Source organism: Mycolicibacterium palauense (genome assembly GCF_002592005.1).
GTDB classification, from domain to species: domain Bacteria; phylum Actinomycetota; class Actinomycetes; order Mycobacteriales; family Mycobacteriaceae; genus Mycobacterium; species Mycobacterium palauense.
On record NZ_NVQF01000045.1, the window covers coordinates 1 to 45,110 of the forward strand.

General features: G+C 67.2%; 35 protein-coding genes. 4 read left to right on the forward strand and 31 right to left on the reverse strand.

All coding sequences use genetic code 11. The features are described 5' to 3' along the window. Positions 1–229: 229 nt before the first annotated feature. The 5 genes from CSR00_RS17720 to CSR00_RS17740 form a co-directional block, all read right to left on the reverse strand. Positions 230–715 (reverse strand): nuclear transport factor 2 family protein, encoded by a 486-nt coding sequence (locus CSR00_RS17720; protein ID WP_099023740.1) that lies wholly within the window; start codon positions 713–715, stop codon positions 230–232. After that, the gene (locus tag CSR00_RS17725; RefSeq protein ID WP_099023741.1) at positions 712–1,998 is read right to left on the reverse strand and encodes a cytochrome P450; all 1,287 of its coding nucleotides are present in this window, start codon (positions 1,996–1,998) and stop codon (positions 712–714) included. Before CSR00_RS17725 ends, CSR00_RS17720 begins: the two co-directional genes overlap by 4 nt. A 123-nt stretch (positions 1,999–2,121) precedes the next feature. Beyond that, positions 2,122–2,931 carry a pyruvate formate-lyase-activating protein gene (gene pflA, locus CSR00_RS17730; protein ID WP_245906194.1) on the reverse strand — a complete coding sequence of 270 codons (810 nt, stop codon included), beginning with the start codon at positions 2,929–2,931 and terminating at the stop codon, positions 2,122–2,124. Positions 2,932–2,954: 23 nt separating this feature from the next. Next, a complete protein-coding gene (gene pflB, locus CSR00_RS17735; protein WP_099023742.1) occupies positions 2,955–5,252 on the reverse strand; it encodes a formate C-acetyltransferase in 2,298 nt (765 codons plus the stop codon). A gap of 191 nt (positions 5,253–5,443) precedes the next feature. Further along, complete coding sequence (locus tag CSR00_RS17740) at positions 5,444–6,025, reverse strand: TetR/AcrR family transcriptional regulator (protein WP_099023743.1); 582 nt, start codon at positions 6,023–6,025, stop codon at positions 5,444–5,446. A 107-nt stretch (positions 6,026–6,132) separates the two neighbouring features. On the opposite strand from CSR00_RS17740, the gene CSR00_RS17745 reads away from it, so the two are divergent. Beyond that, positions 6,133–7,626, forward strand: a complete 1,494-nt coding sequence (locus CSR00_RS17745; RefSeq protein ID WP_099023744.1) for an FAD-dependent oxidoreductase — start codon at positions 6,133–6,135, stop codon at positions 7,624–7,626. Here CSR00_RS17745 and CSR00_RS17750 read toward each other — a convergent pair. The 10 genes from CSR00_RS17750 to CSR00_RS17790 form a co-directional block, all read right to left on the reverse strand. Further along, positions 7,583–7,879: a hypothetical protein gene (locus CSR00_RS17750; protein ID WP_099023745.1), complete on the reverse strand. Its 297-nt coding sequence runs from the start codon at positions 7,877–7,879 to the stop codon at positions 7,583–7,585. The genes CSR00_RS17745 and CSR00_RS17750 overlap by 44 nt on opposite strands. Before the next feature lie 144 nt (positions 7,880–8,023). Then, positions 8,024–8,692 (reverse strand): response regulator transcription factor, encoded by a 669-nt coding sequence (locus tag CSR00_RS17755; protein ID WP_099023746.1) that lies wholly within the window; start codon positions 8,690–8,692, stop codon positions 8,024–8,026. Beyond that, positions 8,685–9,869, reverse strand: a complete 1,185-nt coding sequence (locus tag CSR00_RS17760) for a sensor histidine kinase (RefSeq protein WP_141564390.1) — start codon at positions 9,867–9,869, stop codon at positions 8,685–8,687. The genes CSR00_RS17755 and CSR00_RS17760 overlap by 8 nt, the downstream gene beginning before the upstream one ends. A gap of 80 nt (positions 9,870–9,949) precedes the next feature. Next, on the reverse strand, positions 9,950–12,220 hold the full coding sequence (locus CSR00_RS17765; protein ID WP_099023748.1) for an MMPL family transporter: 2,271 nt from the start codon (positions 12,218–12,220) through the stop codon (positions 9,950–9,952). A gap of 1 nt (position 12,221) precedes the next feature. Beyond that, positions 12,222–13,892, reverse strand: a complete 1,671-nt coding sequence (locus tag CSR00_RS17770) for a fatty acyl-AMP ligase (RefSeq protein ID WP_099023749.1) — start codon at positions 13,890–13,892, stop codon at positions 12,222–12,224. Next, on the reverse strand, positions 13,889–16,855 hold the full coding sequence (locus CSR00_RS17775) for a type I polyketide synthase (RefSeq protein WP_099023750.1): 2,967 nt from the start codon (positions 16,853–16,855) through the stop codon (positions 13,889–13,891). The genes CSR00_RS17770 and CSR00_RS17775 overlap by 4 nt, the downstream gene beginning before the upstream one ends. Continuing rightward, positions 16,852–17,142, reverse strand: a complete 291-nt coding sequence (locus CSR00_RS31030) for an acyl carrier protein (protein WP_218014514.1) — start codon at positions 17,140–17,142, stop codon at positions 16,852–16,854. Before CSR00_RS31030 ends, CSR00_RS17775 begins: the two co-directional genes overlap by 4 nt. Continuing rightward, on the reverse strand, positions 17,139–18,077 hold the full coding sequence (locus CSR00_RS31035) for a hypothetical protein (protein ID WP_218014515.1): 939 nt from the start codon (positions 18,075–18,077) through the stop codon (positions 17,139–17,141). Before CSR00_RS31035 ends, CSR00_RS31030 begins: the two co-directional genes overlap by 4 nt. Next, the gene (locus CSR00_RS17785; RefSeq protein ID WP_099023752.1) at positions 18,070–19,203 is read right to left on the reverse strand and encodes a StlD/DarB family beta-ketosynthase; all 1,134 of its coding nucleotides are present in this window, start codon (positions 19,201–19,203) and stop codon (positions 18,070–18,072) included. Before CSR00_RS17785 ends, CSR00_RS31035 begins: the two co-directional genes overlap by 8 nt. A 269-nt stretch (positions 19,204–19,472) precedes the next feature. Then, positions 19,473–20,297, reverse strand: coding sequence for a lysophospholipid acyltransferase family protein (locus CSR00_RS17790; protein WP_099023753.1), 825 nt, complete (start codon positions 20,295–20,297; stop codon positions 19,473–19,475). Positions 20,298–20,512: 215 nt separating this feature from the next. Between CSR00_RS17790 and CSR00_RS17795 the strand changes: the two genes are divergently transcribed. After that, on the forward strand, positions 20,513–21,766 hold the full coding sequence (locus tag CSR00_RS17795; RefSeq protein WP_099023754.1) for an alpha/beta hydrolase family protein: 1,254 nt from the start codon (positions 20,513–20,515) through the stop codon (positions 21,764–21,766). Positions 21,767–21,788: 22 nt separating this feature from the next. Here CSR00_RS17795 and CSR00_RS17800 read toward each other — a convergent pair whose 3' ends face one another. Then, positions 21,789–22,634, reverse strand: coding sequence for an MlaE family ABC transporter permease (locus tag CSR00_RS17800; protein ID WP_099023755.1), 846 nt, complete (start codon positions 22,632–22,634; stop codon positions 21,789–21,791). Positions 22,635–22,647: 13 nt separating this feature from the next. Then, a complete protein-coding gene (locus tag CSR00_RS17805; protein ID WP_099023756.1) occupies positions 22,648–23,478 on the reverse strand; it encodes an MlaE family ABC transporter permease in 831 nt (276 codons plus the stop codon). A 213-nt stretch (positions 23,479–23,691) separates the two neighbouring features. On the opposite strand from CSR00_RS17805, the gene otsB reads away from it, so the two are divergent. Beyond that, entirely contained in the window at positions 23,692–27,396 is a 3,705-nt protein-coding gene (otsB, locus tag CSR00_RS17810) for a trehalose-phosphatase (protein ID WP_099023757.1), read from the forward strand. A 9-nt stretch (positions 27,397–27,405) separates the two neighbouring features. Here otsB and CSR00_RS17815 read toward each other — a convergent pair whose 3' ends face one another. From CSR00_RS17815 to CSR00_RS17840, 5 genes are all read right to left on the reverse strand, one after another. Further along, positions 27,406–27,783, reverse strand: a complete 378-nt coding sequence (locus CSR00_RS17815; RefSeq protein ID WP_141564391.1) for a hypothetical protein — start codon at positions 27,781–27,783, stop codon at positions 27,406–27,408. An 82-nt stretch (positions 27,784–27,865) separates the two neighbouring features. After that, positions 27,866–27,955, reverse strand: coding sequence for a hypothetical protein (locus CSR00_RS17820; protein ID WP_099023759.1), 90 nt, complete (start codon positions 27,953–27,955; stop codon positions 27,866–27,868). Between the two features lie 410 nt (positions 27,956–28,365). Then, positions 28,366–29,217 (reverse strand): hypothetical protein, encoded by an 852-nt coding sequence (locus CSR00_RS17830; protein ID WP_099023760.1) that lies wholly within the window; start codon positions 29,215–29,217, stop codon positions 28,366–28,368. 69 nt (positions 29,218–29,286) lie between these two features. Then, positions 29,287–30,168 (reverse strand): hypothetical protein, encoded by an 882-nt coding sequence (locus tag CSR00_RS17835; RefSeq protein ID WP_099023761.1) that lies wholly within the window; start codon positions 30,166–30,168, stop codon positions 29,287–29,289. A gap of 850 nt (positions 30,169–31,018) precedes the next feature. Beyond that, positions 31,019–32,005, reverse strand: coding sequence for a metallophosphoesterase (locus CSR00_RS17840; protein ID WP_099023762.1), 987 nt, complete (start codon positions 32,003–32,005; stop codon positions 31,019–31,021). Between the two features lie 148 nt (positions 32,006–32,153). On the opposite strand from CSR00_RS17840, the gene dcm reads away from it, so the two are divergent. Further along, positions 32,154–34,157: a DNA cytosine methyltransferase gene (gene dcm, locus CSR00_RS17845; RefSeq protein ID WP_245906196.1), complete on the forward strand. Its 2,004-nt coding sequence runs from the start codon at positions 32,154–32,156 to the stop codon at positions 34,155–34,157. Here the strand turns inward: dcm and CSR00_RS17850 are convergent. From CSR00_RS17850 to CSR00_RS17880, 9 genes are all read right to left on the reverse strand, one after another. Next, positions 34,154–35,428, reverse strand: a complete 1,275-nt coding sequence (locus tag CSR00_RS17850) for an ATP-binding protein (RefSeq protein ID WP_245906198.1) — start codon at positions 35,426–35,428, stop codon at positions 34,154–34,156. The genes dcm and CSR00_RS17850 overlap by 4 nt on opposite strands. Positions 35,429–35,618: 190 nt before the next feature. Continuing rightward, complete coding sequence (locus tag CSR00_RS17855; RefSeq protein WP_328514726.1) at positions 35,619–36,068, reverse strand: very short patch repair endonuclease; 450 nt, start codon at positions 36,066–36,068, stop codon at positions 35,619–35,621. 62 nt (positions 36,069–36,130) lie between these two features. Continuing rightward, positions 36,131–37,333: a DUF6339 family protein gene (locus CSR00_RS30215; RefSeq protein WP_141564392.1), complete on the reverse strand. Its 1,203-nt coding sequence runs from the start codon at positions 37,331–37,333 to the stop codon at positions 36,131–36,133. Then, positions 37,330–37,740 carry a hypothetical protein gene (locus CSR00_RS17860; protein WP_245906201.1) on the reverse strand — a complete coding sequence of 137 codons (411 nt, stop codon included), beginning with the start codon at positions 37,738–37,740 and terminating at the stop codon, positions 37,330–37,332. The genes CSR00_RS30215 and CSR00_RS17860 overlap by 4 nt, the downstream gene beginning before the upstream one ends. 479 nt (positions 37,741–38,219) lie before the next feature. After that, a complete protein-coding gene (locus CSR00_RS30220) occupies positions 38,220–40,217 on the reverse strand; it encodes a hypothetical protein (RefSeq protein WP_141564393.1) in 1,998 nt (665 codons plus the stop codon). After that, the gene (locus CSR00_RS17870; protein ID WP_099023767.1) at positions 40,214–41,209 is read right to left on the reverse strand and encodes a PD-(D/E)XK motif protein; all 996 of its coding nucleotides are present in this window, start codon (positions 41,207–41,209) and stop codon (positions 40,214–40,216) included. Before CSR00_RS17870 ends, CSR00_RS30220 begins: the two co-directional genes overlap by 4 nt. Further along, entirely contained in the window at positions 41,206–43,875 is a 2,670-nt protein-coding gene (locus tag CSR00_RS17875; protein ID WP_245906203.1) for a Z1 domain-containing protein, read from the reverse strand. The genes CSR00_RS17870 and CSR00_RS17875 overlap by 4 nt, the downstream gene beginning before the upstream one ends. A 2-nt stretch (positions 43,876–43,877) precedes the next feature. Beyond that, a complete protein-coding gene (locus tag CSR00_RS30700; RefSeq protein WP_176562129.1) occupies positions 43,878–44,132 on the reverse strand; it encodes a hypothetical protein in 255 nt (84 codons plus the stop codon). Positions 44,133–44,488: 356 nt separating this feature from the next. Next, positions 44,489–44,743: a hypothetical protein gene (locus CSR00_RS17880; RefSeq protein ID WP_141564394.1), complete on the reverse strand. Its 255-nt coding sequence runs from the start codon at positions 44,741–44,743 to the stop codon at positions 44,489–44,491. Positions 44,744–45,110 lie beyond the last annotated feature (367 nt).

The window sequence follows — 45,110 nt, forward strand, 5'->3', positions numbered from 1 at the left end:
TAAGTAAGACAGTGTCACGATAGAGGTGATATAGGTGAGATGCATAGTGTAGAGAGAGCGCAGGTGGTAACGTATAGCACGGATACAATTTGATTATTTTGAAAAGGTGACAGCGCGCACGAGGATCAACAATGGAGGTGTAGTCGACAGCGTCAAGTGTGTATAGGGGACGGACCTAGGCGGGCGGTGGCCTACGCCGCCACCCCCGCCGGCGTAGGCCACCGCCCGCCTAGGTCGGCGGCGCGGTCAGCCGGTCGTAGCGCGGATCGTCGCCGCCGCGATGGGCGGCCCAGTAATTGGCCATGTCGTCGCCGGCCATGGTCCGGTCCGGGACCACGCGCCGGTAGGCGACCTTCCAGTCCGGCCCGACGCGGCGGAAGTAGTCGATGTAGCGGCCGAACGCGCTTTGGCAGTGCGCGCCGAACATCGAGTGGAAGATGAAGAACGTCTCGCCCCACGCTTCGTCGCCGCGGACGTCGAAGACCGACTGGCCGAGCAGGTGGTGCATCACCATGGTGCCGGCGGCCGGGCCGCAGACGAACTCGGCGAACTCCTGACCCGTCCCCTTGAAGACGCCGTGGTCGTCGTAGGACGGTTCGGCATAGCAGCCGAGGATCGCCTGCTTGTCGGCGCGGTCGACTGCCGCCGAGAGCACCGCGACCAGTTCGGTCAGCGCCTGCTTGTCGATCCAGGCCTGCAGGTCGCCGCCGGTCATGAGTGCCCCGTCCCCTCGAACTCCAGATGCAGGTTGTCCAGGCCGCGCAGAATCCACAGCGGCACGTGTTCGAAGCGGCGCTGCCCGGGCGGGCCGTGGTGGGCCTCGGAGACCCGGATGTCGCGCAGCCGGTCCAGGAGACGTTCGATGGTGACCCGGGCCTCGATGCGCGCGAGCGGGCCGCCGGGGCAGCTGTGCACCCCGCGAGCGAAGGCGACGTTCTGGCGGGCGTTGCGGCGGTCGAGCTTCAGCTGCGCGGGGCACGCGAAGCGCGCCGGGTCACGGTTGGCCGCGCCGGGCAGCAGCATCACCGTGGCCCCGGCGGGCACCGGCACACCACCCAGCTCGGTCGACGTGCGGGCCATCCGGAAGTCGCTTTTGATCGGGCTCTCCAGGCGCAGCATCTCCTCGACGAAGTTGGGGATTTTCTCCGGGTTGGCGCGCAGTGTGTGTTGCAGCTCGGGATCCTCGGCCAGCACCTGCAGGGCGCTGGCCAGCAGGCGCGCGGTGGTCTCGTGCCCGGCGATGAACAGGAAGGTGGCGTGGCGGACCAGGTCGACGACCTCGGGCAGGGAGCCGTCGCCGAACCGCGCGGTGGCGAGCTCGGTGAGCATGTCCGCCCGCGGTCGGCGGCGGCGATCCTCGATGTAGGCGGTGAACCAGTCGTCGAGGTAGGACAGCGGATTGGTTTTGAGGGCGCCGTCGTCCTCGACCGCCCAGGGCTGCTCCTCGGTGGGCCCGGCGCCGGCCAGCAGGGCGCGGAACATCGGATGGTCGGCCTCGGGCACCCCGAGTAGGTCGGCGATCACCAGCAGCGGGAAGGGCTGGGCGTAGGCGGTGACGAACTCGCAGCGGCCGTCCCCGATGAACTCGTCGATGAGACCGTCGGTCAGCCGCCACATGAACGCCTCGTTCTCCTTGAGCCGCTTGGGCGTGAAGAGACCGTTGAGCAGCGCCCGGTGTTCGGTGTGCTTCGGGGGGTCGAACGCGACGAGGTGCTCGTGCATCGGGAACTGGTCGCGGTGGGCGTCGATCTGCTCGGAGACGTCGTCACCCTCGGGGGTGAACGGCAGCCCGAACGGTCCCAGCGAGGAGTTGATCGACGAGTAGGTCTGGTGGTCGCGGTAGACCTCGACGAGTTCGTCGTAGCCGGTGACCGCGTACACGCCGTGGCGGGGTTCGCGCCAGACCGGGCACTGTGCACGCAGGAACTCGAAGTAGGGGTACGGGTCCTCGACCACCGACGGGTCGCTGAAGTAGTCGAGCTGGTCGAACTCGGTCATCGCTCCCCTTCCGGCCGCGGCCGCCGCCGCGCGAACGTCGGTTCGAGTGTTACGTCCGGGCGGGTTGTTGTAAACACCGCGGTCCGGCGCGGGCACCTTCCCGAAGGCCTGCCCGGCCCGGCGTCACATCACGGTGATGCCGCGGCGGGCGAACTGCCCCTTGACCCGCTCCACCAGCGCCGGTTCGGGCGGGTGGGTGTCGGCGAGCAGGTAGGGCTCGCCGGTGGCCGCCCACTTCTCGCGCCCGAGCTGGTGGAAGGGCAGCACCTCCAGGCGTTGCACCCCGCGCAGGCCGGCCACGATGTCGGCCACCGCCTCGACGTTGTCCACCGCGTCGGTGAGCCCGGGCACCAGCACGAACCGGATCCACATCGCCGTGCCCCGCTCGGAGAGCCGCTGCGCGAAGTCCAGGGTCGGCTGCAGTGCGCGCCCGGTCACCCGCTGGTAGGTCTCCGGCAGCCCGGACTTGATGTCCAGCAGCACCAGGTCGATGTCGTCGAGATCCTCGTCGCGCAGCCGGGCCCCCAGCAGGCCGTTGGTGTCCAACGCGGTGTGGATGCCCAGCTCGCGGCAGCGGGCGAAGATGTGGGCCACGAACCGGGCCTGCAGCAGCGGCTCGCCCCCGGAGATGGTCAGCCCGCCGCCGGTGACCCGCATGATCGTGCGGTAGCGGGCCACCCGTTCCATGACCTCCTCGACGCTGTGGCGGACCCCGTCGGCCATCCGCCAGCTGTCGGGGTTCTGGCAGTACTGGCAGCGCATGCCGCAGCCGGCCAGAAACAGCGTCATCCGGGTGCCGGGCCCGTCGGCGGCGGTCACCAGGTCCCACGAGTGCACGGCGCCGGTGCCGTGGTCGGTGATCCGCTCGCTGGCGGCCACCTCCAGGTCGGCGACGTGCATCGGCGGCGCGGCGTGCGCCGGCTGCTCAGCCACAGTCAGCCACCGTGGTGTGCGGGCTACAGGCCCGCGTGGAACGTGCGCGAGAGCACGTCGAGCTGCTGTTCGCGGGTCAGCCGCACGAAGTTCACGGCGTAGCCGGACACCCGGATGGTCAGCTGGGGGTATTTCTCCGGGTGATCCATCGCATCCTCCAGCACCTCCCGGTTGAGGACGTTGATGTTGACGTGGAAGCCGTTGGACACCGTGTAGGCGTCCAGGATGCCCACCAGGTTGGCGATCTGGTCGGCGCGCACGCGTCCCAGCCCCGACGGCACGACCGTGGTGGTCAGCGAGATGCCGTCCTGGGCCTGGTCGTAGGGCAGCTTGGCCACCGACAGCGCCGAGGCCATGACGCCGTGCACGTCACGGCCGTTCATCGGGTTGGCGCCGGGGGCGAACGGCTCGCCGAGCCGCCGGCCGTCGGGGGTGTTGCCGGTGTGCTTGCCGTAGACCACGTTGGAGGTGATGGTCAGTACCGACTGGGTGTGGCGGGCGTTGCGGTAGGTCGGCTGGGCGCGGACCTTCTCCATGAACCGGGTCACCAGTTCCACCGCGATGTCGTCGGCCCGGTCGTCGTCGTTGCCGTAGCAGGGGAATTCGCCCTCGACGACGTAGTCGACCACCAGCCCGGTGTCGTCGCGCACGGGACGCACGGTGGCGTACTTGATGGCCGACAGCGAGTCGGCGGCCACCGAGAGCCCGGCGATGCCGCAGGCCATGGTCCGCAGGATGGTCCGGTCGTGCAGGGCCATCTCGATGCGCTCGTAGGCGTACTTGTCGTGCATGTAGTGGATGCAGTTCAGGGCGTCGACGTAGGTTTCGGCCAGCCAGTTCAGCAGCCGGTCGTAGGCCGCCAGCACGGTGTCGTAGTCGAGGACCTCGCCGGTGACCGGGGTGCTGGGCGGTGCGACCTGATCGCCGGTGATCTCGTCGCGGCCGCCGTTGATGGCGTACAGCAGCGCCTTGGCGAGGTTGACCCGGGCGCCGAAGAACTGCATCTGCTTGCCGACGGTCATCGCCGACACACAGCACGCGATCGCGGTGTCGTCGCCCCAGCAGGAGCGCAGTAGTTCGTCGGACTCGTACTGGATGGCCGAGGTGTCGATGGAGACCTGGGCGCAGAACTCCTTGAACCCGCGGGGCAGCCGGTCCGACCACAGCACCGTCAGGTTCGGTTCGGGACCGGGGCCCAGGTTGTACAGGGTCTGCAGGTACCGGAAGGAGGTGCGGGTGACCAGCGGCCGGCCGTCCTCGCCGATTCCGCCGATGGTCTCGGTGACCCAGGTGGGGTCCCCCGAGAACAGCGCGTCGTAGTCGGGGGTGCGCAGGAACCGCACGATGCGCAGTTTGATGACGAAGTCGTCGATGATCTCCTGGGCCGCCGACTCGGTGAGCAGCCCGTCGGCGAGGTCGCGTTCGAGGTAGATGTCGAGGAAGGTCGAGGTGCGCCCAAGCGACATCGCCGCGCCGTTCTGCTCCTTGACCGCGGCCAGGTAGCCGAAGTACAGCCACTGGACCGCCTCGCGGGCGGTGTTCGCCGGGCCCGAGATGTCGAAGCCGTAGGCGGCCGCCATCTGCTTGAGCTCGCCGAGCGCCCTGACCTGCTCGGCGTTCTCCTCCCGGTCGCGGATGACGTCCTCGGTCGAGCGCTGCATGTCGAGTTCCATGCGCTCGAGCTTCTTGCCCTCGATCAGGGCGTCGACGCCGTAGAGCGCGACGCGACGGTAGTCGCCGATGATGCGGCCGCGGCCGTAGGCGTCGGGCAGGCCGGTGACGATGTGCGAGGCGCGGGCGGCTCGCACGTTGGGCGGGTAGACGTCGAACACGCCGTCGTTGTGGGTCTTTCGATACTTGGTGAAGATCTCCTCGAGTTCCGGCTTGACCGGGTAGCCGTAGGTCTCGAGTTCCTTGACCACCATGCGCCAGCCGCCGAAGGGCATGATGGCGCGCTTGAGCGGGGCGTCGGTCTGCAGGCCGACGATGATCTCGTTGTCACGGTCGATGTAGCCGGGGCCGTGCGCGGTGATGGCCGCGGGGGTCTCGAAGTCGACGTCGTAGACGCCCTTGCGGCGTTCCTCGGGGAACAGCTCGCTCAGCGCGGCCCAGATGCCGCTCGTGCGGGCGGTCGCGCCGGCGAGGAAGGAATCGTCCCCCTCGTAGGGGGTGTAGTTGGTCTGGATGAAATCGCGGACGTCGATGCGGTCGCACCAATCGCCGGGACGGAATCCGCGCCAGGCGTGGCGGCGGGGGTCGCCCTCTGCTGCGTGGCTTGCGTCGGTGCGGACTTCTTCGTTGTTGACGGCTTCTGTGGTCATGGCTGGTACCGCCTCTCCCCTGGTGCGTGCCGACCGGGTGCCGATACTTCAACGGTAAGCCCGCCGACCCTCTTCTGCAGGGTGTGCGGGCATGACCTTGGACACGTCCCACCAGTGTTTTTGCCCCGTCGGGGCGGGTCGCGGGCGGAGGTCGGCACACCGCGCTCCCGACAGCGATATCGCCGGTGATATCAGCGCGCGTCGGCGGTACCGCGTCCCGGCATGGGACCGGTCAGATAGTGCGCGAGCGCCGGGCGCACCCAGTCGGCCAACACCGCGTCGTCCATCTCCACCAGGGTCGGCTCCTGAAGGATGTAGCGCGCCAACGCGATTCCGAGCACCTGGGAGCCGACCATGACCGCCCGCTCGGCGGGGTGGTCCGACGCCAGCGCGGTCAGCGCGGGGGTGACCTGCTCGACGAACACCTTCAGCAGCGCGTCGCGGGCCGCGGGGTGGGTGGCCGCGGCCCGCAGCAGCGGCAGGAACGGCCCGTCGGGGCGCCACACGTCGACCACCAGCGGCACCAGCACGTCGGCGAGGCGGTCCGCCGACACCCCGGCCAGGTCGGGGAAGTCGATCTCCAGCCGGGATGCCTCGGCGAACAGCTGCGCCTTGTTGCCGAAGTAGTGCATCACCAGCGCGGGGTCCACGCCGGCCTCCGAGGCGATCGAGCGGATGGTGGTGCACTCGAAGCCGTTCGACCCGAACTGGGCCCGGGCGGTGGCCAGGATGGTGGCCCTGGTCGCCTCGGCATCACGCGTCTTTGCGGTCATCTCCGGATTCTATTCAACAACCGTTGACATCCGCCACCACCCTCGCCTACCGTCGTTTTCATCAGTCGTTGAATTAAATGCAGAGTTCGTGCAGAGGGAGTACTCCGATGACCCACATCCATGACGTCGACGTGGTGGTGGTCGGCGCCGGCCCCACCGGTGCCACCGCCGCCGGGGACCTGGCCCGAGCCGGGCACTCCGTCACCGTGCTGGAGCGCTGGCCGCAGGTGAACCCGTCGAGCCGGGCGTTCGCCACCATGGCCCGCACCCTGGAGGTGCTCGACGCGCGCGGGCTGGCCGCCGAGCTGCTGGCCGGCGCGCACCGCGCGCCCGGGGTCACGCTGTTCGCCGGGGCCCGGCTGGACATGGCCCACCTCGACAGCGCCTACCCGTTCGTGATGATCACCCCGCAGACCAACGTCGATGCCGCCCTGAACCGGTGTGCGCTGGACTGCGGCGCCGACGTGCGGCGCGGCCTGGAGGTGGTGGACCTGGTGCAGGACGCCGACGGCGTGACGCTGACCGCGCGCCCGCACGAGGACCCCGGCGGGGCCACGCAGACGTTCCGGGCGCGCTACGTGATCGCCGCCGACGGCGCGCACAGCACGGTGCGTGGGCTGCTCGGGGTGGACTTCCCCGGCGAGACGGTGCTGTCCTCGATCATGCTGGCCGACGTCAAACTGGCCCACCCGCCCGCCGGCGGCGGCCTCACCGTCGGCAGCACCCGCGACGTGTTCGCGTTCCTGGCGCCCTACGGCCGCCACGACCCCGACGGTTCCTGGTACCGGGCCATGGTGTGGGACCGCCACCACCAGGTGCCCGACACCGCACCCGTGCGGGAGGGCGAGGTCGCCGACGTGCTGCGCCGGGCCATGCACGCCGACCACGGTGTGCTCGACATCGGTTGGCACTCACGGTTCCACTCCGACGAGCGCCAGGTCCGCCGCTACCGGCACGGGCGGGTGTTCCTGGCCGGCGACGCCGCTCATGTGCACTCCCCCGTCGGCGGGCAGGGCATGAACACCGGCATCCAGGACGCGGCGAACCTGGCCTGGAAGATCGCCGCGGTGCTCGACGGCGCCCCGGAGGACCTGCTGGACAGCTACCACGACGAGCGCCACCCGATCGGCCGGCGGGTGTTGCGGCAGTCCGGCCTGCTGGCCCGGGCGGTGATCCTGAAATCACCGCTCGCGCAGCGGGTTCGGGACCTGGTGGTGCCCCGGGTGCTGCGCATCCCGCGGGTGCGCGACGCGGTGGCCGGCAGCTTCGCCGGCACGAGCCTGCGGTACGGGCGCCGGGGCCCGGTCGGACGGCGGGCCACCGAGATCCCGCTGGCGCAGGGCCGGCTGACCGCGCTGCAGCGCAATCCGGGTTTCGTGCTGATCCGCGAGCGCGGCACCGCGGCGCTCGTGGCACCCGGTGTGCTGCAGGCCGAGCGGACCGACGACGGCCCGGCGGTGCTGGTGCGCCCCGACGGCTACATTGCGTGGTCGGGAAGGACCGCGCATGCTCCGCGGGCGATCGGCGCGAGCCTCGGCGGCCCGCCGCGTGAGACCCTCAGAGCCGGAACATCTCCCGCTGCATCGTCGCCTTCTCCATGAAGTACGGGCGCAGCGGCGGAACCACCCCGTGCTCCACCTGCCCCACGTGCTCCACCTTCGCGGCCTTCTTGCGCTGCCTCGGCCGTCTCGGACCGCCGAACACCGCACGCCGCAACGCACCCAGGCGGACGCGGCGCCGCGCGGGCTCGACCGCGGTCACACCCGCCGGTGTGGCGACCGGCGTGGCGCTACGGACCTGCTCCACGGTGTCGGTGCCGTCGACCCGCTCCGGTGACTCCTGCAGAATGGTCATGTCTCGACGGTAGGAACCGCGGCGGCGAATTGCGTCCTGCCGGCGGAGGAAATCTCGCGTACGACCGGGGTAGTACGCCCGTAGTACCCCGGTATCACGGGCGCACCGATCGGTGTCGTCGACATCGGGTCGCGCCCAGCGGGTTCAGCGCCCCGACCGGGCGCGGCGCGGCAGCACGATGTCGTGATCGTAGGCGTAGACGATGGCCGCGGCACGGTCGCGCAGCTGGAGTTTGTGCAGGATGCGGCCGAGGTGCGTCTTGACCGTGAGCTCCGAGATCCCGAGGTGCTCGGCGATCTCGGTGTTCGACCGCCCCGACGCGACCAGTTGCAGCACCTCGACCTCCCGCGAGGTCAGGGCCTCTACCGGCACGCTGTGCGCGGTGGCCGTCTGGCGATAGCCGCGCAACACCTGCGTCGTGACGGCCGGATCGAGATAGCCCTCCCCCTGCGCGACCGCGGTGACGGCCCGGATCAGTTCCTCGGCGGTGGAGTTCTTCAGCACGAACCCCGCGGCGCCGCTGCGCAACGCCGAGGAGATCAACTCGTCCTCGTTGAAGGTGGTCAGAATCAGCACGGGTGGGCCCCCACCGGCGTTGAGCCGGCGGGTCGCTTCGATACCGTCCACCCGCTTCATCCGCAGATCCATCACCACGACGTCGGGGCGATGCGCCTCGACGGCGGCCATGACCTCGTCGCCGTCGCAGCATTCGGCGACGATCACGAATCCGACCTTGCGGCGCAGGATCCGGCGCAGCCCGGAGCGGACCAGTTCCTGATCGTCGACGAGCAGCACCGCGATCTCGTCACTCATCGTCGTCACCCCCGTAGATCGGTAGTGGGATGTCAGCGTCGACCACCCACTGGTGCGCACGCACCCCGATGTCGATCGCCCCGCCGAGCAGCGCAACCCGTTGCCGCATGCCCGGCAGCCCCCGCCCCGGGCCGCCGACCCGGCCCGCGGTTCCGGGCGGCACGTCGTTGGCCACCCGGATCGTCAGCGACGAGGGTGAGGCCGCGACGGCCACCGAGGTCGCGGCGCGCGGGGCGTGCTTGGCGACGTTGGACAACGACTCCTGCACGATCCGGTAGACCTCCAGGCCCGTTGCCGCCGACACCGCCGAGGGCCGCACCCGCAACGTCCGGCGTACCGAGAGCCCGGCGCGGGTGAAGTCGTCGATCAGCCCCGGCAGGTCGTCGAGGCCCGGCTGCGGCCTGCCGGTGGGCGGGGCATCGTCGAGAAGTGTGATCGTGCAGCGGATGTCGCTCATCGCCTGCGTGGTGAGCTGTTCGATGTCGCGCAGCGCCCCGATCGCCTCGTCGAGGTCCCGGTCCTGCTCCAGGATGTGGCGCACCCCGGTGACCTGCAGCGCCACCACGCTCAGCGAGTGGCCGACGACGTCGTGGACCTCGCGGGCGATCCGGCGGCGTTCGTCGGCGACGGCGCGGTCGGCCAGGGCGTCCTGGGCGTCGCGCTGGTGCACGATCACCTGCTGCTGCAGGCGCAGCAGGTTCCCGACCAGGAAGGCGATCGCGATGAAGGTCAGGTACAGCGCCACGGCGTCCAGCCGGTGCATCGCCGACGCACCGACGAGCAGGATCGTGGCCGCGCCGGCGGCAAGCGCTCCGCCCAGCCGCCCGCTGAGCGTGCCGACCACCGCCACCGTCACCGCCAGCAGAAGCGGTGCGGGGTCGGCGCGGACCGGGCCGGCGGGCACCAGGAACAACGCCGTGGCCACCCACCCGCACACCCCGACGACGACGGCCAGCCAACGGGGGTCGCAGACGAAGTACACCAGCAGCGGCACCATCGCGATCACCGCCGCCACCGACGCACTCGCCGGGCTGACGTGCACCCGCTGGATCACCGCACTGACCGCGATCACCACCATCGAGCCGTCGACGACCACGATGAACGGCCACGTGTAGCCGGGCCGGGTCAGCGCCGAGTGGCTCATCCTGGCACGCAGGTATCCGGCGCCGGCGCGCACGAGACGCGGTCCGGCGTGTGCGGTGTCCCGGGCAGCTTCCCCGTGAAGTCCCCTGCGCTGCATCACACCACGGCACAGCATCAGACCACGGCCGACCCCGTGTTGCGGACCTCGTCTCCGGGCGCCGGCTGCGCGGTGGCCGGCGGGGCCGAGTCGCTCAACCCGATCCGGGCGTGCAGCCGCGCCAGCGGCGCCGGGGCCCACCAGTTCAGCCTGCCGAGCACGCGCATGAAGGCCGGCACCAACAGCATCCGCACCAGGGTCGCGTCCATGAGCACCGCCAGGGTCAGCCCGAGCCCGAACATCCGCATGAAGAAGACGTGCGCCACCATCAGCGCCGCGAATGAGATGGACATCACCAGTGCGGCCGCCGTGATCACCCGGCCGGTGTGGGCGACCCCGAGGGCCACGCTGCGGGTGTTGTCCTGCGCGGTGCGCTCGGAGGCCAGCCAGAACTCGCGGATCCGGGAGATCAGGAACACCTCGTAGTCCATCGAGAGCCCGAAGGCGATACAGAACAGCAGCACCGGCAGGTTGACCTCCAGCGTTCCGGTCACCGGCGCGCCGAGTGCCCCGAGGTGACCGTCCTGGAACACCCACACCAGCGCGCCGAACGCCGCGGTCAGCGAGAGGATGTTCAGCAGTACGGCCTTGACCGGAAGCACCACGCTGCCGGTCAGCAGGAACAGCAGCACCAGGGTGATCGCGGCGATGACCCCCAGCACCAGGGGCACGCGGGCGGTGATGGCGTGCACGCTGTCGTGGTTGGCCTGCGCCACTCCGGCCAGCCGGATCGTGGCCCCGGGCGGGGCGGCGGTGGCGTGCAGCTGCTCGAGCTGGTGTGTCGAGGCCTCGGAGAACAGCGGGGCGTCGGTCGAGACGGTGAGGAACGCACCGGTGCGGTCGATTCCGGCCGCGCCGGTGGGTGGGCCCGCCCGTTCGCCGGCGACGTAGGTGCCGTCGGGGGCGGCCACCGACACGACGTCGGGCACGCGCGACACCGCGGCGGCATACGAACTCAGCTCGGCCGCGTCGAGCCCCGAGTCGTCGGAGACCAGCACACTGATGTCGGTCAACGGGTTGGCGGCGAAGTCGTTGCGCAGCTGCTCACCGAGCTGGCGGGCCGAGGCCGACTCCGGCAGCATCCGGTCGTCGGGGAAGCCCCAGCGCACCCCCAGGAACGGCGCCCCGAGCAGCAACAGCAGGGCGATCACGGCGGCGCCGACGGGTACCGCGTGCCGGGTGACGAATGTGCTGGTGCGGTACCAGAAGGTCCGTTCGATCGGCTTCCGTTGTTCCCCCGGCCCGGTGCGGCGGCGCAGCAGCCGCCGGATGTCGAGTGCGTCGAGCCGGTCGCCGAGCAGGACGATCAGCGCCGGCGTGACGACGATCGACGCGGCCGCGGCGAACAACACCACCGCGATTCCCGCGTAGGCGAACGACTTCAGGAAGTACTGCGGGAACAGCACCATGGCCACCATCGACGACGCCACCGTCGTCGCGGAGAACAGCACGGTGCGACCGGCGGTGCTCATGGTGCGGCGCAACGCCTGTGGTCGCGCGGCCCCCTCAGCAAGCTCGTCGCGGTAGCGGCTCAGGATCAGCAGGGTGTAGTCGATGGCCAGGGCCAGCCCCAGCGCGATGGTCAGGTTGAGCGCGAAGATGGACACGTCGGTGAACAGCGTCACCAGCCGCAGCACCGCCAGCGCCCCGGAGATGGCGAAGATGCCGATCACCATGGGGATGGCCGCGGCGACCAGCCCGCCGAACACCCAGACGAGCACCACGAAACTCAGCGGCATCGCCAGGGATTCCATGACCAGCAGATCCTCGAGGGTCTGTTCGTTGATCTGCCAGTAGATGGTGGCCTCGCCGCCGGTGCGCACCGTCACCCCGGGGTGATCGGACGGAAATGCCTCGGCCAGCTGCTGCGCGTAGCGCTGGGCCTGGTTGTCGTCGCCGGAGATGCCGGCGATGATCAACCCGGCGGTGCCGTCCTCGCTGTAGAGCGCGGAGCCCGGCGGGCCCGCCCACGCCGAGGTGACCTGGCTGACGTGCGGCGACTTCTGCAGTTGCGCGACGATGTCCTCGGCGACCGCCCGGGGGGCCGGGGCCTCGGCGCCTTCGGGTGCGGTGACGCTGACGATCATCGCCATGTCACCCTGATCGAACCTGTCGGCCAGCAGCCGGGCCGCCAGCGCCGATTCCGAGGACGGGTCGCGCATGCCGCCCGCGGAGAGACTCTCGGCGACGGGCACCCCGAACACCGCGGTGGCCGCGATGACCAGCAGTGCGATCGCCAGCACCCGCCGGGGTGCCGCTATCGCCGCGCGGGACGCGTGTGCCAGCATGTCAGGCCCCCATCGCTTCGGTGTCGGCGTCGGTGTCGGTGTCGAAGAGCAGCTGCCGGGCGTTGGCGCGGCGCAGCTTGCCCGACGCGGTCTTGGGCAGCGTTCCGGGCCGGACGAGCCGGACGTGGCGCGGCGCGTGCCCGACGTGACCGACCACCCGGTTGATCACGTCGCGGCGGATCCGCCCGCAGGTCTCGGCGTGGTCGGGCTCGCGGACCTCGGCGAGCACCGCGAATCCCTCGTGGTCGCCGCCGACCCGCACCGCGGCCACACAGCCCCGGCGCACGCCGTCGACCTGCTCGGTCGCCCGCTCGATGTCATGCGGGTACAGGTTGCGCCCGGCCACCACGATCAGGTCCTTGCTGCGCCCGCAGACGTAGAGGCGTCCCCGCTCGTCGAGGTACCCGAGGTCGCCGCTGTCGAGCCAGCCCTGCGCATCGGTGATCGGCACCGCACCCGTGGTGGTGCGGTAGCGGCGGGCCACCGCCGGGCCCCGCAGTTCGATGGCCCCGATGTCGCGGGCCGGCACGGGCGCGCCGGCGCGGGTGATGCGGACCTCCATGCCCTGCACCGGCTTTCCCACACAGACCACCGTCTGGGTCTCGGTCGCCTCGGCGGGCTCGGCGCGGTGCCGTTCGCCGACCGCGCGTCGTGACACCCGGTCGAGGACCGGCGGCTCGTGCGGGGCGCCGAAGGACACCGCCAGGGTCGCCTCGGCCAGCCCGTAGCCCGGGGTCGGCGCCGAGGGCCGCAGCCCGAAACGGGCTCCGACCCGGGCGAACTCGGCCATGTCGCGGTGGTCGATCGGCTCGGCCCCGTTGACTGCGACCCGAAGCGACGACAGGTCCAGACCGGCGGGATCGGCCCCGGCCAGCATCCGGGTCAACACCGAGTAGGCGAAGTTCGGTCCGGAGGTGATGGTGGCGCGGTGCCGGCTGATCAGCTGTGCCCAGCTCAGCGGGCGGCGCAGGAACAGCTCCGGGGTGACCGCGACGCACTGCACCCCCAGCTGCATCGGCACCGTCAGGAACGCGATCATGCCCATGTCGTGGGACAGCGGCAGCCAGGTGACCGTCACGTCGGTGTCGACGTCGATGTCGAGGGCGTCGCACATCGCCGCGGCGTTGGCGGCGAAGTTCGCGTGGGTGATCTCCACCGCCTTGGGCATGCCGGTCGACCCGGAGGTCAACTGCAGCAACGCCACATCGGATTCCCGGGCGTGCAGGTCGGGTCCGAAGTCCAGGGGTGTGCCGCCGCGCAGCGAGCCGACCGTGCAGACCGGCAGTCCCTGGCTCCGCAGGTGGTCGGCGGCGGCCAGGAACGGTTGCCCGACCACCACCAGGTGGGCGTCGATCATCGCGATCGCGCGGACGGTGTCGGCCAGCCAGACGGCCAGGTCGGTGCGCGGGGTCGGCTGCTGCAGCATGGTCACCGCCGCCCGGCGCAGCCAGATCGCCTGTGTCAGCGGCGCGACGTCGGCGGCGTCGCAGGCCAGCACCGCCACCGTGGTGTGCGGGCCGACCCGCCGGTCGGCCAGGCCGCCCGCCATCTGCAGGGCCTGCCGGTGAATCTGCGCCCAACTCTGCCGGACGGGCTCCTCGACGGTGCCGGTGATCAGCTGGCGACCGGATCGGGTGGCCGAGGCCACCAGGTCCCGGGTCAGGGTGCTCATCGCGTTCTCCTCTCGTTGGCGCTCACGGTCACCGGGCTCTCGTCCAGGCGGCCCAGGACGAAATCGACGACGTCCCCGACGGTGCGGACCGTCGGCAGGACGTCGGCCACCGACACCTCGGCCAGCACCGGGTACTGGGTGCGTAACCGCTCCACCAGGCGCAGCTGCAGCAGCGAGTCGTAACCCAGTTCCTCGGCGAGCAGCCGGTCGCGGCTCAGCTGGGCCGCGGTGTAGCCCCCGACGTCGGCCACCAGCGCCAGCACCGCGTGTTCCGGGCCTTCCTGGTTCGTCGGGCCGGGGGTGCCGGTGTCGGCGGCGGGGTGTGTGGGGCTCGCCGCGGCGACCCGTCGCGCGGGCGCCGCGGACCCGGCCAGCCAGTAGCGGTTCACGGTGTCGAACCGGTAGAGCGGCATCCGCTGCCGCGGTCCCTCGGCGCGGCCGTAGAGCGGCGTCAGATCGGGCGAGAACCCGTCGCGCAGCAGCGCCGCCGCGGCGGCCAGCAGCTCCGTGCCCGCGGAGCCCGGGCCGGTGCACAGCGGCAGCGCATCGGCCTGCGGCAGCAGCCCGGCGCGCCGGACCAGCTTGAGCAGCGTCGGGCGGGGGCCCGCCTCGGCCAGGTAGTCCGCGCCGCTGGTGCGCGCCGCGAGCTGGGCGGCCTCGTGGAACAGCACGGGTGCACAGATCTGGCGCACCCAGTAGTCGGCGTCCAGGTCGGCGCCGTCGACCTCGCGGCCCAGCACGGTGGAGAACAGTGCGAAATCGGCCGACCGGGGCCGCAGCCCGCGCAGCTCCCGGCCGAACTCGACGGCGGCGGGGCCCATCAGCGGGGAGTGAAACGCGTGCGAGACGTCCAGGCGCAGCACCATCGCGCCCTCGGCGCGCAGGTCGGCGGCGGCCCCGTCGACGGCCGCGGTGTCACCGGACAGTGTCACCGCGCGTGGACCGTTGACGGCGGCGACGGTGCAGCCGGGGTGGCGGGCCACCACGGCCTCGGCCTGCTCGGCGCCGGTGTCGACGGCGACCATCGCCCCGCCGGCGGGCAGCGCGCCCATCAGCCGGGCGCGGACCGCGACCAGGTGGGCGGCGTCGCGCAGCGGCAGCACCCCCGCCAGCGCCGCCACGGCGATCTCGCCGACACTGTGTCCGATCCCGAAGCTGAACCGGACCCCGCTCTGCTGCAGCGTCTTTGCCAGCGCGTAGGAGACCGCGAACAACGCCGGTTGCGCCCGGGTGGTGTCGGTCAGCTGGGCCCGGCTGTCCAGGATCGTCGTCAGCAGCCCCGGCGGCAGGTGCGGCTCGAAGGCGGCGACGGCCTCCTGCAGGTTCTCCCGGTAGACCGGGTTGAGGGCGTAGAGCGGCGCCGTCATGCCCGGGTACTGGCCGCCCTGCCCCGGGCACAGCAGGCCGATGCGCGCGGCCACCCGGCGCAGCGGTCCGGCGGCCGCCGCCTCCGGGGACCCGCCGGCCGCATACCGGCGCAGCCCCGCGGCCAGTGTCCGGTGGTCTCCGTGCAGGCCCAGCCGGTGGCGGTGCCCGCGTTTGACGGCGTTGCTGGTCCGGCAGAAGGCGGTCAGCTGCGCGGGGTCCAGCCCGTCCAGCTGCGCGGCGACGGCGTCGGCGTTGTGCCGCAGGGCGCGTTCCGAGGGCGCGGAGACGGTCAGCACGCCGAGGACCCCGGGCTCGCACGGCGGCGCAGTCGGCGGGGCCTGCAGGACCACGTGGGCGTTGCTGCCGCCCAGGCCGAACGAGCTGACCGCGCCCAGCGCGTCGGCGGGCAGGTCGTAGGGCCGGTCGGCCAGTTTCAGACCGAGCGTGTCCAGCCGCAGCCCGGGGTTGGCGGCCCCGCCGTACACCGTGGGCGGCAGCCGTCGTCGGCTCAGCGCCAGACAGCTCTTGATGAAGGCGGCGATGCCGGCGCAGCCCTCGGTGTGGCCGATGTTCCCCTTCACCGAGCCCAGCAGGCACGGCCGGTCGCGGCGGATCTTGTGCAGGTCGCCCAGCGCATTGGCCTCGATCATGTCGCCGAGCACCGTTCCGGTGCCGTGGGCCTCGACGAACTCGATCTGCCGCGGCTCGCGGGCGGCCAGCTCCAGCGCCCGGCGCATCAACGCGGCCTGCGAATTGCGGTTGGGGGCGGTGATGCCGTTGCTGCGGCCGTCGTGGTTGGTCACCGAGCTGCGCACCAGCGCGTAGATCGGCTGGCGGTCGGCCACGGCGTCGGCCAGCCGGCGCAGCACCACCGCGGCCACCCCCTCGCCGCGCCCGATGCCGTCGGCGCCTTGGCCGAACGGTTTGCAGCGCCCGTCGGCCGCCGACAGCCCGGCCTGGGTGTAGAAGATCGACAACGCCGGCGTCAGCAGCAGGTTGACCCCGGCGGCGATGACGGTGTCGGCCTCGCCGGACCGCAGCGCGGCGCAACCCTGGTGGATGGCCACCAGGGAGGAGGAGCAGGCCGAGTCGACGGCCACGCTGGGTCCGGTCAGGTTGAGGTGATAGGAGATGCGGTTGGCGGCCATAAAGTAGCCGCTGCCCATGCCGCGGGCGGCGGTCAACCCGCCGAAGTCGGCCATCTGCAGGCTGCCCCACTCGCTGGACATGATGCCCACGTAGACGCCGGTCGCGGTGCCGGCCAGGGAGCGCGGATCGGTCCCGGCGTCCTCGAGGGCGTGCCAGCAGGACTGCAGCAGCATCCGCTGCTGCGGATCGAGCGCGGCCGCCTCGACCGGCGCGATCCCGAAGAAGTCGTTGTCGAAGGCGTCGGCGCCGTCGACGAAGTGGGCCCGGCGGGTGTTCATCGTCCCGGCCGCGCCGCCGGGGTGGTAGAAGGCGTCGACATCCCAACGCTGCCTGGGTATTTCGGTATCGGTGACGGTGCCGTCCATCAGCAGCCGCCAGAACGCGTCCCGATCGGGCGCGCCCGGGAAGCGGCAGTCCATCCCGACGACGGCGAGGGTGTCCGTCATGACCGGTCCTCCCCGAGTAGGTGGGCGGCGATGTCCTCGATCGTGGGGTGATCCCAGACGATGGTGGTGTCGACGTCGAAACCCTTCTCGCGCCGCAGGTCCGCGCACAGCGCCAGGGCGGTCACCGAGTCGATCCCGAGGTCGGCCAGTGGGGTGTCGACGCCGACGGCGTCCGGGGGAAGGTGCAGATGACCGGCCACCGTGTCGATCAGCCAGCCGACCAGCCGCTCGTAGTCGCCGCCCGACGGGTCCTGCGCGCCGCGGGTGTTCTCCTCGATGACGCTCACGCCGGCACCGCCTTCGGGCCGTTGCCGGCCCCCAGCGACATCCGTGACACCAGGAACCGCTGTACCGCGGCCGCGAACCGGGTGCCGCCGACGGCCGTGACCAGTGCGATCAGCGGCAGACCCACGACGATGCCGACGGTCAGGGCACACGCGAACCCCACCAGCGACAGGCCGTAGCCGGCCGGTCCGAGCCGGCGGGCCGCTCTGCTGGCGGCGGCCCATCGGCGAAACACCCGTCCCGCCAGCAGATCCGCCACCGCCAGCGCCGGCACGACGGGCGCCGCCTCGCCCGACACCCGACCGGTGCGGGCGAGGCCCTCGCCGACGGCGGTGACCCGGTCGAGTTCGTCGTCGCTGACCCCGGCACGGTGAAACCACCAGAACGGCTCGCGCTCACCGGTCAGCAGCCAGCGCAGCGTGGTCACCAGGGTGGTGGCCGAGCGGTGGGTGTCGGTGGCGGCCACCGCCTCGACACGGCGGGCGCCGGCGTCGCGCAGCAGCGCCGCCACCTCGGTGGCCGCGGAGTACCACATGTTGCGGCAGGCGACCAGCGAGATCACCGAGCGGTCCCGGACGGCCTCCGGGTGCGCCGTCAACAACGACCGGGCCGGAAGCGAGGGCGCCAGGAACCACACCTGGTAGGCGATGATCACCAGTTCGTCGGGGTCGCTGCCGAATCCGCCGGCGGGTTCGATCAGCCGGACCGAGGCCCCGGGGTCGACGGCGTCGGGGAACACGCCGAAGAACCGGTGCAGCGGCCACGGGAAGGGGAACGGGGTGCGGGGCTGCACGGCCACCCAGCGCACCCGCCAGCCGGCGTCGTGCAGGGGCGCGGTCAACGCGTCGGCCACCTCGCACAGCTGGCCGGTCTGGCTGTAGTAGTACACCACCGCCCTGCGCCGCCCGGCCGTGGGGTCCCGCTTCGGCTCAGTCATCGGCCGACACCGCCGTCAGGTGCATGAAGGACACGGCGAACCGGCCGGATTCGGGCACCATGCACAGCAGGGTGTCCCCCTCGCAGATCAGACCGCTGGTCATCATCTCGTCGAGGATCACGTAGATCGAGGCGCAGCCGATGTTGCCGACGCTGGTCAGGTTGCTGTACCAGCGCTCCGGGCCGGGAACCTCGGCACCGCGGCGGGCCAGTTCCTCCAGCACCAGGGTCTTCATCCGCTCGCTGGAGTAGTGCGCCGGGATCCAGGTCAGCGTGGCGGGGTCGAACCTGCCCTGAGCGAGCAGGCGTTCGTACTCGTCGACGCCCACCCGGACCAGGTGCGGCAGCAGCGAAAGGTCCTGCCGCAGGAACAGTGCGCCGTCGGCGGCGGCCGAGGCGGCGTCGGGATAGTCCGGCCAGGTGGTGGCGCACGAGTTGTCGCCGCTGCCCAGGTACATGCAGGTCTTCTCGGTGTTCGCGTACGACGTCAGCGAGATCCAGTCGATGCGCAGGCTGATTCCCGATGCGGCGGGGGCGTTTTCGATCACCGCGGCCCCGGCGCCGTCGGAGAGCATGTACCGCAGGAAGGCGGCCTCGATGGGCAGTGCGCCGTCCTCGGCGGTGTCGCCCATCTCGGCGTAGCGCGAATGCTTGAAGATGCGCGAGGCGAATTCGCTGGCCACGCTGACCGCGGCCCGCTTCTCCCCCACCGCGACCTGCAGGTAGGCGTTCTTCAGGGCCATCATCCCGCAGCTGCAGATGCCGTGGGAGGTGGTGATCTCCAGGGGGTGGTAGCCCAGTTCGCCGTGCACCATGCTGGCGTGTCCGGGGGCGATCAGGTCGCCCATCGTGGTGGCCGCGCTGAGCAGGTCGACATCGTCGGGGCCGAGGCCGGCGCGGTCTGCGGCGAGGCGCACCGCGGCGGCAGCCATCGCCGCGTTGGTGACGACGGTCTGCTGGTTCTTGTCGATGGCGTAGTGGCGGGTCTTGATTCCGCAGTTGGCCAGCGTGACGTCCCGCAGCGCGGTGGTGGCGCGCCCGGCGTGGCCGATGTAGTCCTCGATCTCCTCGTTGGGCACCGGGTCGCCGGGCAGGTAGCTGCCGGTGGCCGTGATGTAGGCGCTCATTTCGTCGTTCCCGCCGGTTGCAGCGATGCACTTTTCATTGCGGTTCAACCCTTTTCGTTCGGTGTCGGCTTCTCACGGCGACGTTCTCCGCCGGTTTTCCCGCGGGGGATCACCGTTGTGATCTTTCGAACAATGGGCGGCAGGTACACGCGTAGCCGACTACCTACGTGGTGGGTACGCATACGCGTGCCGGGCTGGCGTGCCTGGTCAGCGCGCCGCGTGCGCCCCGGTACGTGGGGCGGGTCACACCGGTCGCAGGCGCTGTGGGCTCAGCCCAGAACCGGGAACCGGCGCCGGCGCGCCAGCTCGTCGAGCGCCTTCTGCATCACCCCGCGCACGTGGGCGTCGACCTCGTCGACGTCGGGGTCGGCCCCGAAGCGGGCGGTCAGGTCGATCGGGTCGAGCACCTCGGTGACGATCTTCGAGGGCAGCGGGAAGTTGGCCGGGAAGAAGTTCGTCAGGCCGAACGGCACACCGAGGGCGATCGGCATGATCTCCATCCGGATGCGGGGGAAGCCCAGGCGTTTGGCCAGCCCGACGCCGCGGGTGAGGAACAGCTGGGTCTCCTGGGCGCCGATGGACACCGCGGGAACGATCGGCACGCCGGCCTCCAGCGCGGCGCGCACGTAGCCCTTGCGGCCGTCGAAGTCGATGACGTTCTGCCGGAACGTGGGACGGAACGAGTCGTAGTCCCCGCCCGGGAAGACCAGCACCACCGCCCCGGAGTGCAGCGCGGCGGCCGCGTTCTCCGGGCTGGCGTGCACCACGCCGATCCGGTAGAGCAGGCTGGCCAGCGGGGTGAAGAACACGCCGTAGTGGGCCAGCGTGAAGAGCGGGCGGTCGTAGCCCAGCTTCTCGTAGAAGGCGGGACCCAGCACCAGGACGTCCGGGGTGAGCAGACCGCCGGAGTGGTTGCACACCACCAGCGCGCCACCGGCCGGCGGGATCCGGTCCAGGCCACGCACCTCGGCCCGGAAATACAGCTTCCCCAGCGGCCCCATGGTGCCGTTGGCCAGCTTGGTGAAGCCCGGATCCCACTTGGCCATCTCGGTCGGTTCCGGGCCACCGGGGCCACCGGTAACACTGCCGCTCATGCGCCACCACTTCGGATCGTGCTCTGGTGCGGTCACGGCGTCGGGACGGCCAGCGTCGGTGATCGCGTTCCCTTGAGCGGTGACGCTAGACCGCCGCGGCCCCGGCGGTGGCCATTTCGACCGGGAACTTTGACGGGAACGCGCGCGCCATGGGGCCCCGGTTCTGTGGACCTAAGCCATTTGAGGCAAACCCGGCGCCGCGCTACCGTCGCGGCATGGCCGCACCCGAGAGCAACAACGGCCGGGCGCGGCGACTGGCCCGCCCGGCCGACATGGGACAGCCCTTCGTGCGGACCCGCCGGTTCATGACCGGGCGGGACGACGCCGGGCAGGAAGACACCGGCAACGGCAACGGCACCGGCGCCGGGGAGGAGGCGGCCACCACGGTGGGCGGCGCGTCCCCGGCCGCGTTGCCGGTGGCCCGGCCGACCGTCGCCGTGGCCCGCCAGGTCTTCCACGACGAGCTGGTGCTGCTGGGTTTCCGGATGTTCCTGCCGGCCCGGGACGGCCAGGCGCTGGGGCGCATCAACCGCGAGGTCAGCGACGCCCTGGATCTCTACCGGGCCGAGGGCTGGCTGGAGAACCCCGAGGAGTTCTTCGCCGCCCCTCCCCCGCTGACCGACCCCGAGATCTCGCCGGTGACGATCCGCGGACACGACCTGCACCGTGTCGTGTTCATCAGCGAATACCACCCGCACCCCGGCGAGCCGGGCCGCGACCGGTGGCTGGGCTACACCCGCAACACCCGCGAGCACGCCCTGGTGCTGCGGCACCGGCAGCCGCGGCCCTGGGTGATCTGCGTGCACGGCGCCCTGATGGGCCGCGGCTCGGTGGATCTGCGGCTCTTCCGCGCCCGTCACCTGCACGAGGATCTGGGCCTCAACGTGGTGCTGCCGGTGCTGCCCCTGCACGGCCCGCGCCGGGTCAAGAGGGCGGCGTTCCCCGGTGAGGACGTGCTCGACGACCTGCACGCCGCCGCGCAGGCGGCGTGGGACATCCGCCGGCTGCTGTCCTGGATCCGCGACCAGGAGCCGGAGTCACCGATCGGCCTGAACAGCATGTCGCTCGGCGGCTATATCAGCGCGCTGGTCGCCAGCCTCGACGACGGCCTGACCTGCGCGGTGCTGGGCGTGCCGGTGGCCGACCTGATCGAGGTGCTGGGCCGCCACGCCGGCCTGGGCGAGGACGACCCGCGCCGGGCCACGCTGGACCTGGCCGAACCGCTGGGCCGGATGGTCTCGCCGCTGTCGCTGACGCCGCGGGTGCCGATGGCGGGCCGGTTCATCTACGCCGGGGTGGCCGACCGGCTGGTGCATCCGCGCGATCAGGTGATGCGGCTGTGGGAGCACTGGGGCCGCCCCGACATCGAGTGGTACCAGGGCGCCCACACCGGGTTCTACCGGTCGCGCCCCGTGCAGGATTTCATCGACGGCGCGCTGGTGCGGTCGGGGCTGGTCCGGGGCGGCTGAGCGTCCGGCGCGTCCGGGCCGGTCAGCCCGACAGGTTGAAGTTGCCGTCGGAGCCGTAGATCGACAGCGACACCAACAGCGTCACCGACACCACCAGGATCAGCGAGGTGCGCACCGCGTCACCCGTGGCCACGCCCACGCCCGCCGGGCCGCCGGAGGCGTGATAGCCGAAATAGGTGTGGATCAGCAGCACCGTCAGCGCCATCGCGAGGGCCTGGACGAAGGACCACAGCAGGTCGGTGGGGCTCAGGAACGTGGTGAAGTAGTGCTGGTAGAGGCCCGAGGACTGGCCCAGCAGGGTCACCGTGGTCACCCGGCTGGCCAGGAACGACAGGATCACCGCGATGGAGTACAGCGGGGTGATCGCGATCATCCCGGCGACGATCCTGGTGCTGACCAGGAAGGCGATCGGCCGGATGGCCATGGCCTCCAGGGCGTCGATCTCCTCGTTGATGCGCATGGCGCCCAGCTGTGCGGTGACCCCGGCGCCGAAGGTGGCCGCCAGCCCGATGCCGGTGACCACCGGCGCCGAGATCCGCACGTTGATGAATGCGGCCAGGAAGCCGGTCAGCGCCTCGATGCCGATGTTGCCCAGCGAGCTGTAGCCCTGCACCGCCAGGGTGCCGCCGGTGGCCAGCGTCAGGAACCCGACGATCACCAGGGTGCCGCCGATCATCGCCAACGTGCCCACGCCCATGCTGATTTCGGCGATCAGCCGGATGACGTCGTTGCGGTAGTAGCGCAGGGCGTAGGGCACCCCGGCCAGGGCCTTGCCGTAGAAGATCGCCTGGTCGCCGATGCGGCCCAGGACACCGACGGGGCGCTGGAACTCGCGGACGACCCGGGGGTAGGCGGCGTGCAGTGTCATGGTCGGTCCCGCCCTAGTTGTTGGTGAGGTTGATGCCGATGGCGGTGACGACGACGTTGACGACGAACAGCGCCATGAACGCGAAGACCACCGTCTCGTTCACGGCGTTGCCCACCGCCTGGGCGCCGCCGCCGCGGATGGTCAGGCCCCGGTAGCAGGCCACCAGCGCGGCGATGAAGCCGAACAGCGCCGCCTTGACCCCCGAGATGATCAGCTCGGGCACCCCGGTCAGCAGGGTGATGCCGGCGGCGAAGGCGCCCGGGTTCACGTCCTGGACGAAGACGGAGAACACGTAGCCCCCGACGATCCCGATGATGCAGACCAGGCTGTTGAGCAGCAGCGCGACCAGTCCCGAGGCCAGCACCCGCGGTGTCACCAGCCGCTGCACCGGGTTGATGCCCAGCACCTCCATCGCCGCGATCTCGTCGCGGATGGTGCGCGAACCCAGGTCGGCGCACATCGCGGTGGCGCCCGCGCCGGCGACGATCAGCACGGTCACCATCGGGCCGACCTGGGTGACCGCGCCGAACGCCGCGCCCGCACCGCTGAGGTCGGCCGCGCCGAGTTCGCGCAGCAGGATGTTGAGGGTGAAGCTGACCAGCACCGTGAACGGGATGGCCACCAGCAGGGTGGGCGCCAGCGAGACCCGCGCGACGAACCAGGCCTGCTCGACGAACTCGCGGGCCTGAAAGGGCCTGCGGAACAGGAACTTCAGCGCGTCCATCGCCATCGCGAACAGGCCGCCGACGCCCTGGAACGCCCCCCGGAGATCCCCGCTGATCCTGGGTATTCCGAACGGCCACCGCTCGCGCTGCGCGGGCTGCCCGGGTGCTGCTACGGTCATCTCAGTTCCTCCCCGTGTGGCGCGCCCGGCGGGTTGACCACCCCGCCCCGGGCACAGGCACCACGGTTCGCCAGCCCGGGTACGACGGCATAGGGCCGTTCGACCCGAGCCCACTCGCCGCTGTACTCCCATCCCCGGTGCCCAAATGCCCGAGCGGGCACCTGTTCGGCCGGTGACCGAGCACCGACGGTGAAAACGACCGACGATGGAGGCATGGATACGGTCATCGATGCCCGCTTTCACGACGCCGTCATTTTCGAGATCGAGAGCCTGTTCGGGCCGGAGGCCGGCACACCGGGCGAGGACGGGGTTCCGGAGTCGGTCCTCTCGTTCGTGCGCCGGTTGCACGACGCCGGCATCCGGATGGCCGGCTTCTGTGTGCGGCGGGGCTGCGAGACGGTGATCAAGTCGGTCGGGCTCGATCACCTCATCCCCGCCAGCATCATCGTGGACTCGGATCCCTCGGCCAGCGAGCAGCGCGGCGAGCACCCCGACGAGACGCACTCGGCCGCCCGGGAGGCGGCGCGCCGGCTCGGGGTGGCCCCCGAGCGCTCGGTGGTCGTCGCCCTGCACGCCGGCGGCGGGCGGATCCCGGCCCGCGACGGGGGCTTCGCCCTGGTCATCGAGGTCGACTGGACCTACACCGGCGACCACACCGCCGAACCGGGCCCGGAGACCGTCGTCGGCGATCTGACCGAGGTCGTCGTACGCAACGGCGACAAGCACATGTCCGAGCTGCCCAACGCGCTGGACTCCTACGGCCAGCTGATCGGGGTGTTCAGCACCCGGGAACCGGTGGTGTTCCTCGACTTCGACGGCACCCTGTCCGAGATCGTCGACGATCCCGGCGCGGCCACCCTCATCGACGGTGCGGCCGAGGCCCTGACCACCCTGGCGACGCTGTGCCCGGTGGCGGTGCTGAGCGGGCGCGACCTGGCCGACGTCCGGGAGCGCATCGGCGTGCCGGGGCTGTGGTACGCCGGCAGCCACGGCTTCGAGATGGTGGCCCCCGACGGCAGCTTCCACCAGCACGACGCCGCCGCGGCGGCGATCCCGGTGCTCGAACGCGCCGCCGAGGAACTGCGCAGCGAGTGCGGTGACGTTCCGGGAGTGTTGGTCGAACACAAGCGTTTCGGTGTCGCGCTGCACTACCGCAACGTGGCGCCCGGGCGGGTCGGGAAGCTGATCGCCGCCGTGCAGCGGGCCGGCAAGCGCCACGGCCTGCGGGTGACCGGCGGCCGCAAGGTCATCGAGCTGCGGCCCGACGTCGACTGGGACAAGGGCACCGCCCTGACCTGGGTGCGCGACCGCATCGGCGACGGCAAGCGCCTGCTGCCCGTCTACATCGGCGACGACCTCACCGACGAGGACGCCTTCGAGGCGGTGCGCTCCGGCGGGCTCGGGATCGTCGTGCGCAGCGACGAGGACAACGACCGCAAGACCGCCGCGCAGTTCACCGTGGCCGACCCGCGGCAGGTCTGCGAGTTCCTGCGCCGCGGGGCGGCGTGGCTGGATTACTTCCAGCACACCTCCGCCGAGGCGTGGGAGTTCAGCTACACCGACTACGACCCGCCCAGCGAGAAGCTGCGCGAGGCGTTGTGCACCGTCGGCAACGGCTATTTCGCGACCCGGGGCGCGGCCCCGGAGTCCACCGCCGGGCAGGTGCACTACCCGGGCACCTACGCCGCCGGGGTGTTCAACCGCCTCGACGACGTCGTCGACGGCCAGCACACCGCGCACGAGAGCCTGGTGAATCTGCCGAACTGGCTGCCGCTGACCTTCCGGATCGGCGACGGCGAGTGGTTCAACATCGACGACGTGGAGATTCTGTCCTACCGGCAGACGCTGGACCTCAAGGGCGCGGTGCTCACCCGCGACGTGCGTTTCCGCGACGCGGCCGGGCGCACCACCTCGCTGGTCCAACAACGCTTCGTCGCGATGGATCAGGCCCACGTGGCCGCGCTGGAGACCCGGATCACCGCCGAGGACTGGTCGGGCGGCATCCAGATCCGCTCGATGCTCGACGGCGACGTGCGCAACACGCTCGTCGAGCGGTACCGGGCGCTGGCCAGCAACCACCTGTGCGATTTGAAAAAGCGGGAACTGAACGAGAACTCGGTGATCCTGACGATGCGGACCACCCAGTCGGACATCCCGGTCGCGCTGGCCGCTCGCACCACGGTCTGGCATGAGGACGCCCCCGCGGAGGCCAACTACCGGCTCGTCGACGAGGAATGGGCGATCGGCCACGACATCTTCACCGACCTGGCCGAGGGGCAGTCGGTGCGCGTGGAGAAGGTCGTCACGCTCGTCACCGGCCGCGACGTGGCCACCTCGGAGGCCGAAACCGGTGCCCAACGCCGGCTGTCGAGGCAACCGTGCTTCGCCGATATCCGCGCCGCGCACATGCTGTCCTGGGGGCATCTGTGGGAACGGCTGAGCATCGAATTCGACGGGCACCCCGACGAATTGCGGATTCTACGTCTGCACCTGCTGCACCTGGCGCAGACGGTGTCCTACCACTACGAGGACCTCGACGCCGGGGTGCCCGCGCGCGGTCTGCACGGCGAGGCCTACCGCGGCCACATCTTCTGGGACGAGCTGTTCATCTTCCCGGTGCTCAACCTGCGGCTGCCGCTGGTCACCCGCTCGCTGCTGCGGTACCGCTACCGGCGGCTGCTGGAGGCCCGGATGGCGGCCAAGCTGGCCGGCTACGACGGGGCGATGTTCCCGTGGCAGTCCGGCAGCGACGGCCGCGAGGAGAGCCCGTCGATCCACCTCAATCCGCGGTCGCACCGGTGGAATCCGGACGCCAGCCACCTGGCGCACCACATCGGGCTGGCGGTGGCCTACAACGCGTGGCAGTTCTACCAGGTGACCGGGGATCACGCGTACCTGATCGACTACGGCGCCGAGATGCTGGTGGAGATCGCCCGGTTCTGGGTCAGCAGGACGACCTACGACGAGGACAGCGACCGCTACCGGATTCTCGGGGTGATCGGGCCCGACGAGTTCCATTCCGGCTATCCCGACCGGCCGTTCGACGGGGTGGACAACAACGCCTACACCAACGTGATGGCGGTGTGGGTGATCCTGCGCGCCATGGAGGCGTTGCAGCTGCTGCCGCTGCGCAACCGGCTCGACATCCGGGAGAAGCTGGGGGTCACCGACGCCGAGCTGGCCAAGTGGGACCACGTCAGCCGCCGGATGTTCGTGCCGTTCCACGACGGGGTGATCAGCCAGTTCGAGGGCTACGAGAAGCTGGCCGACCTGGACTGGGACGCCTACCGCGAGAAGTACGGCAACATGCAGCGCCTGGACCGCATCCTGGAGGCCGAGGACGACGACGTCAACCGCTACAAGGCCTCCAAGCAGGCCGACGCGCTGATGCTGCTGTACCTGCTCTCCGACGAGGAGCTGCGCGAGATCCTGGCCCGGCTGGGCTACCGGTTCCGCGCCGATCAGGTGCCCAAGATGGTCGACTACTACGAGGCCCGCACCTCGCACGGCTCGACGCTGAGCGCGGTGGTGCACAGCTGGGTGCTCGCGCGCGCGAACCGCGACCGGGCGCTGGAGTTCTTCCAGCACGTGCTGAAGTCCGACGTCGACGACATCCAGGGCGGCACCACCGCCGAGGGGGTGCACCTGGCCGCGATGGCCGGCAGCGTCGACCTGATGCAGCGGTGTTTCACCGGGCTGGAGACCCGGGGCGACCGCCTCATCCTCGACCCCAACTGGCCCGAGGAGCTGGGCATCCTGGCGTTCCCGATCCACTACCGGGGCATGCACCTGCATCTGCGGGTCAGCGGCAAGGGCGCCATCGTCAGCATGGAGCCGCGCGGCACCCGCGGCGTGGAGGTGGAGTGCCGCGGGCAGCGCAAGGAGCTGACGCCGGGCAATATCGTGCGGTTCAGCTGAGCGGCGGGGCTAGCACGCCGGAATGTCCGCGTAGTCAGCGGAATTCGTCAGCTGCACGTCGTGCTGGCGGGTGTAGCCGGCCCCGCCGTCGAAGGCGATCCGGTAGAACACCGACATGACGGCCTCGGAGTGCTCCAGCGTCTCGCCCGGCCGCGGTGCCTTGCACAGCACCACCACCGGCGTCTCGCGCTCCAGGGTGCTCGACGGCGCCGGCTTGCCGGACACCGGGTTCTCGTAGACCAGGCCGTCACCGGCGACCGCCCCGGCGACGCCGTCGTCGCCGGGCCCGCCCGGGCTCTGCCCCGGGGAGTCCTCGGCGCAGCCCGTCGCCATCGGGGTCGCCATGGCCGCCACCAATACCGCGCCCACCGTGAGTTTTGAGTTCACGGGTTTGTGTATACCCGGCTTGCCGGCGCTCGGCAGGGTGTTGGGGGCTCGTTCCGCGGCGAGGGTGACGGACCCGGGGCCGTCAGCCGTTGAACCGCCAGGTCACCTCGACATCGTCGTCCTTGAGGGTGACCAGCGCCTGGGTGACGCCGTCGGCGTCGGCGAACTCCACCTCGTAGGCCGGCGGGAGGCCGGGCTCGGACTACGGTGGCAGCTAAATCAGTTGCCGAGCACCCGGTCGATGCCCAGCCCTGGGCTTGCGGGCTGGACGTGTACGACAGAAATCTCAGGGGAGGAGCAAAAGCCAGATCATCCCAGGGCCCGTGGTGCCCGCCAGGAAACGAGTTTCCAGACAAGGCCACGGCCGAGGTGCTCAACAATGTGTGGGCTGCCTCCTCGGCGTCTTCCAAGACGAGCGATCCAGGCGGTGGGGTCGAACCTGCAAGCACACAGGTCGGAGGGATAGGCGGCGACCACAGTCAAGCACTTCACCTGATCTCCGACACTGCCAAATGAATCCACCAAGTGGTCACCACGGCGGATCGGAGCAACTCTGAAAGCTGAGCTGTCCTGCGGGCTCGTTCAGCCCAGCGGGCAACCGGCGAGCTGCTCCAGTTCGTAACGCCGTTCCGGGGTGAGCCTCGGCCACACCTGGTCAAACGGAAACCACTTCGTGGCGGGTTCGCCATGGTTCCCGGGCTCGCCCCAAACGCCGGCTCGGACCTGTGCGTCCACGTCGTTCATCGACAGCCCGGACATGAAGCCCAGCAATTGTTCGACCACACGGGTCGGCACCGGCTGCACCGCCACGGCCTCGACATCGGCAGCGTCGGCGCGCCATTCGGGCAGAACCCGAAGGGTGTTCCGGAACGACATGACCACCGACGTGAGCGACTCCGCTAGGTCTGCGGAGGCAGGCCTGGACTCCAACATCGCACGCAGAATATCCACGGCTGGCCGCCCGCCGGGCCACGACCGCAGTGCCGCTATCGGCGATCTGATCTCCACGGCAACGGGCGGATCACTCAGCTGCTGGGCCATCACCCAGAAATCGGCCTCATCGCTGCGCGCGTAGTAATCGCCGCTGTCAAGATGGGTGAGCACATAAACCGACCGCAGCGCGTCCCACCTGGATTCAGGAGCGCGGCCCGCCCACTTGCCGACACTGCCGAGGTCTGCGGTCGCCGAAACCGTGCCGGCCCGGTCGTCGAGCAAGGTGAACGTCTGCCTACGGACCATGTCCGCCCATACAGCTTCTAGCGACATGCCGTACTTGTCGGCAACCTGCTCGACCAGATCGACTGGCGACGGCGGCCGGAAACCGTCACGCAGGATCGCATCCGCCAGCGACCGCCGGGTGCCGTGATACAACGTGGCTGGAAATGCGCCGAACATGGCATGAAAGTCGGCGTGCTCAGCGGTGTTCGCGTCCATTACCGATGGATCCTACGAGCTATTTCACGGTTGTAGCCTGCCCGCGTCCGCGAGTTGGGCGGCGACACTTCAGCGGAAGACTTGGACGATCTCGCCGCTGATCGCCCACCCGCTATCGACTGGATCGACTCGCAGCAGCTCACCGGCGACACACAGATGATCAGTTGGGTTCCACTGCACGCCACTGCGATAGAGCGCGACAAGTCGAGGCGCGGCGCCGAGCACTGCACGGCTGTCATCCTGCAGATATTCCGAAAGTTCGTCGGGATGCGCCTCGAGCTGATCTGCAAGACGTGCTGTGACCTCGGGCCGCACCACTGATCCGCTGTGGATCTGGAAGGCGGCGATCACTCCGTCGAAGAACGGTTTCATCAGGTTGCCCAAGACCCGCCGATGCGTGGGCGGTGGCCGAACCCGAAGCTTGACCGCGAAGGCAGTATTGGGTTCGTCCGCGGGCCCGCGAATCTCGACCTCGCGCCGGCGCAGAGCCAACCAGACCGAGGCAGCGAGCTTCTCACCGCGAAGCGCGCCCAGATCGGTCCAGCCGAATGAAGCCATCGTTCGGCCATACCTCCAGGTATCGAAGTTGCCGGAGCGCGGCGCAAGCGCGTACCGGTAGCAGAACGGAAACTCGATGCCGTCTGGAGCGGGCGGCGCGGCGGCCGCGAGTTCGAACCGGATCCCATTGCGGCCGGCGGTGCGAAAGGAATCGATACCGAAAATCAGGAGGTTCTCGACGTCGGTGTCGGCGCGCTTATCACCGAAGAACTTTGCGTGCAGCACCTGCTCGGATGAGGGCTCAAGCCGCGCGCACCGCGCCTTGATCTCGGCCCGCAGATGTTCCTGCCAGGCGGGGCGGCGCTGCTTTCCGTACCGGATGTAGGCATCGGCCCAGGCTTCGACGACAGCACTGCCCGCGACCGGTCCGCAGGTCGTGTAGCACCCCTCCATCGCAGTGTGCGTGCGCACCCCAGGCAGCCGGCGAGTCGGAGCAGGTCGGGGTTCCGCCCGCCTGAAAGACACACCTGACACTGCTGAACTGCTCCTTTCCCGAGGCCAACCACCCACTGCTCCAAGTCGCCCATCTGGGCCGCGCACACCTTCATGTACGCCCCTGTCAGCGAGCCACGACCGCCGCTGACGTTGCCGGCGAAGAGGTGCCGACAACCGACATGGTGGAACCGTGCATCGGCTGTGCTGTAGCTACGCGCGATATTGAGCACATACCCCTCGGGAGAGTCCGCCATCCAGGCCAGATAACCGACGTCATCGTCGCAGAACACACGCACGCTCATCACGGTTCATCCTTCACCATGACAAATGCGCCGCAACGGCACCCACCTATCCTATTTGGCCAGGTCAGAATCGGAATCGCGGCCAGATCGAACGTAAAGGAAACGACTTAACACCGCGGTCGGTGCTGCATCGTGCAACTTACGTACATGAATATCGCAGCTATTTCCTCACAGCTGCGATCCTAGGCCGCTCAAGGTTTCGGCGGCCGACTTCAAGCGTCCAAGCCGCACTGGATCCCTGAATCACAGCCGGGCAAGCGCATGATCCGCCGCACCAGCGGGCCAGGTCGACAGTCGGCCCGAGCCGATCGGGCTCCGGCGTGGCCATTGTGTGAGTTGTTCGGACGTGCGGACTTGGATCGCGTTGCCTGCAGCCACGCTGGTAGCCGCGATTGCCGGATACTCCACCCCGATACTCACCGGCGAGCACTCGGCCGGGAACCACCCACCAGGCGTGCAGGCCTCGTCGCGGGGCCACGTCGGGGTGGAAGGCATAGCTGACCCCGTCACGCCGACGGAGTCTGTACGACCACGTCGGCGGTGTGCGGAACGTAGTGCTCCAACTTGATTTCCGTCTCGCCGCTCCAACGGTACGCAGTCAGGGTGCCACCGCGCACAGCGCTGAAGTCCACGCAGGCGGTGCGGCTGGTCCAGTCCAGCAGGTGTTCGGGCAAGCCCTGCCGCCAGTAGTGCCCGTAGAACACCGGCACCGTGCCGTCGTAGACGAAGGAACGCTCGCTCGGGCTCACCTCGATCGGCGGGATCGGCGGGTAGGGCTCGCCGTCCTCGGTGGTGGCGCCGCCCATCTCGGCAAGCTCGTCCAGCGTCGAACCTCCGGCGTTCCACCACCGCACCCGTGCGCTGTCGCGGCGGCTTCTGTCTTTGTCCCGGTAGGCGGGCTGGCCGTGGTCGGCCAGGCTGATCTCGGGGCCCTTGAGCAGCACCTCGACTGCCTCGTGCACTGGGTCGCCCTTGCTGCAGGCACGCACCAGCTGGTCCGGAGAGGAGAAGCGGTCGGAGCCGAACGCGTCGCGGAGTACTACCATCGATGGCTCGTGCCAGCAGGCGTGCACCACCCGCAACTCCCCCAGGTCCAGCCACAGCGGCAGCGTTTTGAACCACTCCACGTAGCGGGCCCGCTCTGCGGCCGAAAGCTGACGCAGAAACTCCTCGTGCTGCTTCTGGTTCTTCTCGCTGTGCTCGCGGAGGAACCGTCCGCCGCCGTCGGGGTGTTCGGTGGCGTAGCTGATGGCGTTGAACTCGTGGTTGCCCAGCACGATCTGCGCGCTACCGCCGTCGACCATCAGCTTGACGATTTCCAGGACCTGCAGCTGCTCGGGTCCGCGGTCGATCAGGTCGCCGACGAAGACGGCCTGTCGCTGCCGGTGGCGGTGGGCGCCCGTCGCGTCGCGGGTGTAGCCGAGACCGGTCAACAGATCTTCGAGTTGGGTGGCGCAGCCGTGGACGTCGCCGATGATGTCGAAACCTGTCATGGACCGATCATCGCATTGGGGTTTGGGCCAACCACCCCATCGTGTCGGGGGAATCCACGATGTGACAGCCGTGGTGGCGAGGTCTGCCGACCGATGTCCGTAGGTACGCCTTTCTGTCAGGACTGGCCGCTATCGTTAGCCTGTGTCCGTGTCCCCTGAGACCCGCAGGAAGAACGAGTACGGAGTACGACTCGTCAGGGGTCCATTCCTCAAACTTCAACCGCATAAAGACCATGTGCAAGGCGCCGAGGACTTCCTCACGTACACGCGAACTGTTCGAAAGCGATGTGGAGCACCACTGGCAGCCGATTTCTTCAGCGGCGCCGGCGGGCTCAGCCTCGGTCTTGAGCAAGCGGGATTTAGGGTCGTACTCGGGGCAGACCACGAGCCGTTTGCCAACCGCACCCACGCCCACCACTTCGGCGGACTATCGGTTGACTGGGACCTCTCGGACCCGTCCGTGGTTGCGAAGGTCGGTGATCTAGTCCGCGAAGCGGAGATTGACCTGGTGGCAGGCGGCCCGCCCTGCCAACCTTTCTCCAGAGCCGGCCGGTCGATGATCCGTTACAGAGTCCAGTCCGGGCTTCGCGACCCACACGACGAACGTAGGGATCTTTGGAGATCGTTCCTAGAGATCGTCGACCGGGCACGCCCGAAGGCCGTTCTCATGGAGAACGTTCCCGACATGGCGCTCGACCGGGAGATGTTCATTCTGCGGAGCATGGTTGAAGAGCTCGAACAGATGGATTACTCCGTCGAGGAGCGCGTCGTCGATACCTGGCGTTACGGTGTGCCACAGTTTCGTCAGCGCCTCATCCTAGTCGCACTGCAGCACAATACCCAGTTCAGATGGCCCGCAGAGACCGAGCGCAAGGTCACTGTGTGGAACGCAATTGGTGATCTACCCGAGGTGGAAGGCGGGTGGCGACCCGAGGGAGGCGAGCACGGCTGGGCAGAGTATTCTCATCCGGTCACGCACTTCCAGCGCGAAATGCGACAAGGCGTTGCTAGGTCCGACTCCCACAAGGTGTTTGACCACATTACACGGCCGGTGCGCGAGGACGATCGCGAAGCGTTCGAATCGATGACACACTCTACGAAATACACCGACCTCGACAAGGAACATCAGCGCTACCGCGGTGACATCTTCGATGACAAGTACAACAGGCTGAACGAGAACGACCTGTCACGAACGATAACCGCGCACATCGCCAAAGACGGTTACTGGTACATCCACCCCCGTCAGAGCCGTACGCTCACTGTTCGCGAGGCGGCTCGGCTCCAAACGTTTCCCGACACATTCCGATTCGACGGCCCACCCTCGGCAGCCTTCCGCCAGATCGGGAACGCCGTGCCACCGCGACTCGGCTTCGTCATCGGAACGGCCATTCGCGAGTCGCTGGACAACCCAACGGATGCAGGGCCCTCCACAAGGCGGAGTGCAGAAGTCCTTGCCCATTGGATGACCAGCTCTGGACACGTCAGAGCCCTCCCATGGCTGCAATGGGTCGATGGTGTCCCACCCTCTCGGTGGCTGGTCATTGCATCGGAAGAGCTGCTGGAGAGGGCATCTGCGGCATTGGTGCGGCAGGTCTGGAAACTCCTGCGGGACAACGACCGTCCGTGGGCGCTTTCGACAGCGAAACGCGATGCTTTCAGCCAGAATTTGGGGTTCATCCTAGAGAACACAGGCCGCGAACAGCGAATCAAGCGAATTCAGACCATCTCGTGTCAGGCTGAGACGACACCAGGCGTGCTGAACGGGTCAGCTGAGGAGATGCGATCGAAGCTAGGCATCGCCGAGGCAGTCGCCAACCTCGCGCTACTCGCAACACCGGTTGAGGCGCCTGATCCGACCGGTGCGGGCGCCGAAGAGCCGATTCTAGTCACGAAGGGAGTGCTTCGGGTAGCGAGTCGATTCCAGGCAAACGACGTAGACCGAAAGAACCGGCTCACCGACGGGCGCCTGGCAGTAGCCCGTATGGTCGGGTTTGGTTCGTACTCGCGCGCCGCGCACCTTGGTCTGATTGAACTGGCGAATAGCTGGTGCCGGCCTGTGGATCCAGTATGTGCCGAGTGCCCGCTGCAGCATCACTGCGCCGAAGGCAGGCGAATCACTGAACGCACACCTACCCTCTATGGCTCAGATTAAAGACCCAGAGACTTCGCGATTCGCGGCTCTGCCCTGCGTAGCTCCGCGACAATCTTCTTGAACGCACTGACTTGGCCCGCATCCAGGGCCGCTCCTTTCAACGCGAGTCCGACGTCCAGCCCCACCGCGACATTGTCGCTGGGCGGCCGGTCTCGTTCACCTCTGGGCTTCGATGACTTGCGGTAGAGGTCGTCTGCAAGACTGCAGACTTCGTTGATTGGACGTTCGATCATGTGCCTCAGCTGACTTGGCACGGCTACCCGCATCTTCGCTACGTTGATGTTGAAGGCGTCATCTAGATCCGTATCGAATTCCAGGCTGGCACGCGCGAGTTTCGTATGTTCGTCGATGCTCCGGACGCCTGCCCAGCCGCCCCACTGGACCAGCCTGCCGGCGCGATATGTGTAGAGACCCTGCTGCCGGTTCCACTTGAGGGGTCCAGACATCCGCTCGAATTCTGCCGCCGAACTGAATTGATCGCGTCCGGGAAGCACAAATCTTCGTAGTGTTACCTGCCCCGCGGCATCGCCGTGCTCAATCTCGAATACCTGCTGAACAAGCTCCTGGGTGCCGAGCTCAGAACGCGCAAAAGGGTCCCACGGAAGGAGCTTCTGCCCATTCACAGTAATTACCAGACGTTCCTTGCCCACTTCGCCACCGAGAAACTTGTGAAAGACCATGGCTAGGTGATCGGCCGTCTTCTGTTGGAGCGTTTCGAAACGCCTCCTCGCCCAACCACCAGAGGCATTTTTCGATGGCACTACTCGATCAAGTTTCTCCCAGAGAACAACGGTGCCGGGAACATCCTCGAGTAGATTCCTGGCTCTATCAATAGCCGAAGTGCGGTATGGATCGATGATCAGCCAATCGTCATACTCGGCTATCAAGTCCAAATCGAGCTGCCTTGTCTGAATCAGCCGCCGACCTGACGACGACCGCGTAACGACGGTCAGGCACCGTCCCTGGGACAGCGAGGCTGTTTTCAACCCCAGACCGTATCGGCCGAGGTCACCCGTACCATATTCGCGGCGACTGCCGAACCGCATCGCTTCGGTAAGCCCGTTGATGGTCATGCCACGCCCGTTGTCGGATATGAACACCCGCGAAGCTTCACCATCGAACTCGATGAGAACGTTGACCTGCGTCGCATCGGCGGTGATGCTGTTGTCGACGAGGTCAGCCACAGCCGAACTGAAGTCGTAACCGATGTCTCGCAGCGAATCCGTCAGGCGCGCAGCCGACGGGGTTACGCTCGCCATACGTTTGCTCAATGCCGCACCCTTTCGTTAAGACCAGGATCTCATGTGCCGAGGTTCTCTACTGATTTGACCCGCCGAGCCGCAAATCAGTTCCGGAGAAGAAGTGAGAGATGCGGCCCTAACCGTCGCCTCCTGCGCCGCCAATCACCCCCTATCGGGCTGATGACCCAAGATCTCATGAAAGGGCGACATCTCCGGGTTGTCACCCACCGTGGGACAGTTGCCTGCACCACATGGCGTGTATCGCTTCGGCCGCCTCTATAGGATCCTCGTGCTCCCATACGTGGTAAGGAACCCATCCAAGCGCACGGAGTTCATCGTCCTTCCTCCTGTCCCGATCCACGTTCGCGTCTAGTTTCTGAGCCCAAAACTCACTGTTATTCTTGGGCGCGCTTCCATGGACAGGACATCGATGCCAAAAACAGCCGTCAACGAAGACAGCGATGCGCGCACGTGTGAAGGCGATGTCAGGCTTCCCTGGGAGCGTGCGAACTTGGACTCGATACCGCAATCCACGTCGGTGCAGCTCGCGGCGTAGCGCCATCTCTATTCTCGTCCCGTGGGTTGGCATCGCGCGCATCTGGCGACGAACAGCCTCGTTTAACGGCTGCGGTGTCGGGCGGGTGCCGCCCAACGAGGGGTCTGTGCTCACAGGTGACCGCCTGCACGCGCCCCCGTGGAACCAGCAACTGCCACCGACCGAGCCACTGCGCTTCAGCTTCCCCTGCGTAGTAGCCTGCGCAGCGCAGCATCAGACGAAGTTGGACCTTCATTCGGAACACGGCACGGCGGGGATGAAGGCGGCGACGAAGCATCTAACGCTTCCGTGGATTCCGACAAGATGTAGTAGGTGCCGCGACGTACGCCGCGTCGCGCCAGCAGCCCCTTGGCCACTAGGCTCTGAAGCACATCGCGGGCCTCGCCTGACGTGATGGGAACGATCTCACGAAGATTTCCATTCGTAACTCGTCCCAAGCGTCGGGCGACTCCAAGGGCTGTCTGCGCGACGTCCTCAAAGTCCGAAGTAAAGGAACGGCTTTGAATTGAAGCCGCTGGACGAACCCCCTCAGCGGACATTGTCATCCGATCGATCGAAACCACGCCGGGACTGGCGGCCCAAGGGGTGATATCAGCGGGGTTCAGTGGTGGTTCGGGCTGGGGACGATGTCGTCCGCTGATGCCAACTGTCTCACCTGAAATCGCCGCGGCCGCCGAATTGAAGCACTGCTCCACGACCACTCGTACGTCCTCGTCATCCAAAGCTTCAAAGGCTATGAAGGGCGTCAGCCGAAGCAGCCTCTTCATGGCGTCACGCATTAGGAGCATGCGCGATTCAGCTTCGCCTCGGTCAACACGAGCGATGAAGTCCAGCGCTACAGTGCGAGCAAGACGCCGATCACTCGCTATCGTGGGTCGCTCCGTGATGTTGACGAGTTCGTCTTCACCGTAGAGTGCGAGATCAACCTCAGGACCTAGAATCTCGGCGCGCCACCAAAGACGCCGGAAGGTATTACGGTTCACGTCTCCAACGAACCGCCGCCTATCGGCGTTGGCACTGAACCGCCAAATCGCAATGTCCAGTAGCCAGCAACAAGTTAGGAAGCTCCACACTTCCTCATGAGAGGCTTCGCTGGGCGACATGGGCAGCCTTTCTCGCAGCATGCGCGCTAGACGCCCCTCAAACAACTGTAGTTCGACAGGGCGGCCAGGCATCCCGTGCTCACCCGCTAGCCCCAAAACTTCCGTCCGCAGACTTGCGAGCTGCTCTTCTGCAATGCGCACACCGCCAACTGGCGTGTAAGTCACAACAGGACTGAGGTCTGGCATCCCCGCCGAAACCTCCTCCAATCCATAACCGGAGTACTTGTTGACAACTTCGATCGCAGCATGTTTCGCAATGCGTGGTAGGACAATCATCCGATCACCCCAAATCGCGCCTGCAGCTCGGCTTCAAAACGCGCTGCATCGTCGATGCTCCGAGCTTGGAGCGCTGAGAGCTGTGCGCCCGGCCAACACGTCGAAATGAGTTCAAAGAGCATGCGGCCAATCGTGCCGCTCTCGAAGGATTCCGGATCCTCCACAAAGTGCTCGCTGGCCAAGGCCCCGACCACCAGCGATCTGGCCACATCGAACGTTACAAATGCACGCAGTAACCCAGACCTCGCGTCCGAGCTCCCTGAGCGCAGCATCTCTGGGAGTGTCTCGTGGCTGGAATTTACCAGGAGTCGCATTCCCCCCAAAACGGGTGCCTCCAACTCATCGGACTCCCACTCCAGCAGCCACGCCGCGTCGTCCGGGTAGTTGGGAATCTCCCTGAAGTCCACAGCAGTGATCGGAAAGCGGGCTGCGCCGCCTTCAAGGGCAATCTGCGCTTCCTCCGACCAAAGGATCGCGCCAACACGTCTCGGAGCTATTCGCGACGGCGAACTTCCCGAACGCCTGAGCACCAACCGCGTGTGGACAGATAGGCGCCCACCTGACAATGAGCCTGGGACATCCAGAGTCAGGCCCGTGCGCACCAACCCGCTCAGCTCACCGAACTCCACCACAGCCCCAGCGCCGGAGGCACGTGTCCGACTTGAGTACCAAGTTGCTGCAAGCGCGAACGCTGAATCTGCCGGCAGTGCACACGCTTCGCGGACCCCATCGAGGTCCACCTCGACAACACGAGTCAGCTCCAAGTCAGTGAAGGGGTCCCAATGATCGATGCGGTCACCAACTTCGACCCCGTCAGCTGAACACCAATTTTGAACTGCAACAACCGAATCAGGCGGCAGTAGATACGGAATCGCCCTTGCCGTCTTCATGCCCTGTCGACCGCCAAGTCGACCCGCATCATCTCGTCCCTCAGCTCGACCTCAACCATCCAGCGGCCGTCGACATCCTCCGGCCCCACAGTTATCGCCTCGGCTGTATACCTCAAGCCCGACGGGCCTATCCATCCGACGACCCGTGGTGGTATGTATCCAACGGGCGGATCCGACTCCACGAGCCCGCCATCGTTGGTCATGACCTCAACGGTCGCACCCAAATGAATACGATTCCCCCGAGCACGCAATTCGAAAGGATACGCAATAACCGGAGTACCGTCGTGCGAAAGCACAGGCGCTGGGTCACCACTCACACGTGTCTGTGGCGCTGGCAGCTGACGCTGGCGTGGCTGTATCTCACCTACCTGAGAGCCGTCCTGCGGGCGACGGTCCGCTGTCGCCCTCTCTGTTGGTGCGTCCACCCAAGTGCCCTCAACAATCGTGTCGAGCTCCTTGCGCCCTGGGGCCCTACGACGCCGGCTCGCTAACCGCCGCCCCGATGACGACCTCTGCGTGGCGGGCCGTCTCGCCCCCGGACCTTCCTGGCCCGGCATCAAGGCTGCTAGTGCGTCAGCGAATTCCCCCAACGGAATCGAGTCCGAATCACTCGGCTGACGTATAGAGGTGTCATACCCGGCCGCCAGTCTGCAGTGTTTCTGAACCCGCTCCAATGCAATCTTGACGAAAGATCGCCACTGCTTGTCGTGAATCGCGCGGTAGATCCATTCATCGTGAGTTGGCGGCTCGGCAGCCTTGAACATCTCGTCAACGTCCAACGCGCACTTGAAGACACCGGAATATCCAAGCCTCCCCGTAACCATGGGGGCACCCTCCATGTATGTGACGACCTGTTCCGGCGTCCGCATTAGAGCCACATGATGCAGACCGGCTGCGGTGATTCGAGCGCCACGTGGCACTGGCCGATCAGGTAGGTCTACGGGTGCGGCTGGGCCCTTCTGAACGACCAGCCGGCCCAGCCTGCGGACCGGTCGCAGGCTTCGTATCTCCGTGTCAAGCACGAATTCGTCAGGCTCTCCCCCAGGGTCCTGCCTGATGCGATCCATGGCTTCGACAAAACCGCGTAGCCTCGGATGAGTGCGCGGTGACGGAATGCGGACACTTGTACCATTGTCAAGCACCGAGAACTGGAGTGTTCGTCGAAAACCGCCAGGCGTGTCGATCATCCGTGGCCAGAAATTCCAGGCGATTGCCTCAGCTACAAAATCCATAGTCGAGTCGGTTCCATCGCCACTCTCAATGGTCACAGACGGTGCCACTATAAGGACAGTGGTCCCAGTGCCTTCGCGACCCTCCCTGCCCGGCAGCCCAAGGACACCCGCCATTTCGGCTGCTTCGGGTCCGGTCAAGGGCTCCGGGGTGCCATCAACAAGGTCCCCCCACCAGTGCCTTCCGGTGTATGGAACGCCGCCTGCCTCGAACGTGTCGCCGAGAGCGCACCCGAGCACCCTCCGCTCATACTTCCCGGGCCCAACTTCGCACAAGGTGTCGACAACGACGGTGCGCGCCGCGCTCGCCAGATAGAACGCCGCTTTGCCGTACCCAAATGAACCGCCCCCAAAGTCTTTGTCCGGTGGCTGCCCAATATTGCGGACAAAGTCGACAAAGTCTCGGGGCTCCCCTGGGCGGTCCGCCCTAGTTGGCCCCCCAAGGCCCTGCGTTCCGAAGTCGGCCACATAGAGTGTATGCATCCCTCCACGAAGCTCTTCCGCGAGGTGGAGTCCAGGCGGAGGGTCCACAAGAACCTTATCCCTGAGGTACTCGAGCTTCGCATCGTCGAGAACGGAACGGCCGAACTCGACCTTTATTCCGCTCGAATCAGGCCGTTTCGCATCCCAGCAGTTCTGAACAGCTTCGCGTACTAGCACCTCAACCGGCTCGGTATCGGGGCGCCCAAGTTGGTTTAACACACCGACAGCAGCGAGCCCGCCTGTTGCGCTATAAGGCTCAGAAAAGCGCTGCATTTCGCTCATGATCCCTCCCCAACGGCAAGCGATTGAAGCAGGCCTTCATACTCGTTGGCTTCTATCGCGAATCGAACGGCGTCCGAAAGATCAACGACGTAGGCGATATCCACGACACCCCTTGGTCGCCTCCCATCGACGAATGACTGTGGCACAATCCTCGGTATTCGCTCGTCCACTCGGAGCGTGATCCGCTCCCTAATCTCAAAGGCAGCGCCAGCGAGGGCAGCCAGATCCACTGCGCTGATACCGCTAGCCGTCAACGCAGAGTACAGTTTGTGAGCCGAGACGCCGGCGGCGAGAAGATCGTCGACCACCAGCGGCAACGTCACGCTGCCACCCGGCACCTCCTCAAGGCGCACGAAGTGTAGATACAGCGCACCGGAATCAGGCGGCACGAGTTGATCATCCCCATGAACAGACACCTGGTAGCCGGTGTGCGACCGAGTCGTCTTGACCTCGACGGCAACGCGGCCCCTTCTCAGATCATGTCGTTGTCCGAACGGACCTAACCAGAACTCTAGGTTGGCGCTCCGCTCTTTCTCCACGACATCGCGCACAACCAGTAGTTCGCCCACAGTCGCGGCGACCTTGTTCGGGCCAGGCAGCCTCGTGGGCGGGACAAGGAATTCCTTCCAGGCTTCCAAGACCGCCGAGACTGCCCTTTCCGCCGGTTCGCCCGCTTTGGACCACCTCTCGAGAACCGCCGCCGCGAAGTGATCGAAGACGTCGGAGAGAGCAGCGAGTAGACACGTGACGTCCAAAAGGCGCACGCGGCGCCCTTCAACAACGAGTTCCCGTGTATCCAAGGCCAGAGTCGTCACATCAGCCGAAGTGGGTGCAACCCCTCCCGTTGCGAGAAGTAGGTGCTGACGACTCTCATCGTCAACAGCGACGTAAGCCCCATCGATCGCTGGAATAGGCAGGACGGTTAGCCCCTCGTGCGGGCTGACGCCATGGGCCGCCAGTGCAGCATAAGCAAGTCTGACGTCGTCAATCACGGATTATCCACATCGGACTCGATGAGTTCATCCGAGTCGTCAGGCGTTTCGACCTCAACATCCGGCATTGAAGCAATGTCAGCGGTCACGTATTCAACGTTCGCTCGCCGCGATGCGCTTTCTGGAAAGACGAGCCCAACTCCCACTAGATGTTCAGCCGCACGCAGGGGTTTGCGCGTCTTCATGGAGCCGCGAACAGGACGGCTGTCCTTGGACACAGGATACAAAAGAATAAGACCCGATCCGTCGCCGTACCCTCCGGCCGCTGGCGGGCTCCGAAAGGTCGATAGTTCTGACGGCTTCGTATCAGCTGTCAGCCTGCCCTCCGGTATCCGAATATCGATCACTCGATCGTGACGGCTCATCAGAGCTTTGATATCCGCATATGTCGCTCCACCTATCTCCTGGAGTTTGGCTCGGTTAATGCACCCTGTTTCTCCACCCAAACCCAGCTGGACCGAACCAAGGTACTCGGAATCCGAACTTCGACCCATAACTGCGATGTTGAACCTCAGCAGCTCGCCTTCTGCCCTTCGGTCAAGGATGTAGCGGCTGATCAGTTCGCTGTCTAGGTCTCGGGAGTTCTCATGAAAGTTGTAGGTGGCGAGGAAGCTGACGACATTCTCCGAGTCGACGCCTTGTAGGACCATTATCCCAGGCCGTGGAGACCAACGCTCACAATCTTTGGCTGACAAGACCAGCGTTCGCGCTGCCTTCAAATTTTGCGATAACCATCTTTTGTCTCGGTGGTTGAAAAGGATCGTCTGGAGCCGACGTCCTGCATACGAGGCCTCGGCGCGGCGCGCGTGCTGCATCTTCGCCGCTGAGGTAATGGCGAGCGTCGGATGCGTGCGAATCCGTACCCCGAACTGTTCCGGCGTTAGGTGCTCGACCTCTAGCCTTTCAACGTCATATCGCACCTCCTGTTCGACCGTGGCCAAGTGATGAAACCAACCCCGCATCTCGTCGGTCATCCAGATTCGAGTCAGGTCGGCATATCCGTTTCGGTACCCGAACCACCGCCCCATCTGGAGCAACGTGTCGTAGGCGGAAGCGCTGCGGACAAAGAACGAGACCGCCAAACCTTCTAGCGTCAATCCTCGTGAAAGGGTGTTTCCGCCAACTGCGATGATGACACGGGGATTATGATCGTCAAAGGATAGCCTCTCGACACTTCTCGAATTGTCCATTACGACTTCGGCATCGTCTACAACACTGGGCAGTTCCTCCAATATGGATTCCCATACGACTTCTTCAAGCCCAAAATCAATGGCGGTCACCTTCCTGCATTCTTCTGCCCACTGCCGTTCCATGGCATCCAAGAGGACGCTATCCCCACGCGTAAGTCGAGCCCGCAAGGTGGTTATGTGATCTCTAATGCACTGCGCAGTACGTTCGTGAACGTCGATATGTTGTGACGTATGCACGAGGGCAGTCGCGTGGCGATTGCCCTTACGACGGACACGCCTCGCGGCAGTGCTCATCATGAAGTACCGCAATGCGGCCTCCAAACTATCGGTGACGCGCGGCTCAAACTCGTGGCGTTTAGCCGCGCCCTTTGGCCTGAGATCGTCAAGCTCTTCTTCAGGCACGGAACGCACAAAGTCGTTTCCGTCATCGCCTACGTCGATATCGTCAAAGTCGAGTGCCTCTCGACCGAAAATTGCTTCAGGACCGATGTAGGGACGGGGGCGCGGGAGATCAACAATGAAGTCTCGGGGGTACAGATCCTCATAGTCGCTTGGGTCGATCAACACATTTGCGAAAGGCGTCGCAGTATATCCAACGTATGCAGACTTTGGGGCCTTGTTCACGATCTCTCTAATGAGGCCGTTGATCCGCGTCGGCTGTCTCTCAGGTTTCGATGTGCTGACTGTGGCCTGATCCGCCTCGTCGTCAATTATTAGGACTGGACACGCAGCCAGCACCTCAGGCCGCGCAGAAAACAGCCAATTCTTGAGCGCTCGAAGTCGCGGGCCGTTCTTCTTCACAACAGCAAGGACACATTGACGCTGGGTTGACAGAAGCGCATCGACATTCGCGGTCGGCCGGAAATCATCCTCATTTGTGAGGCGATGCCAGATATTGCTGTGAGGCTCCCAGAGCTGCTCGTTCAGTCGATCCTGGGTCTGCTGCCGAAGAGCGTCATGGATACCCGAAAGCACTATGAAAAGCCGATAACCAGCATCGGCGGCCTTTGCTATGACCGCTGTGAAATTTGTCGTCTTTCCGCTCTGAACGTACCCAAGAACCAAGCCACGGCAATGGTATTCGCCCTTGCCAGCCGGGTTCGGCAGGTTCGCCACCACCTTGGTCGACGAATCGTTCAAATCACCTACCATCGCATCATCCCAACCGTCCGCTCGGAGAATCTCGACTAACGCCGACCAGTTGCGATCTTCCTCCCGAGGCCCCGGGTACCAAGACTCGATGTTGCCCGCCACCACCGACGTGGGCACTTGGGCATTGCGAATAAGCTCACTGAGCTCGCGGATACGCTGCGCGGCATCTTCGACACGCCCGCGGTCCACAATCTGCGCTAACTCATTTACGGCCGCTTCGAGCGTTAGCGATGGACTATCGCGGATTATTCGACCGAGTTGCTTAACGACAGGGTTCTCGGCAGCTAGCGAGTCAAGGTCCGTTGCTGTCATCAATTCAGCCACTCCTACGCCTTCATGGGATTCGACGTCGGACCAGGGGGAAGCTTTGGGAAAACCTCATAGAGAATCCGCAGAAGATCACCAGCTCGCGCCTCGTCCACCTGGAGCACCTGAATCGTCGTTCCGTCCGAGGCATAGGTCTCGAGCTGCAACACTCGGCCTTCACGTTCTGCTCGATCGTAGGTCCACCCACACTCGACCTTTGTTCTGTAGCTAATAGTGCGGTCGCTCCGGTAGCGAAAGCCCGTGACCAATGCCATGCAGCGCTCCATCCCTCTGGGGTCGCATCCCACCGTGCCTCGAGTAGGCGCCGAAGTACAGACTTCCATTCCAGCACCACACGTTCCCACCCATTCGCTCAGTAAGATACCGCGGCTACCTGCGACTGTCCCACAATCCGAGCTGCGCGCAGATGTTCAGCTATTGGACGTAGGACCTCAATTTGGGCAAACTTGGACCTTCCTGGCGTGCGGTCTGCCCGCCAACCTGCAGGGAAAAATTCCGCGCATCAAAGGACTCACATACGAGGTCCAACTCAAGATCGCGCCGAGCACATGTCGGCGGCGGGAGCTTGGTTGTGCGAGGCCGGCAACATTCGCGAACAACTCGCAGCGCTCTACCGCAACCCCGTTGACGCTAGTGGCCCCGAGTCCGGGTCCCGCACCTCGGCCAGCATCGACTCCGTCGTGACCGCACTGGCCGCGGTCACCTTCGCCACATCCCACAGGGTCGAGAGCCCCGAGCCCAGCTTGGGCGCATCGTAGGAGTCGGCCCGGCTGATCTGCAGGGGCAAGTCGTCGCGGGCGTTGAGCAGCCCGGCGGCGATGCTGGTGTTCGAGTCGACCACCGACTCATAGATCACCCTGGTCACATCCTCGACCCCGGCCGCCACCACGGTGGACGCCGCACCGAAACCCCCGACGGGTCCGCTGCACAGATAGCTAACACTGGCGGGTCCCCGTTATCAGCATTGCGGTCGTCGCGACGAGCTCGTCCTGTGTGATCCTCCCGCACTGGGAAAATGGCGGCGGGCATCCAGGAACCGGCTTCCCAGCAGACGTGGACTGGGTGTCCACCTGCTGTCAGATAGTTGCACAGCTCTGGCTGAACGGAGCAATGATCAGAACTTGTGGATGACCCTCGGTGTGGGGGCGTGAAAGTGGGCGCACCTTCCCGAGGATGATCTGAAGTCCAAGGTTCTCTGATCAAGACCGGCGTTGGCGCGCTGGTTGGGAAGG

Bases quoted from the DNA above. Each gene is read 5' to 3' on its own strand.
- CSR00_RS17720 (WP_099023740.1), bottom strand. From the start codon at position 715: ATGACCGGCGGCGACCTGCAGGCCTGGATCGACAAGCAGGCGCTGACC.
- CSR00_RS17725 (WP_099023741.1), bottom strand. From the start codon at position 1,998: ATGACCGAGTTCGACCAGCTCGACTACTTCAGCGACCCGTCGGTGGTC.
- pflB (WP_099023742.1), bottom strand. From the start codon at position 5,252: ATGACCACAGAAGCCGTCAACAACGAAGAAGTCCGCACCGACGCAAGC.
- CSR00_RS17740 (WP_099023743.1), bottom strand. From the start codon at position 6,025: ATGACCGCAAAGACGCGTGATGCCGAGGCGACCAGGGCCACCATCCTG.
- CSR00_RS17745 (WP_099023744.1), top strand. From the start codon at position 6,133: ATGACCCACATCCATGACGTCGACGTGGTGGTGGTCGGCGCCGGCCCC.
- CSR00_RS17750 (WP_099023745.1), bottom strand. From the start codon at position 7,879: ATGACCATTCTGCAGGAGTCACCGGAGCGGGTCGACGGCACCGACACC.
- CSR00_RS17755 (WP_099023746.1), bottom strand. From the start codon at position 8,692: ATGAGTGACGAGATCGCGGTGCTGCTCGTCGACGATCAGGAACTGGTC.
- CSR00_RS17765 (WP_099023748.1), bottom strand. From the start codon at position 12,220: ATGCTGGCACACGCGTCCCGCGCGGCGATAGCGGCACCCCGGCGGGTG.
- CSR00_RS17770 (WP_099023749.1), bottom strand. From the start codon at position 13,892: ATGAGCACCCTGACCCGGGACCTGGTGGCCTCGGCCACCCGATCCGGT.
- CSR00_RS17775 (WP_099023750.1), bottom strand. From the start codon at position 16,855: ATGACGGACACCCTCGCCGTCGTCGGGATGGACTGCCGCTTCCCGGGC.
- CSR00_RS31035 (WP_218014515.1), bottom strand. From the start codon at position 18,077: ATGACTGAGCCGAAGCGGGACCCCACGGCCGGGCGGCGCAGGGCGGTG.
- CSR00_RS17785 (WP_099023752.1), bottom strand. From the start codon at position 19,203: ATGAGCGCCTACATCACGGCCACCGGCAGCTACCTGCCCGGCGACCCG.
- CSR00_RS17790 (WP_099023753.1), bottom strand. From the start codon at position 20,297: ATGAGCGGCAGTGTTACCGGTGGCCCCGGTGGCCCGGAACCGACCGAG.
- CSR00_RS17795 (WP_099023754.1), top strand. From the start codon at position 20,513: ATGGCCGCACCCGAGAGCAACAACGGCCGGGCGCGGCGACTGGCCCGC.
- CSR00_RS17800 (WP_099023755.1), bottom strand. From the start codon at position 22,634: ATGACACTGCACGCCGCCTACCCCCGGGTCGTCCGCGAGTTCCAGCGC.
- CSR00_RS17805 (WP_099023756.1), bottom strand. From the start codon at position 23,478: ATGACCGTAGCAGCACCCGGGCAGCCCGCGCAGCGCGAGCGGTGGCCG.
- otsB (WP_099023757.1), top strand. From the start codon at position 23,692: ATGGATACGGTCATCGATGCCCGCTTTCACGACGCCGTCATTTTCGAG.
- CSR00_RS17830 (WP_099023760.1), bottom strand. From the start codon at position 29,217: ATGGACGCGAACACCGCTGAGCACGCCGACTTTCATGCCATGTTCGGC.
- CSR00_RS17835 (WP_099023761.1), bottom strand. From the start codon at position 30,168: ATGGAGGGGTGCTACACGACCTGCGGACCGGTCGCGGGCAGTGCTGTC.
- CSR00_RS17840 (WP_099023762.1), bottom strand. From the start codon at position 32,005: ATGACAGGTTTCGACATCATCGGCGACGTCCACGGCTGCGCCACCCAA.
- CSR00_RS30215 (WP_141564392.1), bottom strand. From the start codon at position 37,333: ATGATTGTCCTACCACGCATTGCGAAACATGCTGCGATCGAAGTTGTC.
- CSR00_RS30220 (WP_141564393.1), bottom strand. From the start codon at position 40,217: ATGAGCGAAATGCAGCGCTTTTCTGAGCCTTATAGCGCAACAGGCGGG.
- CSR00_RS30700 (WP_176562129.1), bottom strand. From the start codon at position 44,132: ATGGCATTGGTCACGGGCTTTCGCTACCGGAGCGACCGCACTATTAGC.